This window comes from Cryobacterium lactosi, assembly GCF_004403945.1.
GTDB lineage: Bacteria > Actinomycetota > Actinomycetes > Actinomycetales > Microbacteriaceae > Cryobacterium > Cryobacterium lactosi.
The window spans coordinates 57672-113344 of the sequence record NZ_SOHM01000025.1 but is presented as its reverse complement, the minus strand read 5'-3'; the positions used below and the strand labels follow the sequence as shown (position 1 = coordinate 113344).

At 68.0% G+C, this 55673-nt stretch carries 57 protein-coding genes and 2 tRNA genes (2 of these 59 cut by a window edge); 18 read left to right on the top strand and 41 right to left on the bottom strand.

The features are described 5' to 3' along the window. Together E3T61_RS11155 and E3T61_RS11150 are read right to left on the bottom strand one after the other, a co-directional pair. Positions 1-1800 carry the 5' portion of an ABC transporter permease gene (locus E3T61_RS11155; RefSeq protein WP_134640923.1) on the bottom strand. Its footprint begins 702 nt before the window's first position, so 1800 of the gene's 2502 nt are visible here — the first part of the coding sequence; its start codon is at positions 1798-1800; its stop codon lies beyond the left edge, outside the window. Further along, positions 1797-2603, bottom strand: coding sequence for an ABC transporter ATP-binding protein (locus E3T61_RS11150; RefSeq protein WP_241992516.1), 807 nt, complete (start codon positions 2601-2603; stop codon positions 1797-1799). Before E3T61_RS11150 ends, E3T61_RS11155 begins: the two co-directional genes overlap by 4 nt. Before the next feature lie 255 nt (positions 2604-2858). On the opposite strand from E3T61_RS11150, the gene E3T61_RS11145 reads away from it, so the two are divergent. Next, a complete protein-coding gene (locus E3T61_RS11145) occupies positions 2859-3209 on the top strand; it encodes a toxin-antitoxin system YwqK family antitoxin (RefSeq protein ID WP_134640922.1) in 351 nt (116 codons plus the stop codon). A 4-nt stretch (positions 3210-3213) separates the two neighbouring features. Next, complete coding sequence (locus E3T61_RS22335) at positions 3214-4986, top strand: FAD-dependent monooxygenase (protein WP_134640921.1); 1773 nt, start codon at positions 3214-3216, stop codon at positions 4984-4986. Positions 4987-5102: 116 nt separating this feature from the next. Here the strand turns inward: E3T61_RS22335 and E3T61_RS11135 are convergent, their stop codons facing one another. From E3T61_RS11135 to E3T61_RS11115, 5 genes are all read right to left on the bottom strand, one after another. After that, complete coding sequence (locus E3T61_RS11135; protein ID WP_338145526.1) at positions 5103-6578, bottom strand: AMP-binding protein; 1476 nt, start codon at positions 6576-6578, stop codon at positions 5103-5105. Positions 6579-6629: 51 nt separating this feature from the next. Next, positions 6630-7058, bottom strand: a complete 429-nt coding sequence (locus tag E3T61_RS11130; protein ID WP_134640920.1) for a DUF1761 domain-containing protein — start codon at positions 7056-7058, stop codon at positions 6630-6632. Between the two features lie 48 nt (positions 7059-7106). Further along, on the bottom strand, positions 7107-7415 hold the full coding sequence (locus E3T61_RS11125; protein ID WP_134640919.1) for a hypothetical protein: 309 nt from the start codon (positions 7413-7415) through the stop codon (positions 7107-7109). 93 nt (positions 7416-7508) lie between these two features. Beyond that, the gene (locus E3T61_RS11120; protein WP_198418677.1) at positions 7509-8225 is read right to left on the bottom strand and encodes a DUF2461 domain-containing protein; all 717 of its coding nucleotides are present in this window, start codon (positions 8223-8225) and stop codon (positions 7509-7511) included. A gap of 86 nt (positions 8226-8311) precedes the next feature. Next, on the bottom strand, positions 8312-8899 hold the full coding sequence (locus tag E3T61_RS11115; RefSeq protein WP_134640917.1) for an HhH-GPD-type base excision DNA repair protein: 588 nt from the start codon (positions 8897-8899) through the stop codon (positions 8312-8314). Positions 8900-9042: 143 nt separating this feature from the next. Here E3T61_RS11115 and E3T61_RS11110 point away from each other — a divergent pair, with 143 nt between their 5' ends. The 4 genes from E3T61_RS11110 (at position 9043) to E3T61_RS11095 (ending at position 12307) form a co-directional block, all read left to right on the top strand. Next, positions 9043-9363, top strand: coding sequence for a hypothetical protein (locus E3T61_RS11110; RefSeq protein WP_241992515.1), 321 nt, complete (start codon positions 9043-9045; stop codon positions 9361-9363). Positions 9364-9453: 90 nt separating this feature from the next. Next, positions 9454-10476, top strand: a complete 1023-nt coding sequence (locus E3T61_RS11105; RefSeq protein WP_134640916.1) for a PHP domain-containing protein — start codon at positions 9454-9456, stop codon at positions 10474-10476. Positions 10477-10583: 107 nt separating this feature from the next. Next, entirely contained in the window at positions 10584-11678 is a 1095-nt protein-coding gene (locus E3T61_RS11100; RefSeq protein ID WP_134640915.1) for an S-(hydroxymethyl)mycothiol dehydrogenase, read from the top strand. After that, on the top strand, positions 11678-12307 hold the full coding sequence (locus tag E3T61_RS11095) for an MBL fold metallo-hydrolase (RefSeq protein WP_174777009.1): 630 nt from the start codon (positions 11678-11680) through the stop codon (positions 12305-12307). The genes E3T61_RS11100 and E3T61_RS11095 overlap by 1 nt, the downstream gene beginning before the upstream one ends. Positions 12308-12411: 104 nt before the next feature. Here the strand turns inward: E3T61_RS11095 and E3T61_RS11090 are convergent, their stop codons facing one another. Genes E3T61_RS11090 through E3T61_RS11060 form a run of 7 tightly spaced genes read right to left on the bottom strand, consistent with a single transcriptional unit; the run spans position 12412 to position 20102 of the window. Continuing rightward, complete coding sequence (locus E3T61_RS11090) at positions 12412-12903, bottom strand: DUF1801 domain-containing protein (protein WP_134640913.1); 492 nt, start codon at positions 12901-12903, stop codon at positions 12412-12414. Positions 12904-12921: 18 nt separating this feature from the next. Continuing rightward, entirely contained in the window at positions 12922-13425 is a 504-nt protein-coding gene (locus E3T61_RS11085) for a winged helix-turn-helix domain-containing protein (protein WP_166793207.1), read from the bottom strand. Between the two features lies 1 nt (position 13426). After that, positions 13427-14851 carry an NtaA/DmoA family FMN-dependent monooxygenase gene (locus E3T61_RS11080; protein ID WP_134640911.1) on the bottom strand — a complete coding sequence of 475 codons (1425 nt, stop codon included), beginning with the start codon at positions 14849-14851 and terminating at the stop codon, positions 13427-13429. Then, positions 14848-16593, bottom strand: a complete 1746-nt coding sequence (locus tag E3T61_RS11075) for a dipeptide ABC transporter ATP-binding protein (RefSeq protein WP_134640910.1) — start codon at positions 16591-16593, stop codon at positions 14848-14850. The genes E3T61_RS11080 and E3T61_RS11075 overlap by 4 nt, the downstream gene beginning before the upstream one ends. Next, positions 16590-17462, bottom strand: a complete 873-nt coding sequence (locus tag E3T61_RS11070; RefSeq protein ID WP_134640909.1) for an ABC transporter permease — start codon at positions 17460-17462, stop codon at positions 16590-16592. Before E3T61_RS11070 ends, E3T61_RS11075 begins: the two co-directional genes overlap by 4 nt. Then, positions 17459-18490 carry an ABC transporter permease gene (locus tag E3T61_RS11065; protein ID WP_134640908.1) on the bottom strand — a complete coding sequence of 344 codons (1032 nt, stop codon included), beginning with the start codon at positions 18488-18490 and terminating at the stop codon, positions 17459-17461. The genes E3T61_RS11070 and E3T61_RS11065 overlap by 4 nt, the downstream gene beginning before the upstream one ends. Then, a complete protein-coding gene (locus E3T61_RS11060; protein ID WP_134640907.1) occupies positions 18468-20102 on the bottom strand; it encodes an ABC transporter substrate-binding protein in 1635 nt (544 codons plus the stop codon). The genes E3T61_RS11065 and E3T61_RS11060 overlap by 23 nt, the downstream gene beginning before the upstream one ends. 270 nt (positions 20103-20372) lie before the next feature. Between E3T61_RS11060 and E3T61_RS11055 the strand changes: the two genes are divergently transcribed. Continuing rightward, a tRNA-Cys gene (locus E3T61_RS11055) sits at positions 20373-20443 on the top strand. A gap of 94 nt (positions 20444-20537) precedes the next feature. Here the strand turns inward: E3T61_RS11055 and budA are convergent. Both budA and alsS read right to left on the bottom strand, forming a co-directional pair. Continuing rightward, the gene (gene budA, locus E3T61_RS11050) at positions 20538-21269 is read right to left on the bottom strand and encodes an acetolactate decarboxylase (protein ID WP_241992514.1); all 732 of its coding nucleotides are present in this window, start codon (positions 21267-21269) and stop codon (positions 20538-20540) included. After that, positions 21266-22990: an acetolactate synthase AlsS gene (gene alsS, locus E3T61_RS11045; RefSeq protein WP_134640906.1), complete on the bottom strand. Its 1725-nt coding sequence runs from the start codon at positions 22988-22990 to the stop codon at positions 21266-21268. The genes budA and alsS overlap by 4 nt, the downstream gene beginning before the upstream one ends. Before the next feature lie 142 nt (positions 22991-23132). Between alsS and E3T61_RS11040 the strand changes: the two genes are divergently transcribed. From E3T61_RS11040 to E3T61_RS11030, 3 genes are all read left to right on the top strand, one after another. Beyond that, positions 23133-24011: a LysR family transcriptional regulator gene (locus tag E3T61_RS11040; protein ID WP_134640905.1), complete on the top strand. Its 879-nt coding sequence runs from the start codon at positions 23133-23135 to the stop codon at positions 24009-24011. A 124-nt stretch (positions 24012-24135) separates the two neighbouring features. Next, positions 24136-25146, top strand: coding sequence for a hypothetical protein (locus tag E3T61_RS11035; protein ID WP_134640904.1), 1011 nt, complete (start codon positions 24136-24138; stop codon positions 25144-25146). 110 nt (positions 25147-25256) lie between these two features. After that, entirely contained in the window at positions 25257-25832 is a 576-nt protein-coding gene (locus E3T61_RS11030; RefSeq protein WP_134640903.1) for a GNAT family N-acetyltransferase, read from the top strand. Positions 25833-25853: 21 nt separating this feature from the next. On the opposite strand, the gene E3T61_RS11025 is transcribed toward E3T61_RS11030, so the two are convergent. The 10 genes from E3T61_RS11025 to ychF all read right to left on the bottom strand — a co-directional run bounded on the left by E3T61_RS11025 (position 25854) and on the right by ychF (position 35330). Further along, on the bottom strand, positions 25854-26507 hold the full coding sequence (locus tag E3T61_RS11025; RefSeq protein ID WP_134640902.1) for a hypothetical protein: 654 nt from the start codon (positions 26505-26507) through the stop codon (positions 25854-25856). 71 nt (positions 26508-26578) lie between these two features. After that, a complete protein-coding gene (locus E3T61_RS11020; RefSeq protein ID WP_134640901.1) occupies positions 26579-28171 on the bottom strand; it encodes a cryptochrome/photolyase family protein in 1593 nt (530 codons plus the stop codon). 82 nt (positions 28172-28253) lie between these two features. Continuing rightward, the gene (locus tag E3T61_RS11015; RefSeq protein WP_241992513.1) at positions 28254-28739 is read right to left on the bottom strand and encodes a nitroreductase/quinone reductase family protein; all 486 of its coding nucleotides are present in this window, start codon (positions 28737-28739) and stop codon (positions 28254-28256) included. Between the two features lie 530 nt (positions 28740-29269). Then, positions 29270-29740: a hypothetical protein gene (locus E3T61_RS11010; RefSeq protein ID WP_134640900.1), complete on the bottom strand. Its 471-nt coding sequence runs from the start codon at positions 29738-29740 to the stop codon at positions 29270-29272. Then, a complete protein-coding gene (locus E3T61_RS11005; RefSeq protein ID WP_134640899.1) occupies positions 29721-30752 on the bottom strand; it encodes a DUF6545 domain-containing protein in 1032 nt (343 codons plus the stop codon). Before E3T61_RS11005 ends, E3T61_RS11010 begins: the two co-directional genes overlap by 20 nt. Continuing rightward, positions 30752-31246, bottom strand: a complete 495-nt coding sequence (locus E3T61_RS11000; protein ID WP_134640898.1) for an ImmA/IrrE family metallo-endopeptidase — start codon at positions 31244-31246, stop codon at positions 30752-30754. The genes E3T61_RS11005 and E3T61_RS11000 overlap by 1 nt, the downstream gene beginning before the upstream one ends. Positions 31247-31426: 180 nt before the next feature. Next, positions 31427-31843, bottom strand: a complete 417-nt coding sequence (locus tag E3T61_RS10995) for a hypothetical protein (protein ID WP_130176476.1) — start codon at positions 31841-31843, stop codon at positions 31427-31429. Between the two features lie 221 nt (positions 31844-32064). Then, positions 32065-32493 carry a DUF2695 domain-containing protein gene (locus tag E3T61_RS10990; protein WP_134640897.1) on the bottom strand — a complete coding sequence of 143 codons (429 nt, stop codon included), beginning with the start codon at positions 32491-32493 and terminating at the stop codon, positions 32065-32067. Positions 32494-32827: 334 nt separating this feature from the next. Beyond that, positions 32828-34012: a hypothetical protein gene (locus E3T61_RS10985; RefSeq protein WP_134640896.1), complete on the bottom strand. Its 1185-nt coding sequence runs from the start codon at positions 34010-34012 to the stop codon at positions 32828-32830. Positions 34013-34256: 244 nt separating this feature from the next. Further along, the gene (ychF, locus tag E3T61_RS10980; protein ID WP_134640895.1) at positions 34257-35330 is read right to left on the bottom strand and encodes a redox-regulated ATPase YchF; all 1074 of its coding nucleotides are present in this window, start codon (positions 35328-35330) and stop codon (positions 34257-34259) included. 130 nt (positions 35331-35460) lie between these two features. Between ychF and E3T61_RS10975 the strand changes: the two genes are divergently transcribed. Then, entirely contained in the window at positions 35461-36078 is a 618-nt protein-coding gene (locus tag E3T61_RS10975) for an exonuclease domain-containing protein (protein ID WP_134640894.1), read from the top strand. Positions 36079-36164: 86 nt separating this feature from the next. Then, on the top strand, positions 36165-37490 hold the full coding sequence (locus tag E3T61_RS10970; RefSeq protein WP_134640893.1) for a DNA recombination protein RmuC: 1326 nt from the start codon (positions 36165-36167) through the stop codon (positions 37488-37490). A 40-nt stretch (positions 37491-37530) separates the two neighbouring features. On the opposite strand, the gene E3T61_RS10965 is transcribed toward E3T61_RS10970, so the two are convergent. From E3T61_RS10965 to E3T61_RS10925, 9 genes are all read right to left on the bottom strand, one after another. Then, positions 37531-38415: an EamA family transporter gene (locus E3T61_RS10965; protein ID WP_134640892.1), complete on the bottom strand. Its 885-nt coding sequence runs from the start codon at positions 38413-38415 to the stop codon at positions 37531-37533. A gap of 166 nt (positions 38416-38581) precedes the next feature. Then, positions 38582-40456, bottom strand: a complete 1875-nt coding sequence (gene phoA / locus E3T61_RS10960; protein ID WP_134640891.1) for an alkaline phosphatase — start codon at positions 40454-40456, stop codon at positions 38582-38584. A gap of 210 nt (positions 40457-40666) precedes the next feature. Next, entirely contained in the window at positions 40667-41128 is a 462-nt protein-coding gene (locus tag E3T61_RS10955; RefSeq protein ID WP_134640890.1) for a pilus assembly protein TadG-related protein, read from the bottom strand. Positions 41129-41133: 5 nt separating this feature from the next. Beyond that, positions 41134-41610, bottom strand: a complete 477-nt coding sequence (locus E3T61_RS10950; RefSeq protein ID WP_134640889.1) for a hypothetical protein — start codon at positions 41608-41610, stop codon at positions 41134-41136. Beyond that, complete coding sequence (locus E3T61_RS10945; protein WP_338145525.1) at positions 41579-41938, bottom strand: TadE/TadG family type IV pilus assembly protein; 360 nt, start codon at positions 41936-41938, stop codon at positions 41579-41581. The genes E3T61_RS10950 and E3T61_RS10945 overlap by 32 nt, the downstream gene beginning before the upstream one ends. Positions 41939-42006: 68 nt before the next feature. After that, positions 42007-42192, bottom strand: a complete 186-nt coding sequence (locus E3T61_RS10940; RefSeq protein WP_134640888.1) for a hypothetical protein — start codon at positions 42190-42192, stop codon at positions 42007-42009. A gap of 118 nt (positions 42193-42310) precedes the next feature. Beyond that, positions 42311-43246 carry a type II secretion system F family protein gene (locus E3T61_RS10935; RefSeq protein WP_134640887.1) on the bottom strand — a complete coding sequence of 312 codons (936 nt, stop codon included), beginning with the start codon at positions 43244-43246 and terminating at the stop codon, positions 42311-42313. Beyond that, a complete protein-coding gene (locus E3T61_RS10930) occupies positions 43243-44103 on the bottom strand; it encodes a type II secretion system F family protein (RefSeq protein ID WP_134640886.1) in 861 nt (286 codons plus the stop codon). The genes E3T61_RS10935 and E3T61_RS10930 overlap by 4 nt, the downstream gene beginning before the upstream one ends. Continuing rightward, complete coding sequence (locus tag E3T61_RS10925; protein WP_134640885.1) at positions 44100-45332, bottom strand: TadA family conjugal transfer-associated ATPase; 1233 nt, start codon at positions 45330-45332, stop codon at positions 44100-44102. Before E3T61_RS10925 ends, E3T61_RS10930 begins: the two co-directional genes overlap by 4 nt. A 118-nt stretch (positions 45333-45450) precedes the next feature. On the opposite strand from E3T61_RS10925, the gene E3T61_RS10920 reads away from it, so the two are divergent. The 4 genes from E3T61_RS10920 (at position 45451) to E3T61_RS10905 (ending at position 47844) form a co-directional block, all read left to right on the top strand. After that, positions 45451-45532: transfer RNA gene (locus E3T61_RS10920), tRNA-Leu, on the top strand. Positions 45533-45664: 132 nt separating this feature from the next. Beyond that, positions 45665-46327 (top strand): biliverdin-producing heme oxygenase, encoded by a 663-nt coding sequence (locus E3T61_RS10915; protein ID WP_134640884.1) that lies wholly within the window; start codon positions 45665-45667, stop codon positions 46325-46327. A gap of 3 nt (positions 46328-46330) precedes the next feature. Then, positions 46331-47008 carry a DedA family protein gene (locus E3T61_RS10910; RefSeq protein WP_174777007.1) on the top strand — a complete coding sequence of 226 codons (678 nt, stop codon included), beginning with the start codon at positions 46331-46333 and terminating at the stop codon, positions 47006-47008. Between the two features lie 110 nt (positions 47009-47118). Beyond that, the gene (locus E3T61_RS10905) at positions 47119-47844 is read left to right on the top strand and encodes a DedA family protein (protein WP_420898483.1); all 726 of its coding nucleotides are present in this window, start codon (positions 47119-47121) and stop codon (positions 47842-47844) included. 24 nt (positions 47845-47868) lie between these two features. Here the strand turns inward: E3T61_RS10905 and E3T61_RS10900 are convergent, their stop codons facing one another. From E3T61_RS10900 to murI, 4 genes are all read right to left on the bottom strand, one after another. After that, complete coding sequence (locus E3T61_RS10900; RefSeq protein WP_134640882.1) at positions 47869-48789, bottom strand: cation diffusion facilitator family transporter; 921 nt, start codon at positions 48787-48789, stop codon at positions 47869-47871. A 111-nt stretch (positions 48790-48900) separates the two neighbouring features. Next, on the bottom strand, positions 48901-49491 hold the full coding sequence (gene rdgB, locus E3T61_RS10895; RefSeq protein ID WP_134640881.1) for an RdgB/HAM1 family non-canonical purine NTP pyrophosphatase: 591 nt from the start codon (positions 49489-49491) through the stop codon (positions 48901-48903). 1 nt (position 49492) lies between these two features. Further along, positions 49493-50227 (bottom strand): ribonuclease PH, encoded by a 735-nt coding sequence (gene rph, locus E3T61_RS10890; RefSeq protein ID WP_130178077.1) that lies wholly within the window; start codon positions 50225-50227, stop codon positions 49493-49495. Further along, positions 50224-51111: a glutamate racemase gene (murI, locus tag E3T61_RS10885; RefSeq protein ID WP_134640880.1), complete on the bottom strand. Its 888-nt coding sequence runs from the start codon at positions 51109-51111 to the stop codon at positions 50224-50226. The genes rph and murI overlap by 4 nt, the downstream gene beginning before the upstream one ends. Before the next feature lie 109 nt (positions 51112-51220). Here murI and E3T61_RS10880 point away from each other — a divergent pair, with 109 nt between their 5' ends. Further along, positions 51221-52522 carry a beta-ketoacyl-[acyl-carrier-protein] synthase family protein gene (locus tag E3T61_RS10880; protein WP_198418676.1) on the top strand — a complete coding sequence of 434 codons (1302 nt, stop codon included), beginning with the start codon at positions 51221-51223 and terminating at the stop codon, positions 52520-52522. A gap of 51 nt (positions 52523-52573) precedes the next feature. Continuing rightward, positions 52574-53911 (top strand): nicotinate phosphoribosyltransferase, encoded by a 1338-nt coding sequence (locus E3T61_RS10875; RefSeq protein ID WP_134640879.1) that lies wholly within the window; start codon positions 52574-52576, stop codon positions 53909-53911. A 14-nt stretch (positions 53912-53925) separates the two neighbouring features. Here E3T61_RS10875 and E3T61_RS10870 read toward each other — a convergent pair whose 3' ends face one another. Together E3T61_RS10870 and E3T61_RS10865 are read right to left on the bottom strand one after the other, a co-directional pair. Then, entirely contained in the window at positions 53926-54222 is a 297-nt protein-coding gene (locus tag E3T61_RS10870) for a DUF3039 domain-containing protein (RefSeq protein ID WP_134640878.1), read from the bottom strand. A gap of 18 nt (positions 54223-54240) precedes the next feature. After that, a protein-coding gene (locus tag E3T61_RS10865; RefSeq protein WP_241992512.1) for a hypothetical protein crosses the window boundary here: on the bottom strand, positions 54241-55673 show its 3' portion. It continues 142 nt past the right edge of the window; only the last 1433 of its 1575 coding nucleotides appear in the window; its start codon lies off the right edge, out of view; its stop codon occupies positions 54241-54243.

Below are 55673 nucleotides of genomic sequence, written 5' to 3'. Positions count from 1 at the left end.
CGCGGGATTGAGCAGGAGTTGTCCGTCGTCAGGCAGCAGAACCGTCGACCGGGCCACGTGCTGCGCTTGGGCCGAGTCGACGCCGCGAGCCGGCAACACCACGGACGCTCCGTCGGCCAGGGTGATGGTGAGCCGGGCCGAGGCCACCGAGGTGGAGTACTGCACATCGGGCATCGCACTGATGCCGTCGATCTGCTCCACCGTCATCCCCGCCGGGTCCACCGACTGCACGGTGAGGTCGACTGGACGTTTCTCGTCGATCTTGTCGCCGATCGAGGTGCGCACCGACGTGACGCCCACCACCATCATCGTCACCAGCGTCACTCCCACCAGCAGGGCGGCGGCCGTCGATGCCGTGCGCGCGGGATTGCGGGTGGCGTTGCGGGCGGCCAGCCTGGCCGGCACCGAGGTCCAGCCGATCGTTGACCCGACCAGTCGCACAATCCACGGGATGAACAGGGCGGAGGCGAGAAGGATGCCGAGGAAGCTGACCACGCCGGACACAACCGCCAGCGTCAGGCCGGACCGGGTCGCCCCGAGGTACAGGCCGGTTCCACCGAGCCCGACGAGGGCCAGGGCCACGACCGCACCGACAACCCCCTGGCGCACACTGGCCGGCGCCGCGACGGCCCGCAGGGCCGCGACCGGGCGTACCCGGGTCGCCCGGTGCGCCGGGGAGAGCGCAGACCCGACGGTGAGCAGCACCCCGATCCCGAACCCGACGGCCAGCAGCGCCGGATCGATCAGGAGCCGGCCGAGGTGCACACCGGATGCGCCGTCCCGGCTGAGTTCAGCCAGCACGCCGGCCCCGGCCACGCCGATGCCCACTCCGAGCGCCGAGGCCACCAAGCCCAGCAACAGCGCCTCGCCCAGGATCAGCCGGCGCACCTGGCCGGCACCGGCGCCGACACAGCGCAGCAGCGCCAGCTCCCTGGTTCGCTGGCTGACCAACACCTGGAAGGTGTTGGCGATCACGATGGACGCCACGAACAAGGCGATCGCGGCGAAGGCCATCAGGATGCTCGTGAGCACGGTGGCACTGCCTGAGAGCTGGGCGGTCTGGTGATCGACGGCCTCTGTCCGGGTCTGCACCACGATGCCTGACGCTCCGGCGACGGCGTCGGACACCGACGCCGCGACGGCATCCGCATCACCGCCGGCGACCAGGATCGACGTCGACAGGCTGAACAGGGCCGGGTCGTTCAGGGCCTTCGGCTGCATCAGGAGGGCGGGACCGCCGGTGCCTACGCCGGCGGCCTGCTGGGCGGTGATGCCCACGACGGTCACGGCGCTGGGGCTCACCCCGGACCCGACGGCGGCGACCGTCAGGCTGTCCCCCTCGGCAACCCGAAGCGACTCGGCGGACGCCTGGTCGAGCGTGGCCTCGGTGTTTGTCTGGGGCCATCGGCCGGAGGTGAGGGTCTGCCAGCGCACCGACTCGTCCAGCACCGCGCCGATCTGCGCCACACTGCGGGTCTCGCCGAACCGGAGGTCCACGTAGGCGAGCCGTTCCACGTCGGCGCCGGTCACCCCTGGGGCAGCCCGCACCTCCGGCAGCAGGGTCAGCAGCACGTCCGTGGAGGTGCGCGGGTCGGAGCTGGCCATCTCGGCCACCGTCTGGGTGACCAGCACGTCAGCCTTGGCCATGCTCGCCGCGAGGGAGTCCTCGGTAGTGCGTGTGAAGGTGGCCGAGAGTGTCAGTGTGGCGACGACGAAACCCACCGAGAGTGCCACCGCCAGTCCCGTCGCCAGCAGCCGGGCCAGCGTGGCGCGCAGGCCGGCGAAGAGGACCCTGATCACAGGGTCGAACCGGGCAGCACCGAACCAGGCAGCGCCGAACCGGGCAGCACCGAACCGGGCAGCGCCACACCGTGCAGCGCCGAGAGCACGGAGTCGACTGTCGGGGCGTGCAACTCGCCCGCGAGACGCCCGTCGCCGAGGAGTACGACGCGGTCGGAGTACGCGGCCGCGACGGCGTCGTGGGTGACCATGATCACCGTTTGGCCCCACTGGGCCACGCTTGTGCGCAACAGCGCGAGCACCTCGGCCCCAGCCACGGAGTCGAGATTTCCGGTGGGCTCGTCGGCGAAGATCACGGCCGGCCGGCCGAGCAGCGCCCGCGCCACCGCCACCCGCTGCTGCTGCCCGCCGGACAACTCGTGCGGGCGGTGCTTCAGCCGGCCGGTGAGCCCGAGGGTCTGCACGACCTCGTCGAACCAGGCCCGGTCTACCCGGCGCCGTGCCAACGCCAGGGGAAGAACGATGTTCTGCCTGGCCGTGAGGGTGGGCACGAGGTTGTAGGCCTGGAAGACGAACCCGATCTTCTCCCGGCGGAGCCTGGTGAGCCCACGATCACGCAACCCGGTGATCGGGGTGCCGTCGATCCAGACGGTGCCGCTGCTGACGGTGTCGAGCCCGGCCAGGCAGTGCATCAGAGTGGATTTGCCCGACCCCGACGGTCCCATCACGGCGGCGAACTGACCGCGGGGAAAGTCCACCGAGACGTCGGCGAGCGCGGCGACCGCCGATTCACCTCGGCCGTAGGTCTTGCGAAGCGCCCGAGCCGCCACCGCGGTGTCACCTGTGCTGTGAGTTTCGGTCATTGTCACTCCCCCGCGTGAATGTTGACGCTCAGGCGAGTGCATCCGTCGGTGTGCCCGGATGCGCGGCCGCGCGTTCACCGGCGCGTCATCAGGCCGGGAACGGATTGTCAGCCGGTACTGCGCCCACAGGGCCCGGCGGGCGACCTCACGCTGTCCCCACCGGCAATACCCCCGTCTGGGTTACAACCCTACGCCCGTCGGAGACGGCGGGTGACCGCCGTTGAGCGATGGGACATTCGGGGGCAGCATGGGGGCATGACCTCGCCACCCTCCTCCCCCGCGGCGTCCCCCGTGCCCTCGCCGCGCGTCGGCGTGCCGGTTCCGCGTCTCGACCACTTCTTGGACGGGTCGGTGAAGGCCAACGGTTTCGAGCTCGACGGCAAACTCCACGGGCACTGGGAGTGGTTCCGCCCGGACGGTTCGCTGATGCGCTCCGGGGAATTCGACCTGGGGCATCAGGTAGGAATGTGGCGCACCTGGGACCGCGCCGGACGGCTGGTGAAGGAAACCTCGTTCGGCCCGTGGGCCCCGACTCCGGACGGGCAGCAACCGCAGGACCAGGCAGGACCGGTCGGATCCGGCACCACGGGTTTCGCTTCACGGTGACAGGATGGCGGGTGCCGGGAACGCTGCGAACGGGAGGGTCGGTACCGGTACCGCCTTCGATGCCGACGTCCTGATCGTGGGCGCCGGACCCACCGGGCTCGCCCTCGCCCGTGAACTGCACAGCCTCGGTGTCGCCGCGATGATCGTCGACAGCGCACCGGATGCCGTGCACGAGTCCCGTGCGCTGGCCATTCAGGCGCGCACCCTGGAGGTCCTCGATCGCAACTCCCTCGCGGACGACCTGGTGACGGCGGGCAATCCGACCGGGACCCTGCTGCTGCACGGTCGCGGCCGGCGCCGCGGCAGCGCCCACGCGCGCAGCCGCGCTGCGCCCGACCATCCAGCACCCAGCCGTCGAGCACCCAGCCATGCCGTGCCACTGTTCGACGAGGCCATCGGCGACACCCGCTTCCCGTTCCTGCTGTTCCTCTCGCAGGCCGGCACGGAACGGGTGCTCGTCGACCGCCTGGCCAGCGCGGGTGTCGGCATCCGTCGAGGACTCACGCTGACCGGACTCAGCCAGGACGACGACGGCGTCACCTGCACCCTCGAATCCCCTGGTGTGCCGGCCCGGACCGTGCGCACCCGCTACGTTGTGGGCTGCGACGGCGCCCACAGCGCCACCCGGCACCTGGCCGGCATCGGTTTCAGCGGCCACGCGTTCCCGCAGCGTTTCCTCCTCGCCGACCTCGAGGCCGACGGCCTGGAGACCGGAGGGGTGCACGTGTACCTGTCCGGAGCCGGAGGGCTGTTCCTGTTCCCGCTGGGCTCACCGGCCGGCTGGCGGCTCCTGGTGATGCTGCCGCCGGGCAGCCGCACCGGCCCCGTCACCCTCTCGCTGGCGCAAGCCGCCGTCACTCGGTACACCGGGCAGGACATCCTGGTGCACCACCCGGTCTGGCTGACCGAATTCAGCATCAGCAGCCGACTCGCCGACCGCTTCGCGCGCGGCCGGGTGTTCCTGGCCGGTGATGCCGCCCATATCCACAGCCCGGCCGGCGCCCAGGGCATGAACACCGGCATTCAAGATGCCGTGAACCTCGGCTGGAAACTCGCGCTGGTCTGCCGTGGTGACGCCGGCGCGGACCTGCTGGCCAGCTACGAGCGGGAGCGGATGCCGGTGGCACGCTCGGTGCTGGCCTTCACCGACCGTGCCTTCAGGGTGGCGACCAGCCAGCACCCGCTGTTGCGGGGCCTGCGCGCCGGGCCCGTCATTCCAGCTGCCGCGCTGCTGCTGCGCAGCGCTCGGGTGCGCCGGGCCAGCTTCCGGCTGATCTCCGAACTAAGCATCCGTTACCCGCGCAGCCCACGCTCGGCCGACAAAGGTGCGCGCGCGGGACTGTCCGTCGAGGGACTCCCCCGCTTGACCCGGGGGCCGCGGCCGGGCGAACGATTCCCTCAACCCGGGATGGGGGCGGCGCCGGTCGTACCCTTCGACGCGACAGACGTCGGCAGGGCTTCGCACCCGCCGGTCTTCAGGCTGCTGCTCTGCGGACCGGCCACCGACTGGTCGGACGGCCCGTCAGAGCGCAGGATGCGGGATTTCCAGGCGCGCTGGGCGCACGTGCTCACCGTGGAACTGACCCCGTCCGCCCCACGGTCGCGCTGGTCCGCCGCTCCACGTGCGGCCGCCACCTCCCGAAGGCGGCCCGGCACCGCCCATTACCTGCTGCGTTGGGACGGTTATGTGGGGTACCGGTCGGGCGGCACCGACCTCGACGGGGTCGCCGCCTATCTCCTGGCGCTCGGCGCCCGGCCGTTCCCGCCGGCCCCCTAGCCGACCCAGCCGGCCACGGGTCCGGGATGCCGATCACACCGGCTTCGGCCACGGCCTCGTGTTCATTACAGTGCTCTCCACCTCGAACGGACCGATCAGATGGCCGGAGGAGGTGATCACATCGTCTCCCGGCCCACGAACCAGTAGTACCCGTCGGCATCTCGCCTGGCCAGGTCGCCGGTGAGGTACCAGCCGCCCACGAAGCAGCGCCGGTAACTCTCTTCGTCGTGCAGGTAGCCCCGGAACATCGAGGGCCAGCCCGGGCGGAGCGCCAGTTCGCCCAGGGCATCCGGTTCGGTCACCAGCTGAACCTGCCCGTTATCGGCCAGTACCGGGCTTCCCGCAGCGTTCCGTGCCACCAGAGCCGCCTCGACACCCGGCAGCGGCCGGCCCATCGATCCTGGCCGGATCGGGGTGGCGGCGAAGTTCGCGATCATGATCCCGCCGGTTTCGGTCTGCCACCAGGTGTCGTGCACCGGATGCCCGAACGCCTCCTGGCCCCACAACACCACCTCGGGATTCAGCGGCTCACCCACACTCGCCACGAAACGCAGCGCAGACAGGTCGTGGCCTGCGGCGCGTGCGGCGCCGGCCTTCATAAGCATCCGTAACGCCGTCGGCGCGGTGCACCAGACGCTCACCCGCTGCTCGGCGAGGATTCGGTACAACCGGTCGACGTCGAGCTCGTCCTCGTCGACGACAGTGGTCACCCCGTGCACGAGCGGCGCGATCACGCCGTATGAGGTGCCGGTCACCCAGCCGGGATCGGCCGTGCACCAGTAGATGTCGTCCGGGTGCAGATCGAGCGCGTAGAGGCCGGTGGCGTAATGCGAGGTGACGGCGTCGTGGACGTGCACCGCTCCCTGGGGCGTGCCGGTGGTGTCGCTGGTGAAGTGCAGCAGAGCCATGTCCTCAGGCTGCATGGCCACCAGGTCGCCGTACGGAGGCGCCTCGGCCATCAGCGCCGCCAGATCGAGGGTGCCGGGCTCCGGATCACCGTCGGCATCAACGAGCAGAACCTGCACGAGCTCGGGCAGCTCGGCTCGGATCGGTGCGACCTTCTTTCGGTACAACGCCCGGGTGGTGACCAGCGCCCGGCCGGAGCCGAGCTTCAAGCGTTGCCGCACGGGCTCGGGCCCGAACGCGGAGAAAAGCGGGCAGAAGATACTGCCGTTCTTGAGGGTGCCGAGGATGGCGAGATAGAGCTCCGGGATGCGCCCGCACAGGGAGAAGACCCTGTCACCTCGCTCGATACCCAGTCTGTCCAGCACACTGGCGAACCGGCCGCTCTGTTCGGCCAGCTCGGCGTAGCTGAGCGACCTGGTCGGGCCGTCGGAGCGTACGAACCTCAACGCTTCATGCGTGGCCAGAGGCCCGGCGGCGTGCCGGTCCACGGCCTCGTAGGCGATGTTGACCCCGCGGCCGCCCGGCAGCCCGGACAGCGCCTGGCGAGCCGTGTCCCAGCTGAACTCTGCCCTGGTCCGTTCATAGTCGAGAAGGTTGGGCCGCACTGCGAAGGTCGTCGGGTCCTTCTGGATCGGCGGCCAGCGCGATGCCGAGGCGGAGGGTGAGGCGTTGATTCCTGCCGTCATGCCCCCATGAAACCCCTACTACCCGGCCGGGCATAGGGCCGGATCAGGAGCCTACCGCCAGCTGCCCAGGATCAAGCCCATGATGGTGAGGTTCAGGACATCGCTTCCCACTTCGATCAGCCAGACCCTGAAGCCGTGGCCGGCGAAGAGCCGGTGCGAGAGTGAGGCCGCCGCCGCCAGACCGACGCCGAGCAGCAACCCCGTGAGTCCACCCTGCACAGTGCCGAAGCCGGGATCCGTGGCGGCGACGAAGTGGATGACGGAGGCCACCGCGATCGCCTCCACGAGCGCGGCAACGAATGTCGCTCCGAAGACCACCGCCATGTTGCCGGTCGCACCCGGCTGCTCGGTCGGCCCCTTACCCATGAGCTTCCACCAGAGCGGAAAGAAGGTCTTCGGCCCGAACCAGATCGCCCCGGCGACGAAGGCGGCCAGTGTGGCCACAAGAACGGCCCACCAGTTGAGCTCGGCAAGAAACATGGCATCGTCACCTTAGGTTGGTCGGGCTGGGGGTCTATCGGGCTGCCATCACATCAGCAGGGCGAGCACGAACTGCAGCACCACCACACCGGCCGTTGCCCCGGCCAGCGCCAACGCTGCCACGACGAGGCCACGGCCCCGCGCTCCCGCGGGGATGACTCTGTATGCCTGCAGGGTGAACATGAGCCCGACGGCGCCGACGATCAGCGCGGGAACCGGATACACCACGGCGACGATGAGCCCGAGAGCCGCCACCCAGAAACCGGGCAGCCGGCCAGGCGTTTTCGTCCAGTCCGACTGCGGGGCACCCAACGAGAGCAGGCGATTACCGTCCATCTTCGCACGAGGGTCATTCACTTGTGAGCTCCTTCGATGGCCCGTTGGACCGGTTCGGCCGCGACCACTCTTCCCTGCCATTGTCCCGCATCCGCCGGGCCAGCGGTCAACCGATCAGGCGCGGCGGCGACCGGCAGCTGCCTCCCGCTCCAGCGGGGTGACGGTCGCCAGCGGAATGTTGAGGAAGTCGACCAGCGGGGCCAGTGCCTCGAATCGTGCGACGACGGCGTCGACGAAACCGTCGGTGAGCGCGGCGTCGCCAGGCAAGCGGGCGAACAGTGCCCAGCTGCGCACCCGCAGCAGGTCTGCGGCGGGATGTTCGGCGGGAAACCCCTTGGGCGCGCGGAGGAGCGGCCGTCCCTCCAGCGGCTCCGCCAACCGCACCACGGGCGGCGCGGCGAGAAGGCTGCGCATCTCGTCGTGGTGGTCGAGCAGGTACTCGCGGATCGCGTGCAATTGCGGCGAACCCGGCGAATAGGCGCCGGCGGCGACCATCACCCCGTGCACCCCCGCCTGCAGGAAGAACCCGGCCCCGCCGGTCTTCTCCAGGCCCTGCCGGGGCCAGTTCGCCGCAAGGTGGGTCTTGTACGGGGTCTTGTCGTTCGAGAACCGCACGTCGCGGTAGATCCGTAACATCGCCTTCGGCGCCGGCCGCAGATAGTCGGGCGCGAAAGCGTCCAGACGGAGGTTGATCGCGTCGATCACCTCCAGCATCCGGGCCTTCAGCTCGGTCTCGTAGACGCTCCGGTGCTCCTCGAACCACTCGCGGTTGTTGCGGTGCTCGAGCTCCTCGAGAAAGTCGAACGTCTGCTCGCTGAAATGGGGGCCCACCTGCACGCTCCTTCGGTCACGTCCGTCCATTCTCTCGCGGCCGGCACCGAGCGCGTCGCTGGCCCGTGCCTAATACGGCCCGACGGTTACTTGGCTTCCTTAGCCGCGGCCTTGGCCGCTCGTTTGCTCTCCCGAACCTTGCCCAGCGACTCCGGGTCGACGATGTCGGCCACCGACCGCAACGAGCCCTCCTCGCCATAGGGGGCGGATGCCTCGCGCCAGCCTGGTGCGGTGACGCCGAGCCTTTTGCCGAGCAGGGCGAGGAAGATCTTGGCCTTCTGCTCACCGAACCCCGGAAGTCCCTTCAGCCGGCGCAACACCTCGGCGCCGTCTGGAGCGGCACCGTCCGGACCGGCCTCGGTCCAGATGGCTGCCGCGTCACCGTTCCAGTCCTGGGCGACCACGCCGGCCAGGGTCTGCACCCGCGCGGCCATCGAGCCGGGGAAACGGTGTACTGCCGGGGTCTGCTTGAAGATCGCGGCGAACTTTTCGGGGTCGTACGCGGCGATCACCGACGGGTCGAGGCCGCCGATCCGGTCCCGGATCTTCGCCGGACCAGCGAACGCGGTCTCCATGGCGATCTGCTGGTCCAGGAGCATGCCGAGCAGGAGCGCGAATGGGTCGTCGCTGAGGAGGGTGTCTGCGGCGGTATCGCCGGTGAGGTGCAGCGTCATCAGCCCAGTCTCGCACCGCCTGGACAGATCCGCAGGGTGCGCTGCGGGTTGGCAGCACGGCATCGGGGGTCCACCATGGCGACAACCGGAGCGCCCCATCCGAAAGCACCGTGCAGCGAGGGCCCCGGCCAGAGGAGGCTGACATGTTCGACATCCCTGCGGGCAGCGTGATGCGCAGCTGGACCGGTTGGATCAGGCCGGAGGATCGTGCGGCCTACGCAGGCTATATGGAGCGCACCGGGCTGGCTGACTACAGGTCGACCCGGGGCAATCTGGGCGCCGCCACGGTGTTCCGCGACCTGCCGGACGGCCGGTGCGAGGTGCGCACGGTCTCGTTCTGGCGCGACTACGCCGATATCGTCGCCTTCGCCGGCGATGACATCGAGATGGCGGTCTTCTATCCGCAAGACGACGGGTTCCTCATCGATCGTGAATTCACGGTGGCTCACTTCGACGTGGCCTGATACCCCGGTTCTTCGGCGCCCGTTTCTTCGGCGCCCGTTTTTTCGACGCCCGGGCTCCCGTTTCTACAGGTTCGGGCCGATCATGGCTGCATGGATTCCGTCGATGACCTCTCCGAGATCGCCTTCTGGCTGGAGCGCGACCTCGCCCCGACCTTCAAGGTGCAGGCGTTCCGCCGGGCTGCCAGCCTGATAGGCGACCTCGACCCCGCGGAGCTGGCCGATCGGGTGCATGACGGCCGGCTCCGGGCGATGAAGGGAATCGGGGACCGCACGGCCGAGGTGATCGGGCAGTCGCTGTACGGCCTGCCCGACTACCTCGACAACCTGCGCCGGCGCGGCGCCGAACCCCTCGCCGCCCGCGGCGCCGAGCTGCGCGACGCGCTCCGCGGGGACCTGCACAGCCACAGCGACTGGTCGGACGGCACCACGTCGATCGAGTTGATGCGCTCCGCGGCCCGGCTGCTCGGCCGGGAGTACCTGGCGCTGACCGACCATTCCCCCGCTCTCACCGTCGCGCACGGTCTAACCGCCGACCGGTTGGAGGAGCAGCTCGGCGTCGTCGCCGACCTCAACACGGACGCTCGCCCCGATGGGGTGCGGCTGCTCTCCGGTATCGAGGTCGACATCCTCGAGAACGGCCGGCTCGACCAGTCCCCCGAGCTACTGGACCGGCTCGACGTGGTCGTCGCCAGCGTGCACTCCAAGCTCCGCGAGGACTCGATCACCATGACCAGGCGGATGCTGGCGGGCATCCGTGACCCGCACACCAACGTGCTCGGCCACTGCACCGGGCGGCTCGTGTCCGGGTCGCGCGGCACCCGCCCGCCGTCGGACTTCGACGCCGAGCGGGTGTTCGCCGCCTGCGCCGAGAACGACGTTGCTGTCGAGATCAACTCCAGGCCGGAGCGGCAGGACCCGCCGGCCGACCTGATCACGCTCGCGCTCGAGGCCGGCTGCCTGTTCAGTATCGACACCGACGCGCACGCGCCAGGCCACCTCGACTTCCTGGCCTACGGCGCCGAACGTGCCGCCGACGCCGGGGTACCGCACGAACGCATCGTGACAACCTGGCCGGTCGAGAAGCTGCTGGCCTGGTCACGAGCCGGCCGCTGAGCATCCCGCGGCACGCCCGGACCGAGCCGCGCCAACACCCGGTCAGGATGCTTCGATAAGTTGGATGCCTGCCACACCGGCTGCCCCGGCAACTCACGAGGAGCTCCATGCCCATCACCGTTCAAGGCGCGATCGCCCGCTCGAAGGGGGCTCCCGTTGAGCTCACCGACATCGTCATCCCCGATCCCGGACCCGGCGAGGTCGTCGTCGACATCGAGACCTGCGGCGTCTGCCACACCGACTTCCACTACAAGGAAGGCGGCATCAACGACGACTTCCCGTTCCTGCTCGGCCACGAGGCTGCCGGCCGGGTGAGCATCATCGGCGCCGGCGTCACGCACGTGGCCGTCGGTGACTTCGTGGTGCTCAACTGGCGCGCCGTCTGCGGCGACTGCCGGGCCTGCAAACGCGCCGAACCCTGGTACTGCTTCAATACCTTCAACGCCAGCCAGAAGATGACCCTGGTCGACGGCACCGAGCTCAGCCCGGCGCTGGGTATCGGCGCGTTCGCCGAGAAGACCCTGGTGCACGAGCGCCAGTGCACCAAGGTGAACCCTGATGCCGACCCCGCCGCGGTCGGACTGCTCGGCTGCGGCATCATGGCCGGCATCGGCGCCGCCATGAACACCGGCAACGTCAGCGCGGGCGACTCCGTGGCCGTCATTGGCTGCGGCGGCGTGGGCGACGCCGCCGTGGTCGGCGCGAAGCTGGCCGGCGCCGGCACCATCATCGCGATCGACCGGGACGCCAAAAAGCTGGCCAAGGCCGCCGAATTCGGCGCCACGCACACGGTCGACTCGTCGAGCCTCGACGAAGACGGGGTCGTCGCGGCCGTGCAAGCGCTCACCGGCGGCTTCGGCGCCGACGTCGTGATCGATGCGGTCGGCCGCCCGGAGACCTGGCGGCAGGCGTTCTACGCCCGCGACCTGGCCGGCACGGTGGTGCTCGTCGGCGTACCGACGCCCGAGATGACGCTCGAGATCCCGCTGCTGGATGTCTTCGGCCGCGGCGGCTCGCTCAAGAGCTCCTGGTACGGCGACTGCCTCCCCGAGCGGGACTTCCCGATGCTCACCGAGCTCTACCTGCAGGGCCGGCTGCCGCTGGGCGACTTCGTGAGTGAACGCATCCGCATCGACGAGATCGAGGCGGCCTTCGCCAAGATGGCGTCCGGCGATGTGCTGCGTTCGGTGGTGGTGCTCTGATGACCGCACGCATCGAACACCTCGTCACCGAGGGCACCTTCGACCTCGACGGCGGCAGCTGGGCGTTGGAGAACAACGTCTGGATCGTCGGTGACGACACCGAGTGCGTCGTCATCGATGCCGCCCACAACGCCGAGGCGATCCTTCAGGCGGTCGGCGACCGCCGGCTGCTGGGCATCCTGAGCACGCATGCGCACAACGACCACATCGGTGCCGCCGGGGCGGTCTCGGCCGCCACGGATGCGCCGGTCTACCTGCACCCGGACGACCGGTTGCTCTGGGACGTCGTCTACCCGGATGCCGCGCCGCACCGCGAGCTCGCCGACGGCGACACCATCGCTGTGGCCGGGATCGAGCTGCAGGTGATCCACACCCCGGGGCACTCTCCCGGCTCGGTCTGCCTGTACGCGCCCGCCTTCGGCACGCTGTTCAGCGGCGACACGCTGTTCCACGGCGGGCCGGGCGCCACCGGGCGCTCGTACAGCGACTTCCCCACCATCATCGAGTCGATCACGGGCAAGCTGCTCACCCTGCCGGCCGACACCGTGGTGAACACCGGGCACGGCGAGTCCACCACGATCGGCGCCGAGGCTCCCGACCTGCCGGCTTGGCTCGCTCGCGGGCACTAACCCACGCACAGATAGAACACGCACCGACTTGCCCACGTGCGGACGATTTGCCCCACTACGGTGGGGCAACTCGTCCGCACAGGGGCAACTCGCGAAGGAACGGGCTACTCCGGCTCGCGCGGTTCCGGGCGGCCTCCGTCGGATTCCCGGGCGCGGTGCCCGAAGTACTCGCCCGTGGTCACCGCGCGATATGACGTCTCGACCATCCGCTCGAGCACATCCAGGTTGACCTTGTCGAGGTTGGTGATGTACAGGCAGCTCAGTGCGGCCTTGTGCGGTCCGAGCCGAGCGAGCTCATCGGTGTAGGCGCCGAGTCCGTCGGGAAAGTAGATCGACATCGACGCCTTGCGCGGTGAGAAGCCCGCCGCGCCCGCGTCGCCCTCCCGCCCGCTCTCGTACTTGTAGTGGTACTGACCGAAGCCGATGATCGACGAGTACCAGAGCCGCGCCGGCTCGCCGGTGATCCGCCCGAACAAGGCCAGGAGCGTCTCCGCATCCCGACGCCGGGTGGCGCCGGGGACGGCGTCGACGAAGGCGCGCACCTCGTCGTCGGCGGCCTCGTGGTCGGTCCGGTCGGCGGGGGTCCCTGTTGCCATGCCCCCACGGTATCCCGCTCAGCGCCGAATGCACACGTCAGCGTGGGCGTCGTATCGGTAGCCCGTGCCTCGCTCGGTGCGCAGGATGTCACCGTAGGCGCCGAGCTTCACGCGCAGGCGCTGGATGTGCACATCGATGGTGCGCGGGCTGGTCACCGGCGACCAGGTGCGCTGCGCTTCGATCAGCTCGGCCCGGCCCACGGTGAGGCCCGGATGCAGGACCAGATAGCAGAGGAACCGGAACTCGCGGTAGCTGAGTTGCACGGGCAGCCCGTCGACGAGCAGCAGTTGGCGGCCCACGTCGATGAGGACGCCTTCACCTGCAGCCGCGCCGCCGCCGGGGCCGGGCTCCGGCTCGACGTGCACCTGGGCATCCGGGGCCAGACGTGCCACGACGTCGGTCAGCGCCGCGGCGAGCGCCTCCCGGGGCGCGGCATCGCCGTCGAGGCGCACGAAGAAACCGAACCCGCGCACCTCGTCACCGTCGTGACCTACACCCGCCGCGCCCCCTGCCCAGTCCATGTCACACCCTGGAAGCGGTCTCGAGCAGGGCGGACTCTTCGAGGTTCTGCCCATTGCGGTAGCGGGTCGCCACGTGCGGGGGCTGCAGCCGGGCCGGCCCGCCGAAGATGCGCTCTCGCAGGGTCTCCCCGTCGACATACGCCTCTCGCAGCCGGCCGCGGCGGCGGAGCTCCGGCACGACCAGTTCGATGAAGTCCTGCGCCGTGCCGAAGGAGTGGTACTGGCGCAGGTTGATCCCGTCGATGCCGATGTCGTCCAGCCAGCTCTCGATGGCGTCGGCCACGACTGTGGGCGTGCCCACCACGAAGAACTGCTCGTCCCACGAGGTCGCGATGGCGTCGAGGAACTCCCCCACGCTCTGGTCCTGGGGCAGGTAGGCCGCTCCGGGGGCATCCGATTTGCCCTCGCGGGCCAGGGCCTCACGCACCGTGATGTCGCGCGGGTGGGCCGTGGGGTCGAAGGGCAGCGATGCGTGCGCGAGCCGGCCCTCCACGCTGGCCAGCTCCCGGTAGGCCCGCAGCTTCTCGGCCGCCTCCTCCTCGGTGCGGCCCACCACCACACCGGCCTGCACGATGAACTTGATGTCGGCGGCCGCGCGGCCCTGCTCGACGGCCGAGTCCCGCATCGCCTGGATACCCGCCAGGACTCCGGCCGGTGTGGGCCCGCCCGTGAACACCACCTCGGCGTGCTTGCCGGCGAAGGCGGTTCCGGCCTTCGACGCCGTGGCCTGGAAGAGCACCGGGGTGCGCTGCAGCGACGGTTCGGAGAGGTGCGGCCCGGCCACCGAGAAGTGCTCGCCGACATGGTTGATGTAGCGCACCTTCGCCGGGTCCGTGTAGACGAGGTTCTCGGCATCCGCCACCACGGCGTCGTCGTCCCAGGACCCCTCCCACAGCTTGTAGAGCACGTCGAGGTACTCGTCGGCGATCTCGTAGCGGTGGTCGTGCGCGATCTGGTCGGCGTGGCCGAAGTTGCGCGCGGCGTTGGGCAGATACGACGTGACGATGTTCCAGCCCACCCGCCCCTTGGTGAGATGGTCGAGGGTGCTCATCCGGCGGGCGAACGCGAAGGGCGGTTCGTAACTGGTCGAGAAGGTGACCCCGAAGCCGAGGTGCTTGGTGACCGCCGCCATCGCGGGGATCACCAGCAGCGGGTCGTTGCTCGGGATCTGCAGTCCCTCCCGCAGCGCCGTCTCCGGGCCGTCCCGGAACACGTCGTAGGCGCCGATGACGTCCGCGAGGAACACAGCGTCGAAGCCGCCGGCCTCGAGCAGCTGCGCCAGCTCGATCCAGTAGTCGATGTCGTTGAACCGTTGCCGGTTGTTGCCGGGCAGCCGCCACAGTCCGTGGGTGATGTGGCTGACGCAGTTCATCTCGAAGAGGTTGAGGATGAGCCGTTTGGGCGGCTGAGCGGGGTTCTGGCTCATGGGTTTCTCCTGGGGTGATCGGGCAGCGAGCTGATGAGTTCACGAGTGTACGGATGCGCCGGCCGGTTGAAGATGTCGTCCGGGGTGCCGCGTTCGACGACGACGCCGTCCTTCATGACGAGCACCTGGTCGCTGAGGTGGTTGATGACGCCGAGGTCGTGCGAGATGAAGAGGTAGCTCAGCCCGCGTTGCCTCTGCAGGTCCACCAGCAGGTCGAGGATCTGCGCCTGGATCGACACGTCGAGCGCCGACACGGCCTCGTCGAGCACGATCACCGACGGGTTCGGGGCGAGCGCCCTGGCGATGGCGATGCGCTGGCGTTGCCCGCCGGAGAGGTTCAGCGGAAAACGCTGCAGGATCTCCTGCGGCAGGCCCACCTGGCGCGCGAGCTCGACCACCCGGGCCTTCTTCGCGGCCGTGGACAGGCCGGCGGCGTCGGTGAGGCTGTCGAGCAGGATCCGCTCCGCGTTCCAGCGCGGGTCGAACGAGCTCAGCGGATCCTGGTAGACCACCGCGATCTCCCGGCGCAGCGCCCGGCGGCGGGGCTCGGACAGGCTCGACCAGTCCTGGCCGAGCAGGGTGACGGTGCCGGAGTCCAGCGACGACAGCGCCAGCGCGAGCCGGGCGGTGGTGCTCTTGCCCGAGCCGGACTCCCCCACGATGCCGAGGGTGGTGCCCCGCTCCAGGGCGAACGAGACGTGGTCGACGGCCGTGGTCACGGTGCCGTCCGGAGTGGTGAACCGCTTGACCAGGTCCACCGCCTGCAGCACCGGGCCGGAGCAGTCATGGTCCGTGGGTCGCGGGGCGATGGACACCGCGACCGCGTCCGCGGCCGGCGTCGTGGCCGTGTCCGAGGGAGCCGCACCGAGGCGCTTGCCGCGGGTCAACTCGCTGGGCACCGCGTTGATGAGGCTGCGGGTGTACTCGTGCCGCGGGTCGTTGAGCACCTGGTCGGCGCTGCCGCTCTCCACCACCCGGCCGCCCTTCATCACCAGGATGTGGTCGGCCAGGTGCGCCACCACCGAGAGGTCGTGGCTGATCAGGATCACCGATACCCCACGTTCCTTGGTCTCGGCCAGCAACGCGAGCACCTGGGCCTGCACCGTCACATCGAGGGCCGTGGTGGGCTCGTCGGCGATGATGATCTCGGGGTCAAGGGCCAGGGCAGAGGCGATCAGCGCCCGCTGCCGCAGGCCCCCGGAGAGTTCGTCCGGGCGTTGCCGGGCCCGGTTCTCCGGGGCGGGAACCCCCACGGCGCGCAGCAGGTCGATGACTTTCGCGGCCCGCTGGCGCCTGTTGCCCCAGTGGTGGAGCGCGAGGGCTTCGGCGATCTCCTTGCCCACCGGGCGCAGCGGGTCAAGCGAGACGAGGGCGTCCTGCAGGATGAAGCCGATGCGCCGCCCGCGGATCCGCCGCCACTGCCGCTTGGTCGCGGCGCGCAGGTCGTCGCCGTCGAGCAGGATCGACTGCGCATCGACGACCGAGTTCTTGCCGGTCAGCCCCACGATGCTGCGCGCGGTAACGCTTTTGCCGGAGCCGGACTCGCCCACAATGGCCACGCACTGCCCCGGTTCGAGGCAGAAGCTCACGTCGTGCACCACCTGGTGCAGGATGCCGTTCCGACGGAAAGCAACGGAGAGGTTGGCGACGCTCAGCCGTCCGCGTTTCGGCGCCGGGGTATCCGCCCGAGGCGTCGGGGTGCGCGCGGCCGGGGCGTGGACACTGTCGATCGTGGAGGTCATTTCTCGCCCTTCTCCAAGGTGTTCTGGATGTGCTTGCCGAGGGTGGTGGCCGCGAGGGCCAGGGCCACGATCACGAGGCCGGGGATGACGGTAAGCCACCAGGCCTGGGTGATGTAGACCCGGCCGGCGTCGAGCAGCGCGCCCCACTCCGGCGAGGGCGGGGCCACGCCGAGGCCGAGGAACGACAGGCTGGAGGCCCAGACGATCGACTGGCCGACCGACAGGGCGATGATCGCCACGAGCGGCCGCACCGCGTTGGGCACGATGTGCTGCCGCAGGATCCGGCCGTCGCTGTGGCCGAGGGCCACGGCCGCCTCGACGTAGCCGCTGTTCTTGGCCGAGAGGATCTGGCCCCGGATGATGCGGGCGTAGCCGGGCGCGCTGCCCACTCCCACCGCGAACACCTGCGACAGCGCCGACGGGCCCGTGATGGCCACCAGCAGCAGCGCGAACAGCAGGGTCGGGAAGGCCAGGAGCACCTCGATCACCCGGTTCACGGTTCCGGCAACGAACCGGCCGCCGAGCGCGGCCAGCGCTCCGAGGACCAGCGCGAGGGTCAGGCTCACTGCCGTGGCCCCGAGCCCGATCACCAGGGATTCCCGGGTGCCGTAGACCACGCGGCTGTAGAGGTCGCGGCCGGCCTCGTCGGTGCCGAACCAGTACTCCGGAGACGGCGCGTGCAACGCATCCGCCAGATTCAGCGCATACGGGTCGTGGGTGGCGAGCAGACCCGGCGCGACCAGGGCGGTGGCGAAGAGCAGGAGGGCGCCGCTGGCGACGACTAGGCCCGCCGGCGGGGCGGCGCGTCTCCGGGCCCGCGGGGTCTGAACGGCTGCGGTGGGCGGAGTCTGGCGTTCGATGGTGCTCATGCGCTCTTCAATCTCGGGTCGACGAGGGTGTACGCCAGGTCGACCAGCAGGTTGGCCACGACGTACAGTGCCGCGATGAGGATGACGATGCCGGTGACGACGGGCAGGTCCTGGGAGTTGACGGCGCCGACGAGCACCTTGCCGATGCCGGGCCGGGAGAACACGGTCTCCACGACCACGGCGCCGGAGATGGTGGCTCCCAGCGCCCAGCCCGACAGGGTGATCGCCGGGAGCACGGAGTGCCGCAGCACGTGCCGCAGCCGTACCCCGGTGTCGCCCATGCCTCGCATCCGTGCCGAGATCACGAACGGCTGCTCCAGCGACCGCTCGAACTCGGTGCGGGTGGCCTGGCCCATGAACCCGGCCAGCGGGATCGCCAGGGTGAGGGCCGGCAGCACGATCCCGATAGCCGAGGGTCCGCTGATCACGGGGAACCAACCCAGACCGAGCGAGAAGACGAGCAGCAGGATGATGCCCAGCCAGTAGTGCGGCAGCCCGGCCGCGGTGGTGTCGACCACGGCCCCCGCCCCGGCCAACCGCCCGGTGCGGCCGGCCGTGAGGGTGACCCAGGCGATCATGATCAGCCAGGACAACGCGACCGCGGTGAGCGTGAGGGCCACGGTCGGGCCGATCTGCTGCAGGATCACCTCGCTGACCGGCTTGAACTGCTGATACGAAGTACCGAGGTCACCGACGAGGAGCCCCCCGATGTAGTCGAGGTACTGCACGACCAGGGGGTTCTGCAGGCCGTACTGCTCATTGATCTGCGCCAGTTCCGCCGGGGTGCGCTCGATGGCCTGACCGGCGCGGATGTTGAGGATCACCGTGGCCCGATCCCCCGGCAGGGCGGCCTGGGCGGCGAACGCGGCCGTGGCCGCCCCGAACAGCACCACCACTGCGCCGCCGATCTTCTCGACGATCCGGCGCAGCCGGGGCCAGGTGAGCGTGGGCGACCGCCGCAGGGTGGGAACGACCGGTCGAGTGCCCGGAGCCGGGCGGGGCGGGCTATTCGACGAAGTACGCGTCATAGAAGATCGGTCCTCCCTGTGCGTTTTCCTGCCAGACGTCCTTGAGCGTCGGAGATACGGCCAGCGTGCTCAGCCGGTCGTAGACCCCGATCGCCAGGGCGTGCTCGGCGATGTACTCCTGCGCCTTCTCGTACAGGGCGTTCTGCGCATCCGGGTCGACGGTGGAGTTGGCCTCGAGGATGATGCTCTCGAGCTCGGGGTAGTTGGTGAACGAGGCGTTGTTGTAGTTCGGCGCCTCCGGGGTGCCCTGCTTCCAGTTGATGGCGAGGATGCCGCTGGTCACCGCGGTCCAGTAGCCCACCGTGATGTCCTTCTCGTCGGGCTGGGAGTACTCGCCCGCGAACAGGGCGCTTTGCGGCACCGGAATCAGCTCGACCTTGAAGCCGGTGGCCTTGGCCTGCTCCTGCAGGCCCTGCAGGATGGAGGCGCCGTCGGCGTTCACGATCGAGCCGGCGCCGTAGGGCAGCACCACGTCGAGCGTCTCCCCGCCCTTCGTGCGGTAGCCGTCGGCGTCTCGGCCGGTCCAGCCGGCGGCATCCAGCAGGCTGTCGGCCGTGTCGGTATCGGGGCTGTAGAGGTCCGCGGCCGTCTCGCTGTAGCCGGGGGTGGCCTGGCTGACGCCGCCGTTGCCCTCGTAGGGGATGACGCCCTGCCCGATCGTCTCGACGAGGGACTTGCGATCCAGGCTGTAGGCGAACGCCTGCCGCACCTTCTCGTCGACGAACGGTCCGGTCGAGGTGTTGAAGGTGAGCTGCTGTGGCCGGCCGGGGGTGATGTATTTCTCCAGCTGGAAGCCCGCGCTCTCCAGGGTCTTCCAGGCCACGGCGGGAACGTCGTAGATGACGTCGGTCTCGCCCGCGCTGAGCGAGGCGGCGCGGGTGGTGGGGTCGGCCACGAACTTCCAGTCGATCTGATCGACGTAGGCGACGCCCGTGTGCTTGGCGTTGGCGGGCGGCGAGGTGTAGTCCTCGTTTCGCACCAGCACGATTTCCTCGCCCCGGTTCCAGTGGTCCACGACGAACGCGCCCGAGCCGATCGGCGCCTCGCAGTTCTCCTCGTCGGTGCGGGTCTCCAGGGCCTGCTGCGACTGGATGCCGAAGTAGCCCTGGGTGAGGTTGTCGGCCAGGCGCGGGTAGGGCGCGGAGAGGTTCACGGTGAGAGTGCGGTCGTCAACGGCTTGGGCGGAGGCGTAGTAGCCGGCCAGCCAGACGCTGGCGGTGCTGTTGCCGCCGGCGAGCCAGTAGTCGAAGTTGTACGCCACTACCGCGGCCGTGAGCGGCGTGCCGTCGGTGAAGGTGACGCCGTCCTTGAGCGTGAAGGTCCAGGTGAGCTGGTCGTCCGAGACGCTCCAGGAGTCGGCCAGCCACGGCACGACCTGGTGGTTCTCGTCGAGCGAGACCAAGCCGTCGAGCACCTGGGACGAGAGGTAAGCCTGCTCGATCCAGCCGCCGAAGACGCAGGCCGGTTCCTGCTGGTGGCCGTAGACGATGGTGCCGCCGTCGACGCGGGTGGCCGTGCTGGCGGGCGCGGCGGATGCGCAGGCCGACAGGCTGAGGGCGGACACCACGCCCAGCGTGATCAGGGCTGTTGTTGTGCTGCGAGTACGAGACATGAAAGACGGGACTCCTCGGTGACGGCTGTGCCTGTTCGACACGGGGTGGGTCCGAATATAGGCACCCTCGGCCGGTGCCGAACATCACTCAGGTCACGCGGCGTCGCGAAGTGTTAGGAAGCGCAACAAAGCCGCCGGGCCGGCTTTTCGCCCTCGGCGCGGGCCGCCGGGCGCGATCTCGTCTTCCTTCGTCACATACCCGTCGACCGGTCGACGGGTTGTCAGACTGGCTCTCAACACGAGCCGGTCGCCTCGTGTGAACCACCCCATCGCGGTGTGCCCGAGAGGCCAGGGAGCAGCCTGCAAAGCTGTGTACGCGGGTTCGATTCCCGCCATCGCGTCGCTCGCCCGCCGGGGCCTCTGGAGCGGCCCCGGAGCGCGCCGAACTTTCGGTCAGTCGTGCAAGATCAGACGCACAGGATCAGTCGCTCAGAATCAGGCGTGCTGCTCGGTCTTGGCCAGCTGCCGAGCGAGGTCTTCCGGCGACAGGTTGGCGTCGCGGAACGCATCCGTCAGCGGCAGCTGCAGGCGAAGGTCGGTGCCCAGGCAGAGCGCCGCGCTGCCGCTTTTAAGTTTGAAGTCGAGCACGTGACCGCCGCCGGTGCGGTCGTCGGTGATGAAGTGGGTGTGGCAGCCGGGCACGCCGATGCCCTGCTCGTAGAGCGGGGTGCGGAAGCCCACGAGGGAGCCGGACACGTCGTGCAACTCTACGATGGCGTCCTCGTCGGTGGCCTCCACCATTGGTCGGTACGGCTTCTCCTGCTTCACAACGGTGCGCATCCGGATCCACTCGAAGTCGCCATCGATGCGCAGCGCATACATGTAGTTCTCGGATGCCGTCATGTGGTCGATGAAGGCGGATGCCTCGGAGCGCACCACGTTGTCGGGCAGCTGGCTTTCGATGTGCGGCACGAAGTTCGTCACGACGGCGTACGGCGTGTAGGCGCTGAGGTCGGCCTTGGTCACGCCGCCGTCTGCGCGGAGCTGGTAGCACTTGCCGTCGACGATGAGCATTTCGCCGTCGAGCCCATTGAAGGTGCCGATGCCGAAACTGCCGTGTCCGAGCAGGTCGCGCACAGTCATCTCGCCCTCGTAGACGCCGTCGAGCAGGGCGCTCATCAGGCTGGTCTGGAAGATCTCGTGCCTGGAAACGGTGATGTCGTTCACAGCAGCACATCGCTTTCCAGGTCGGCCATAAGTTCGTCCCGGTTGTTGCGGTAGTCCACCCGCACGTCGATGATGCTCGGGCCGTCATCGCTCATGGCCTGCTCGAGCACCGCGGCGAAGTCATCCAGGTGCGTGACGCGGTAGCCGTGGGCGCCGAACGATTCGGCGTACTGCACGGCGTCGTAGTCGCCCAGCTGCACGCCGGAGGTACGGCCGTACTTGCCCTGCTGCTGGAACGCGACCATGTCGTAGGTGCCGTCGTTGAAGATGATGTGGGTGAACTTGGAGCCGAGCCGCACGGCGGTCTCCAGCTCCATGGCGGAGTAGAGGAAGCCGCCGTCACCGGACACCGAGACCACCGGGGTGCCTGGGCGCACCAGGGTCGCCGCGATCGCCCAGGGCAGAGCAACGCCGAGGGTCTGCTGGCCGTTGGAGAACAGCAGGGTGCGCGGGTGATAGGTACGGAAGTGCCTGGCCATGTAGATGTAGTGCGAGCCCACATCGCAGAGCACCGTGGTGTCGTCGGGCAGCAGGGCGCGCATCGCCAGGGTCAACTCGGCGGGATGCACCCCCTCGGACTCGTCGTCACGGTGGACGGGCAAGTCCGCTTCGGCCAGGCGGACCCGCTCGGTGGCGACGACCGCCGAGGCGGATGCCGACAGGGTGAGGCCGTCGATCTCGCGGGCGAGGGCATCCATGGTCTCGGCCACGTCGCCACGCAGCTCGACCGTGGGACGGTAGTAGTCGTCCAGGTCGGCCGAGAGCTCGTCGAGGTGGATGATGCGGCGCAGGTGGTCCTTGTTCCACTTGGACGGTTCGTATTCGACGAAGTCGTAGCCGATCGCCAGGATCAGGTCGGCCTTGTGCAGCAGCACGTCGCCGGGCTGATTGCGGAACAGGCCGACCCGGCCCAGGTAGTGCTCTTCGAGGTCGTGGGAGATGACACCCGCGGCCTGGAAGGTCTCGACGACGGGGAGCTTGGCGGCGCCGAGCAGCCGGTGCAGGGCCGCGACGGCCCGGTCGGAGCCGGACCGGGCGCCGGCGAGGATCACCGGGAACTGCGCCGTGCGGAGCAGGTCGGCGGCCTCGCGGATGCTCGCGGCCGGGGCGGCGCCGAGCTGCGGCACCCAGTGCGGGGTGGTCATCGACACCGTGGTCGAGTCGGTGAGCACGTCGTAGGGCAGCACCACGGCGGCGGCGCCCTTGGGCTCCTGCACCGCCTGGCGGAAGGCGTTGGCGATGGCCTCCGGCACATTGTTGGCGACGCTGACCTCGCCGGCGGACTTGGCTACGGCGGAGAGCATGCCGACGGCGTCCATCGACTGGTGGGTGCGCTTGAGCCGGTCACCGCGCGAGACGGCGCCGCAGATGGCGACCATAGGGTCGCCCTCGGTGGTAGCTGTGAGCAGCCCGGTGGCGAGGTTGGCGGTGCCGGGGCCGCTGGTGACGAGCACCACGCCGGGTTCCCCGGTGAGGCGGCCGACGGCGGCGGCCATGAACGCGGCGTTCTGTTCGTGGCGCACCACGATCATCTGCGGGCCACCATCGAGGAGGGCGTCGTAGACGGGGTCGATCTTGGCGCCGGGAACGCCGAAGACCCACTTGACACCGTAGGCCTCAAGGCATTCGACCACCCGGTCGGCCGAGCGACGGGGCGAGCCCAGCGCACCGGAGCCGAAGGCTCCGACCTTCTCATCCAAAACCGATGAATCCTGAGCCATGCCGTGCCTCCTGTAGTGCGGGTGAGCGCCGTGTGATGAACCGGCGTCTTCCACCAGCCTGCCCGCTCGATCGATAACGAACAACACAGATACCGGATGCCAATCATCTGCAGATCAGATCAGTCGGTGGAATGATGGAGGCATGGACCTCAGGCAGCTCGAATTCTTCAGCACCGTCGCCGGCGAGCTCAACTTCACCAGGGCGGCCGAGCGGCTCACGATCGCGCAGTCGGCAGTGTCGGCCGGAGTGCGGTCGCTCGAGAGTGAGCTCGGCGTCGAGCTGTTCGACCGCAGCCGCCGGCAGATCCGGCTCACGTCCACCGGAGAGCTGCTTCTACCGAAGGTGCGTGAGGCCCTCGATGCCGTGAACGAGGTGCGGGATGTGGCGCAGCAGTCCAGGCACGCCATCACCGGTTCCATCGTGATCGGGCTGATGACCTCGGTCACGCTCGTGAATGTGCCGCGGCTGCTCGGCCTCTACCGCAGTGCCCATCCGGGCGTGGGCGTGCGGCTGCGGGCGGCCCGACGCGGTTCGGCCGATCTCGTCGACGAGCTGGCCAGCGGCGAGCTCGACCTGGCGTTCCTGGCGCTCAGCGGGCCGGTGCCCGCGACGCTCTCGGCCGTTCCGATCGCCTCCTCCCCGATGGTGCTCGTGGTGCCTGCCGGGCATCCGCTCGCCGCGGCCCGTGGCGTTCAGCTGGGCGACCTGGGCGGGCAGGAGTTCATCGACCTGCCGCCCGGCTATGCGAGCCGGCAGATCGTGGATGATGCGTTCGCCGCCGCCGGAGTGGAGCGCCGGGTGATGATCGAGGTCTCCGACATCGGCACCGCCGCCGAGTACGTCACCAACGGCCTCGGCGTCGCCCTGCTGCCCGAGTTCGCCGCGCACGACGCCCTCAATGTGCGCCGCATCCCGGTGGCCCATGTGCCTGACTTCACCGTGTACCTGGCCGCAGCCCGCAAACGCCGGGCCTCCGCCGCCGTGCGCGCCTTCGTCAACCTGGCCCTCTCCGGCGAGTAGCCTGCCCGCTCGCCCGCCCGATGTGACCTGCGTGATGCGTTGTGCCCCCGGATGGGGACGACCGGCTGGCCGACCGACCGCCCCTGCCGCGCACCCCGCGTTAAGCTTGGGGTAAGGGGGAACAATGATGAAGACTTTTCGCCACCTGACCGGGGACAACGCGCACCAGCAGAAAGCCGCTGTGGGCGTGCTCGCCCCTCGCTCGCACCTTCGACGGCCCGCGGGTGCGCTCGTCGTCTCGGCGGTCCTGCTCCTCAGCGGCTGCGCCGGTGCGGCGCCCGCCGCGGAGGCCCCGTCCAGCGCCGCGCCGTCCCCGGCCACACCGGTGCCCACCGCCGTCGGCGCCTGCCCGGAGTCCGACGGACAGGGGCCCTGGGGCGATGTCATCGCCAAGGAACAGGTCACGGATGGCGCGGGCAGCTATTGCCGTACAACACTCGACACGGCGTCAGCCGGCGCCCGGTTCGACCCCGCGGTCGTTGATCTCGATTCCTTGGCCACGTACGGCTTCACCATCGAGGAGGCCGAGGCCGCACAGCGTGCGGCGCTCGTCTACGTGACGGAAGCGGGACTGGATTCAGCGCTCCTGGACGACTCCGCGACCGCCGACGCCACCTGGTTCGAGAGCGCGTCGCCGTGGTTCACGCCTGCGGCCCACACCGCCCTGGCGCCCCAGGTGGCAAGCTTCGGGCTCAGGGATGCCGGTGTCATCGTGTCCCAGAGCCTGCCGTCGCCGCTCACCCGGGACGGCGGTCCGCGGGCCATCAACACGGTCGTCGGCGTCGACAAGATCTTCGGCACCCTGAGCGTGGACCAACAGACCCCTCTGCTTCTGGTGCGTACGACCGTCACCGTCGACTACGCCGCCACCGATGCGGCCATCGTGGAAGCGGCCATCCGTGACGAGCGCGGGACCACGAGCCTGAGCGAGGACAGCCTGCGGGCGAGCACACCCACCCTGTTCGACGGTTCAGACGACGAAGGACTCGTGCTGGCCGGCGGCTTCAACGTGGGCTTCGCCTCCGGCGACCTGACGGCCATAGAGTACATCAGCGCCGCATGGACCCTGGCCACCGGCGACGGAGCACTGCAGATCGACGCCATCGAGCCCGAGCTGGACCCAAGCCTGCGCTAGCGCTGAGTTCGCCAAGACGCCGTCACGGCAACAGTCGCGGCGCACTCGCCGCTCTTCCTGGTCGCATTGCCGCGTGACACGATGGGTCCACACTGAGTAGTGAGGGGACCATGACGATCGACGTGCGCCCGGCCCATGATTTCGACGATATGGCGACGATGTTCGCGCCCAAGAAACCCGAATCGTCGGTGTGCTGGTGCCTCTCCTGGCGCCTGGACTCGAAGCAGAACCGGGCACTCACCGGCGTGGCCAGAGCCGACAAGGTGCGTGAGCTCTGCACCCGAGAGCTCGCCCCCGGCGTGCTCGCCCACCTCGACGGCGAGGTGGCCGGTTGGGCCGGCATCGCCCCACGATCCGAGCTGCACCCGTTCGCCACCTCCCGCAAGATCCCACACCTGGACGACCTGCCGGTGTGGTCGCTGTGGTGCCTCCGGGTGCGCCCTGGCTACCGCAAACAGGGCGTCACGCCGGCGCTGATCGCCGGCGCCGTCGACTACGCGCGGGCATCCGGCGCACCCTGCGTCGAGAGCTATCCCGTCGACAACGACGGCCAGCGGGTGGACCTCACCATGGCCTACGTCGGCACCCGGACCATGTTCGAGCGCGCCGGATTCACGAAGGCCGCCGACACCGACTCCGTGGCCGGCGGGTTCCCCCGCATCCTCATGCGGCTGATGCTCGACTGACGCCCCGGCGACCTGCTCCGGCTAGCCGCAGTACTCACTGTCCATGAGCGCGCTGTCGCGAACGACGATGGTGTCCACAACGCCGTCGGTGCTCAGCGCGAAGTTGATCCAGTGTCCGCTGCCGTCGGGGAGGGAATAGAACGGGGCATACCGGCCGTCGTTCTGCTCGATGTCGGGGTAGGCGGCCGTGATCTGGTCCAGGGTCGCACCGATTCCGATACCGGCACTGGTTGCGGGCGAGTTGGCGGCGACCGTGGGAGCGGAGCCCCAGGCCTGCAGCACGATCTGGTCGATGACCCCGGTGGCCGCCGGGTCGGGGAGCCAGATGCTGGGGAAGTCGGTCTTGTCGAGGGAAGTTACCCAGGGGCAGCCGTCCTGGAGGGTGGTGGTGAACGCGGTCGCCGAGGCGGCCTCGTCCGCCACATTCCCCTGCAGCGTCAGCGGTCCGATCCCGGTGTAGTCGATCACCCACGAGTGCGGATCGTCCAGGTTCAGCTCGGCCGGTGCGGGTGTGGCCGGTGTCGGCACCGCGGTCTCGGCGGGAGCGGTGGTTGGCGATGCAGCTGCCGGTTCGTCGCCGGCCGGCTCGCCCGCACATCCCGCAATGAGCATCACACCAACCGCGAGTGCAGCAATGGTGCCGTGTCTGTGGAACGCCGATGTTCTGTTGGTCATGTCTATCCCCCGGATGTCGATGCCTCAGACCTTACTCTTGGGGACCGGTTAATCACCAGATAAATGAACGATTATTGGCTGGCCCCCGGATGCCGCGGCAGCGCAGTGCCGTGCTCGGCCTCGAGCAACGCCGCGGCGCGGCGCCGATGGGCATCGAGGGTGCTCGGGTCCATTTTGTCCAGCAGCGAGACGACCATCCGGGTGCGGGGGTTGGCCGCGAAAACCGCGCGGTGGTCGTCGATGAACGTCCAGTACAGCCCGTCCCAGTCGGCCGTCCACTCTCCGGTGGGCAGGTCGGACATTTTTCGCAAGTAGTTGCTGCCCGACACATAGGGCTTGGTGGTAATCACATCGCCCGCGGCGAACTGGCTCATCGCGTACACGTTGGGCACCATCACCCAGTCGTACGCGTCGATGAACATCTCCATGAACCACTCGTAGACCGCATCCGGGTGGATCCGCAGCAGCGCCATGGCGTTGCCGAGCACCATCAGCCGTTCGATGTGATGCGCATACCCGGTGTCCAGCACGCGGGAGATGACCAGGTCCACCGGCGCCAGCCCGGTGCTCGCGTCCCACCAGCCGTCGCCGAGTGTGCGCTGGTGATCGAGACGGTTGGCGGTACGCATCGAGCGGCCGCTGGTTCGGTACGTGGCGCGCATGTACTCCCGCCAGCCGATCACCTGCCGCACGAACCCCTCCAGCGAGGCGAGCGGTGTGGTGTGGTCGGCACCGTCGAGCACGGCGCCGACGACCTCGCGCGGGTCCAGCAGCCCGATGTTCAGCGCGGCGGTCAGCAGACCGTGATTGATGAACGGATGCGTGCCGGAGATCGCGTCCTCATAGGGTCCGAAGTCGTGCAGGCGCTCGCGCACGAACTCCTGCAGGTGCGCGCGCGCTTCCTCAGCGCTGGTCGGCCAGGCGAACAGGTGCGGGTTGCCTGGGGCATCCGGGAACTCGGCGCTGACCCAGGCGATGGCCCTGTCGACCTCGGGCGGCACCTGGGTGTGGTCGGTATCCCCCATCAGTGCGTCGAGGTCGAAGGCCCCCTCCTGCTGCACGACGGGATGGCCCGCGAACCGGCCCACAACAGGGGCCGTGTACCCGCGCGGCAGCTTCTTGCGGTTCTCGGCATCGAACGACCATTTGCCGCCGACGGGCTTGCCGTGATCGACAAGGATCCCCAGCCGGCGGCGTTGCCACACATAAAAGTCCTGCATGCGAGAGCCGTTGTGGGCGAACCAGTCATCGATCTGGGCCCGGTCGGTGAGAAAGTTCGGGGTCTCCAGCACGTCGTCCGGGCGCATCCGGTATCCGCCGTCAGCGAGCCCGGCGAGCAGGTCCCGCTCGAGCCAGTCGTCGACCACGTCGAACCAGGTCACTCGTGCCGGCTTTCGGGTGCGCGTGAATTCGGCGAGCTGGTCGTGGGAGCTTCGGGTGGCGTTGCTCTGCAGCTCGACGACCTCGTGACCCTGCTCGCGCAGCCGGCCGGCGAACCGGGCCATCGACGCGCGATGCAGAACCAGCTTGTGCGAATGGAACCGGTACTGGCGAAAGAGTAGGTCGTGCTCTAAGAGCACGAACACGGTGTCTCCGGAGGCCTCGAGGTGTTGTTCGAACAACTGATGCGGCAGAACGAGACGCACATTCAGGCCGGGACTCATGGTGCCAACCATAGACGGGTCGCAGAGAGCCCTGGCACTCATCTTCGTCGCGCCGCTCCACAAGCTCGGCCGCCGAAATCGCTCAGCTCGCCGGCTCGAGGACCACCACGGCCGTCTGCATGGGCCGCCGACTGGCGTACCCATCCAGGTCCGTATCCAGCAGTCGCCATCGGTCCCAGAGCCGCTCCCTTTCCGCCCCCTCTGCCGCGTGGGCGACGACGGTGTGCCCTGTCCTGCCGGCAAGCTGCACCCTCGCCTCCGGATGCGCCTGGAGGTTCAGCCACCACGCGGGCTCGGCTGTGCCCCATCCGTTCATCGCCATTGTCACCAGATTCGGGCCGTCCTCGTAGTACCCCACAATCACCGATCGATCCTCGCCGCTGCGGCGACCGATAGTGGTCAGCCTCAGCGTGCCCCAGTTCTGATCACGAGGGCGCCACAGGCCACTCCGCCCTCCGGTGATCCGAACGAGCGCCCGGTGCACCTTCCAGAACAGCACAATGAACCATCGAGGCTGCAGGCGCGGCATGCGTCCGCTCGCTTCCGCCGAACCGCTGCTCTTCTCCACCTTGTATGCCGCCTTTCGCTGGAGTTGCCCCACGCTGCTCGCCAGACGAATCTGCTCACTAGAGTGGGGCGGCGGCGCGGCAGGAACTGACCCCAGGCTGGGGTGGTCGCCAGCGTATTACCGGCATGGGAGCTTGTCGATGGCCCTAGGGATTCGGAGCCAGGGTCGGACGCCGGCGCTACTGAGGCCAGGCACACGGTCGCCAGGCAACTCCGACGGAAGTTTGGCCAGAGGAGTCTGCGGTCGCCCATAGAATTAGTGCGTGACCTGAGGCGTCCCCCCACGCCAATGGCCACGTTGCGTCCCGCCGCGTCCCCCCACGCGGCGGGACGTTTTGGATGGAAGTGATCCATCTCAAACCCGTAGACGCTGAAGCGCGCCGGCCCCCCAAAGTCCTATCCCCTGATCCCAGCGCACCTCTGCCCTTATCCCCCCTTGGACATGTCTAAGCCTACCTCGTTCGGCACGGTGATCGTCACCCTGCGTACCGCCGATTCAGCTCCCTCTTAGGAGAGGTGCTGCGGCTGGTGCTACTCGTCCGTCCGGTCTGAGCCGCCGGGCAACCTGTCCTCAAGCAGCTTCGTGATTTCTCTGAGTGCATCCGGGGACGTATCCCCGAGGGTTCGGGCCGCAAAGTTGATTACTCGCTTGACTCGGATCATGCGGACCAACTCCAACTGAGAGTCGATCCGCTCCGGCAGGTCATCGTCGGACCCGAGCAGGTACTCCGGTGCGATCCCGAAAAAGTTTGCGATCTCAGTGAGCAGCCTCACATCACTGACCAGTGGACCTTCACCCCTGACCATGTACTGCCATCTGGCCCTCGAGAGCGAAACCTTGTTGGCTTTGAGACCGGCGGCGATCTCGCGGTAGGTATACGGAGTGTTTCCTTCCGCCACGACGACGTCGAGCAGCAGGTTCAGCTTGCGTGCGAGTTCCAGTTGTGGAGTGGGCAGCGGCGCCCCTGTCCCACCCGCTTCATTAGGCGTTTTGGTGCTCATCGGTCCTCGAGTCGTTTGTGGTCCGGTGAGATGCATCTGATGCCTGACGAATATGCTCCTCGATCCGCTGGATGAGCTTGGCTTCGCGAGCCGAGAGTGACTCGTCGGGATGGAGAAGGAGACAGTCACGAACCTCGACATAGCGGCGGTGGAGGTGTAAGGCGTGGCTCCCCCGAACGCAGAGCGCTACTCGTGATGTCGGTGCTTCAATGCTGAGCTCGGGACGGTCGGCCAGCAGACGCTCCCACAGCGGGGTGACCTTCCACAGCAGCCGCCGGCTTCTACCCGCATCGCTCAGGTTCCTGGAAACTCCGACCAACAGACGGAGACCGAGACCAACCGACAGGAGAACGGGCGCGAGAAGCGGGCAAGCCACCGACAAGAAATCAACTGTCACGCTGACCTGGGTGCCACCTGTCGCCCTGTTGATCGCTACACCCATCTGAACGACGACGTACAGCGATACGACTGCGCACCCGGCAGCGATGATCACGAGTGCTGCCTTGAGCGTGGTGTCCGACTGACGTTTGTAGTCCGTCGAGCACGCGACCATGGTCGAGATCGCAAGAACGATCAGCGCAATCCAGGTCGTGAAGCTGTAGACCAGCTGGCTCCAGTTGCCGGGGCCGCTGAACTGGATGTTGTCAATCTCCCAGCCGCTGCCGAAGAAGAGGGCAGCCTGAACGAGAATGAGTCCGGTCGCTCCCCAAAGTGCAATTCGCTTACGCTTCGAGGTTAGTCCGGCCTTTGAGACAGCGGCCTGGATGAGGCAGTCGAACAGCGACACACAGATGATCGCTGTCGCGTGGAAGATGAAATACGTCACGTCGACTCCGCCCAGGAGGCCGTCGACGAATGCATACGGACCGTCGGCGATCAGCGACATTGTGACGGCGAAGGCCACCATGAACCAGAAGAGCAGACGCCGTTTTGCGCGGAGCGCGCTGGGTACAAGCAGAAGGGTCGTGCCCCACAGGGCTGCGAGCACCGCGTATTCGATAAGCGCGAACATCAGAGAATCTGCCCGAATCCGGTCTCGGCTCCGCGCCTGCTCGTGGATGCGTCCTTCCGAAGGATCATCGCAAGCTCGTCCCCGATAGCCTCCGCCATTGCTTCCTCCTCATCGGTGAAGCTGCTTCTGGAGAGCGCAGAGACGATGGCGTTCATCGGCACGAGGGGTGCGAGAAGTGCAACCCCGTCGGCCGGCATGATCATCTTCTTGTGGTTGAGGATCATGTGTCCGAATTCATGATTCACGAACTGCTGCCGGTGGACGGCCGAGTCTGTCGGCGCGTAGTAGATCCGCTCGAATTCTTCACCGGCCACCTCAAGCCAGAGCGCGCAGATTCCACTATCGATCATTCCCTGTGGCGCCTGCACGATGACGATCTTCTTCTTGCGGAGCTGCTCCATATGGTGGTGCAGGATTTCCGAGTTCACGGGGCGTGGCAGGTCTATCTCCTGCACCAGCTGTTGAGCGCGTTGTTGCCGTGCTGCGTAGTCCACTTTGGATCCGATTCTCGTATCTATACGCCTTGTGCCCTAGCCGGATCCAGCGCACCTGAGACATGTATGACTGCCGTCAGCATGTGATTGTTGAAGCTCTCCATGATAGCCGCGAGCCGGCGCCGACGGCGTGTACGAGGTACTCAGAGCTGACTTACACGAGGGCCATCTGCCCCGCAATCAGAACAATGGCGGCCGGCCTCGCTCAAGGACGCCAGGCTCGCCCACGGGTTCGTTGCGCTTCTTCAGCATCCCCCGGGATTCGTACGGTTGCACGATGAGGATCCCTCCCGTCGCACCACTTTCGTACGCCTCCACGAAGATGGCGTCCATCCGTCGCCCGGTGTGGTTACTGAAACCGTCCCATGCCACGACGGCTCGAGCCGATTCCGGACTTTCTTGGACAAGCCAGCGCGTGGCCGCCAGCATCTCTTCGATCCGATCAGCTACGGCTCGAACCAGCCGTCTGCCGGATGAGCCCTCCGTGAGGGCGAAGGGCATCAGTGGACCACGCGGTTGGATGGACCGGAAGGCGTGATCCATGGCGGCCGCCGCGAGGGCGTGGAGTTCGTTCGGATCATCCGCGTGGCTGGACATGCCCAGAGCCTAGTGACCTCCGGGCCCCCACAGACCCCCGAGTCATCCCCACTTCAGGGCTGAAACGCGGCCAGATGATAGTAGTTCAGGCACGCGCTACACATTGATATCCCTTCCGTATGGCGCGGAGTGGATAGCCAACGATGCGCGACGTCACTCCGCATGGCCTCTTGCGACATCGACACTTCGGACGCTGGCCTCCACGGCATTCCGAAGTCGAATCACCGGTCCCGCGAGCGGGAAACGCGTACCCAGTTCGCACACGGTTTAGTTGAGCCTCGTCGCGTTGTGTCGCACGGGGGCATCGTGTCGGGCGGCTTGGCGTCAGCCCACTCGCCATAACCGTCCGAGTCGACGGCTTCACACGCCTGCGTCCACAGCCGCGGGGCGGGCTCGTAGGTGTTCATGAACATTTCGCAATCGCAACAACACGCGCCCATCGCCGAGAGCCGCGCGAGCAGCGCGGTGGCGCGTGGGGCAACGCAATCTCGATAGTGCGATGCGAATCGGTGGGTGCCGTTGCACCCGAACTCGTCGAGTTGGCGAGCCACGAAGCAGACGAGACATTCGCCGGCTGTGGGAGTCATGAGCGTCGAGGCGACATCGTGAAGGATCCGCTCGGCCTGTTCGGTGATCGATGTGCGTTCCATGCGGACACCGTGCCACGAACCACAGACATCGGTCCAGAAGTGCACGAGCCGGGCCGCGGCGACTCGGACGCAGCCTGCCAGTGGTGCGGTCACAGAGAGACGCAGCGCAGCCGAACTGACCGGCTGCGCTGCGTTTCTGGCCAGCAAGAACTACACGTTGAAGCGGAACTCCACCACGTTACGCGACCGAACAGCATGATGGGCTAGCCCGTTCGACGAACGCAGTCTGGATTGAAGAACGACTGGTCTGGCCTTGCTCGGGCCGCCCCTTGGCTTGTCGATTTCGAATCGATAGGCCATTCATCGGTATGGGCGACAGCACCGGGATTGCATCTCATCGCGCTTCAGACAATTCCGACCGTTCCGACAACTTTTGGACCCCTCGGCGGAAGTCGATTGCCATCAAGACGAGAGCGAGCAACATGACGGCCGCACTGGTGCCGGCGATGAACATCCCGCCTTCGACTAGGAACGGCGGACTACACGTCTCCAGTAGCTGTAGCACCCACGGAGTGTCGGCGAGGCGGGCCTCAAACTGATTAATGGTTGCATTGCACCCAGGTGGCTTGCCGGACGTCGAAGTCGCGACGCTGCGCGAAACGGAAGCGTATAGCCCCCTGGGATCGATCCCATTCGTTCCGAGTGCGACCAGCACCATAACGAAAATCGCCGGTGCGAGTAACCAACGGATTATGAGATTTTCCGCTCTGCGGCACAGAACGACGACCGAAACCGTCAAGCCGATTCCGTAGCCCACTATGGCACCTGCTGCGGGAATATCGATGAGCAACTGCGGTGAGATCGTGGCCGTTAAGTCAGAATCGGTCCCTGGGGAGGTAGAAAGTGGTAGGAGCTGATTCAGCACAGGCAGCATAGCGGCGGTCACGACGCCTGCCGCCGTTCCATAGCCAGTCCACGTCGCAACAACACGAAAAGCGCCAGCGATATCAAGACCAACGAGGAGCACGCGCGCAAATCGCATCATTGTCAGAATGAGCAGGCTCAACGCCACTGCCGTCGTGATGCAGGAAACGACAAGCAACGCGTTGTAGCCGACGATCAGCGAGAGAACTCGCTGATCCACGACTGACCCTCCACGAATAGCAGATATGAAAATCCACGCCATCAGCACGGGGAGAATCGCGAGACCCGATCCATAGGCGAGCAAGATGGTACGGGGAGCGAGGACCCTATCCATCACATCAATTCCGATTCGAAACTCAGACCATCCAGTTGGAGCAATGACTCGCGCACCTTGTCTTAAACCCAATGAGGCTCGTCGGGATGTTGCCTGGGCGTGGCACAGAATAAGGCTTCGTAGGCCGTTGACCCGGGATTTGCGCACGGCAGCCGTGGTTCGGTTGGCAACCCATACGGTGCTCACGCTGACCAGAACTAGCATGCCAAGAATCGGCAGAAAGGATGGGTCAGCTCCAAACACATAGGCAAACACGATTGCAGCGCCGGTGAGCCAGGCACACATTCTCGCGACCTCGCGCACCCAAAGTATCCAGATCACGTCTTTCCCCGGGCCCCCGTGCCGATACCACTTAGCAAACCCCCCTCCGCCGACAAGGACCAGCCCGACACCCATTGCAATTAGGAACCCCATGCGTGTCATCCTTGCGCAACCTACCGACACCACGTCGTAACTCGTGGCGTCGGCGACGGCAACACCAGCTTTCTGAAACCTGCCAGCCGCTGTCCGGCAATGCAAAAACGGCCCAACTCTGTCGAGTTGCGCCGTTTCTCTATGCGTAGAACTAAACGTTGAAGCGGAACTCCACGACGTCGCCGTCCTGCATGACGTATTCCTTGCCCTCGATGCGGGCCTTGCCCTTGGCGCGGGCTTCGACAACGGAACCGGCGTCGATGAGGTCCTGGAACGCGAAGACCTCGGCCTTGATGAAGCCCTTCTGGAAGTCGGTGTGGATGACTCCGGCGGCCTGCGGGGCGGTCCAACCCTTGTGAATGGTCCAGGCCCGCGTTTCCTTGGGGCCGGCGGTGAGGTAGGTCTGCAGCCCGAGAGTGTCGAAGCCGATGCGGGCAAGCTGGTTCAGCCCGCTCTCCTCTTGGCCGGTGGAGGCCAGCATCTCGGCGGCGTCTTCTTCGTCGAGTTCGGCGAGCTCGGATTCGAGCTTCGCGTCGAGGAACACGGCGTTGGCCGGGGCGACGAGGGCGGCCAGCACGGCGAGCTTCTCGGCATCCTGCAGCACGGCCTCGTCGACGTTGAAGACGTAGATGAACGGCTTGGTGGTGAGCAGGCCGAGTTCGCGGATGGGCTCGACGTCGATCTTCGATGCCGACAGCGGCTTGCCGGTGTCGAGGAAGGTCTGCGCCTCGAGCGCGGTCTTGAGAACGCTCGGGTCGAGCTTGCGACCCTTGGTCTCCTTCTCGTACCGCACGATCGCCTTTTCGAGCGTCTGCAGGTCGGCGAGCACGAGCTCGGTGTTGATGGTCTCCATGTCGCCGGCCGGGTTGACCGCACCGTCGACGTGCACCACGTCGGGGTCGGCGAAGCCGCGGATGACCTGCGCGATGGCGTCGGCCTCACGGATGTTGGCGAGGAACTTGTTGCCCAGGCCCTCACCCTCGCTGGCGCCGCGCACGATGCCGGCGATGTCGACGAACGACACCGGGGCCGGCAGCAGACGCTCGCTGCCGAACACCTTCGCCAGCTTCGCCAGGCGGTGGTCGGGCAGGTTGACGATGCCAACGTTGGGCTCGATGGTGGCGAACGGGTAGTTCGCCGCGAGCACGTTGTTCTTGGTCAACGCGTTGAAGAGGGTGGACTTGCCAACATTGGGCAGTCCGACGATTGCAATAGTAAGAGCCACGAGAGTCCATGGTACCGGCTCAGCCCGTTCGGCGTTCTGCCGCGTCGTTTCGCGCCACGCCCGGGCCGGTCGGCGGAGGTGCGGATGCCAGCCGGCGCGGCGATGTCGGCGGCGCGTGAGACCATGAGGCGTGCCCGTCAACTTCACCGCCATCGATTTCGAAACCGCCAACTCCTCAGCTGCCTCGGCCTGCTCGGTGGGATTGGTGAAGGTGCGCGACGGCGTCGTCGTCGACAAGATCGGCTGGTTCATCAAGCCGCCGCTCGGCCACGACCTGTTCCAGGAGTGGAACATCAAGATCCACGGCATCTATCCGGAGCAGGTGGCAAGCGCCCTCAGCTGGTCGCAGCAGCTACCCAACCTGGTCGCCTTCGCCGACGGTGACGTACTCGTGGCGCACAACGCGGGCTTCGACCTGGGCGTGATCAAGACCGCATCCACGATCACGGGCATGACGGTGCCCGACTTCCGCTACGTCTGCAGCCTGCAGGTGGCCCGCAAGACCTACCACCTCGACTCCTACCGGCTGCCGGTCGCGGCGATGGCCGCCGGGTTCGAGGACTTCTCACACCACAATGCCCTCGCCGACTCCGAGGCCTGCGCGGCGATCATGATCCACGCCGCCGACCGGCACGGCGCCGACACCATCGAAGACCTGGCCCGCATCTGCGGCGTCAACATGGGCGTCATCGGCCCGGTCGCCACCCAGGAACACCGCGCCGCGCACGGCCCGATGGCGCTGAACTAGCCGGCACCGCCAGCTCCCGGGGTCCGGCCCGCACGACGCGCGTGCGGCCTGCCGGCCGTGTCGGTGGTCGCTGTCAGACTGGCCGCATGGACCTCCTCGCGCTTTTCTTCGGCCTCCTTCTCGGTGCTGTGCTCGGCGCTCTCGTGAGCGTTGTGCTCCTGCAACGCCGTCAGTCGGCCGGCCCGGCCGGCGCCGACCCGGCCGTGCTCGAGGCCCGGCACCAGGTGGCGCTCGCCGAGAGCCGCGCCAGGGAGGCAGGCGTGCAGTCGCTGTTGCGGGAGGAACTCGCCTCGATGCAGGCCACCGCAGACGGACTGCGCGACCAGATCGCCGACCAGAAACGGCAGTACCGGGACATCGTCGACCGGCAGCGCGACGACCAGGCCGCCCGCACCGAGCGCGAACGGCAGGAGAGCGAGGTGCTGCAGGCCCTCGCCCCGGTGAAAGACAGCCTGGTCAGCATGCAGCAGAAGGTCGCCGAGCTCGAGAAGCAGCGCAGCCTTCAGCACGGTGAGCTCACCGAGCAGCTGCGCTCGGCCACCGAGTCAGAGGAGCGTCTGCGCAGCACGGCAGAGTCCCTCGCCTCGGCGCTCCGCGCCAACAACACCCGCGGTGTCTGGGGCGAGACCCAGCTGCGCAGCGTCGTCGAGGCGGCCGGTCTCATCGAGCGGGTCGACTTCGACGTGCAGTCCAGCATCCACTCGGATGCCGGAGCCGGCCGGCCCGACATGGTGGTGCACCTGCCCGGCGGCAAGAACATCGCCGTCGACGCCAAGGTGCCGTTCACCGCGTTCCTCGAGGCCAGCCAGATTCCCGCGACGGCGACCGGTGCGGATGGCGCCCAGCGCGCCGTGTTCATGAAGGCGCACGTCAAGGCCGTGCGCGACCACGTCACGGCGCTGGGCAGCAAGGCGTACTGGCAGGGCCTCGACGCCTCCCCCGAACTCGTGATCGCGTTCATCCCCAGCGAATCGCTGGTGTCCTCCGCGCTGGAGGCCGACCCGTCGCTGATGGAGTTCGCGTTCAGCAAGCGCGTGGCGCTGGCCTCCCCCGTCACACTGTGGTCGGTGCTGAAGACCGTGGCGTTCAGCTGGCAGCAAGACGTGCTCACCCACGACGCCCAGGTGCTCTTCGACCTCAGCCGCGAGTTGTACTCCCGGCTGGCCACCACCGCCACCCACATTGAAAAACTCGGCCGCGCGATCGAACGCACGGTCAAGGACTACAACGGGTTCGTCGGCTCGATGGAACGTCAGGTACTGCCGACTGCCCGCAAGCTCAACGCCCTCGACGAGTCGAAGGTGCTGGCCCCGTTGGTGGGCATCGAGGAATCCCCTCGCGAGCTGGTGGCCTACGAGTTCGTGGCCGCGCTGGAGACCGACGCCCTGGAAGCGATCCCCACCCGGGACTGAGCCGCTCGCGCCGGAACGCGAGTCGTACGTCGGGCCGCCGCTATGGGATGGCGCGAGCCGTGCGTTCGAGGTCGGATACCGGCTGCTCGCGCTGGGTGGCGATCGCCGCGCCGGCGGCGGCGCAGACCACCAGGATGGCGATCTGCTGCTGCAGCAACAGGTTCTCCCCGAGCACGAGCACCCCGAAGACCGCCGCGACAACCGGGCCGAAGCTGGTGATGATGGCGTAGAGCCTCGGGGTGATCCGGCGCAGGATGAAGGTGTCCAGGGTGTACGGGAACGCCGACGACAGCACGCCCACCGCCACGAGCAGCCCGATCACACCCCAGTTCAGCTTCGAGTAGTCCACCGTGACCACGGCCAGGGGAACGAGCAGCACCAGGCTGACCAGGCTGGCGATGGTGATGCCTTCCAGGCCCGGCAGCTGCGTGGCCACCCGGCGGGTGAGCAGGATGTATCCAGCCCAAGCCGCCGCGGCGGTGAGCGCGAGGGCGATGCCGATCGGGTCTAGCGTGCCATCCGACCAGGTGAGCAGGAACACCCCGGCGGCGGCCGCGGCCGCGCAGACGAAGTCGAGGAACCGGCGGGACGCGGCCAGCGCCACGGCGAACGGGCCGAGGAACTCGATGGTCGCGGCCACGCCCAGGCCGAGCCGGTCGACCGACTCGTAGAAGGTGAGGTTCATCACCGCGAGCACCACGCCGAGCATCAGCGCGGGCCACAGCCGGGCCCAGGTGAACGTGACGAACTTGGGCCGGTAGAACGGCAGCACGGTGATCGCCATCACCAGTTGGCGCACGGCCACGACCACGGGTGAGCCGACCATAGGGATGAGTAGACCAGCCAGCGACGAGCCGTAGTTGATGGTCACCTCGGTGACCAGTTGGGCTCCAGCTCCGGTGAGGCGGTCACGCTTGGCTGTCACTGTTCTCCCTCGCCGACCGGATGCGGTACTCCGACGACATTACCGGCCGACTGTCCGCCGCTCGCCCCGTGCCGCGCCGGGTCGGCTGCGCCGGTAGCCACCGGCGAAGGCCGCTCCTGTCGGAGCGGCCTTCGCTGGTCGTCAGGCGCCGGCCTGAACGCCTCGGTTAGAGGACACCGTGACGGCGACGACGGACCACCACGAGCACTCCGCCCGCAGCCAGCAGCAGCGCGGCGATACCCACCAGCGGAGCCACCTGCGCCCCGGTGGAGGCGAGGAGGCCGCCTACGGCCGCGGCAACTCCCGCTGCCACACCGTTGGTGGGGCCGGTTCCCGGTACCGCTCCGGCCGGCGCAGGCGTCGGAGCAACCGTGGGCGCCGGTGTCGTGCCTGCCGCGGCGACGGTCAGCACTGACGACACCGAGACACCGGTCTGGGCGCCGGTGAGGGTGACCGTGTACTGCCCGGGAGCGGTCGGGGCGGTTCCGACGATCACAGCCCGGCCATCGATGACGTCGACGACGCCGAGCGGGTCAGTCGAGGCGGAGCTGCTGACCTCGCTGGTGGCGCGCCAGTCGGCGGCCAGCCCCGCACCAGTGGCAGTGAATGCCGCCCCCGGTGCGACGGCCGCCTGGTCCAGGGTGAGGGTCGCCGCGGCGCTGAGGGACCTGAGGTTCGTGTTCAGGGCCAACGCGTTGGACGAGGTGAAGAACAGATCAGTCTGGTCGGTCAGGCCAAGCACGTTCGCGGCGCCGGGGCCGTACCCGGCGATCCGTACCTGGGAGCCGGTGTGCTGCTGCGATTCGCCGGCTTCTGCCGTGCCGTAACTCACGAGCATGGGCGAGCCTTCCTCGGTGGTCAGCGCGACGCTGAGGCCGGGCGGGGTCGAACCCACGATCTGGCTGGTGTGGGCGTGGTCGGCAGTGACCACGACGAGGGTGTTACCGTCGGCCTTGGCGAATGCGAGGGCAGACTGCACGGCCTCATCGAGGTCGATGGTCTCGCCGATCTGGCCGCAGGCATCCGCGGCGTGGTCGCGCTTGTCGATGCTGGCACCCTCAACCTGCAGGAAGAAGCCCTGCTCGCTGTCGGCTGACAGCAGGTCGATGGCCTTATCGGTCAGGGAGGCCAGCGAGAGACCGGTGTCCAGCCGTTCGGGGTTCGCCGTGCAGGAGACCGGAGCGAGGTCACCGCCGCCGACGCTGGCTTCGGGGCCGATCCAGCGGGTGGGGAAGTTGCCCGGAGTGAAGAGTCCGAGCACCGGGGCGCTCTGGTCGGCCGCGGTGACGGCGTCGAGACCTGCCGCGTCGCTCACCAGCTGGTAGTCGCGGTCGGCGGCCTGCTCGAACAGGGTCTGGCCGGCCCAGTCGCCGGCGACGGCCTTCTCAGTGAAGGTGGCCGACCCACCGCCCAGCACCACGTCTGGACGGAGGGTGAGCAGTTGCTCGGAGATCGAGCCCAGCCCACCGTTCTCGAGAGCCTCGGCGGCGCAGTTCGCCGTGGTCTTCACCGGTCCGTAGCAGCCCCGGGCCGAGATGTGGGCAACCTGGGCGCCCGGGGTAGCGTCCTGGATTTCCGCGGTCGAGACGTTACCGGTGCGCAACCCGTTCGCCTTGGCCAGTTCGAGCAGGGTCGACTGAGGAGTGCCTGCGATGTCCACCGAGAGTGCCCCGTTGTTCGTCTTGGTGCCGGTCGACCAGCCGCTGGCAGTCGATGCAGATTCCGACGCGTAGTTCGGGGTGCCGTCCTTGTTGAGCGCGTAGGTCGTGTATTGGCCGGTCAGCGGCAGCGCGTCGATCCCGGCGAACGCGCCCGCGGCGCCCTCGGCGTAGTTGCGGGCGACCGTGATCTCGCTGTCGCCCATGCCGTCACCGATCAACAGGATGACGTTCTTGGCCGGCCCGTCCACGATGGACTCGCGAACCGCGGCGGTCTTGTCGCCGTCGTTGCGGGCGGCCCCACCGTGGTCATCGGTGGCGGCATAAGCGCCGAGCGGCGCCAGGATGCTGACACCGGCGATGAGGCCGGTCGCTGCGGCCATGAGCGCGCTGCGCCGGGGCCGTCGGATGGATGACTTGGACGAACGGAACACGGCGTTTCCCCCTGGACTTGGTGTCTCGGTGTTGATTCCGGTTCGAAAGCAACGATTACAAGGCAACCCGGCTGGCAGAGACACCGCCTGAACCGGCGGTGAACAACATACGAACCTCGCCCCGGTGCGCGGGAGGACTCGGTGAGAGGGAGGAGCAGCTCAGTGGAACACCGAACGGGCCACCACCGTCACCTCAATGGGCAGGCCGTCCGGCACGAACAGGGTGAGTACTGGCGGGCGCCACCAGGCCCGCAGGGTCACCGTGGCGCTCTGCCCGTCGGCAGTCTCGGCGCCGGCGAGCACCAGGTTTTCAATTCCGGGGTGCGGTGCGGCAGCAAGATAGGCCGTTGCCGCCGCACGGATCTCGGGGCTCGTCAGGGCGGCGTGGAGTTCGCCGGCCTCGATCGCGACGGAGTCGAGGGTGAACGATTCGGCAGCGGCGAGCGCCGCGCCATCCGCCAACGTGAAGAGTTTCTTCCGCTCCAGATAGAGGCTCGTGGCCGCGACCACGATCAGCACCACCAGGAGCGCCAGGAAACCGTAGAAGATGGTCAGCAGCAGGACCGATCCCTCCTCCCCCTCCGCGCCGCGGGCGGCACGGCCGGCCCTCCTGCACCTCATCGCCCTCACCCCTCGTGCCAGAATCTGGACACGGTCTGGGTGGCCGAGGCTTCCAGCGGGACACTGCCGCCGTTCGACTGGGTGATGACGGCGGGCACGAACGGCAGGTCGACCACCACCCGCACGGTCACGGTCACCACACTGCGGCGGGACAGGCACACGGAATCGCCCGCGCAGGTGATGTTCACTTGGGCGTCGGTCGCGTCAATGCCGTAGTCGGCCAGGCCCACCAGCACGGCACGCTCGGCTCGAGCCTCGGCGTCACCGACGGAGGGCGCCTGTACATACACCCGGGCGGCCTGTCGCGCTGCGCCCTCCACGGCGAACGCGCCGCCCTGCAGCACCGACATGGCAAGGACCAGGTAGACCAGCGGCACCAGCAGGATCAGGCCCGCCGTGATGAATTCGAGCGAGGCCGAACCGCGCTCCCCGGTGGGCAGCCAGCTCGGGTTACCCGGTTTCCAGCCCCTCCACGACCGCATGCCCAGTCACCTCCAGGCCACGGTCCACACCCAGCAGACCGAACATCGGCAACGCCACCACCACCCGCACCCGCACGCCGGGCTGCCCGGCGACGTCGGCGTAGCTGGCGGTGACATCGGCGGAGTACGCCGGCCCGAGCGCTGTCGTGATCAAATCACGGCTGCGAGCCGCACCCTGGTCGAGACCGCTATCGGCCAGCGCGGCAAACCGGGCGCCCTCGGCCGCCGCATCGAGCACGGTGTTGCGGATGTGCAGGGCCAGGGCGAGCTGCAGCACCGCCAGCGTCAACGCGGTGAGCAGCGCCGACACCATCACGAACTCGGCCACAGCCGTTCCACGCTCGGCATCGCCCAGCGCCCACCGCCGGCTCCGGATCATCTCGGCACAGGCATTCGCTAGATGCCGCTGACCCGGTCGATGGCCTGCTCGAAGATTCCGCTGAGAGCGGGACCGGCCAGGCCCCAGATGATCATGACCAAGCCCGCGGTCATCAGGGTAATCAGAACCCAGCCCGGCACATCGCCCCTCTCGTCGTGCAGCCCTCTGCGGATACGGTCCAGTAGCTGGGTGGTGAGGCTCATGGTGTCCTGCTTTCTCTCGGGTGGTGCACGGATGGATCGTGCGGTTCGGGTGAAACGGTTCGGGTCGAACGGTGTCGGGTCGAACGAGATCGGGTCGAACGAGGTCGCTCAAATACGTCTAGAAGCCGGCCTGCAGCACGAACAGCCCCGGGAAGATCGCGAAAAGGATGGTCATCGGCAGGATCAGGAACACCAAAGGCACCATCATCGCCACCTCTTTCTTGCCCGCTGCTTCGAGAAGGTGCCGTTTGGCTTCCTCCCGACCGTCCTGGGCCTGGGCCCGCAGCACGTCGGCGAGCGGGGAGCCGCGGTCGATCGCCCCGACGACCTGGTCCACGAACCGGGTCAGCGAAATCAGGCGCATCCTGGTGGACAGTTCGGTCAACGCCGAGCTGAGCGAGACTCCGGCGTGCACGTCGCCGATCAACCCGGCGAACTCGCGGGACAGCTCCCCCGAGGTGCTGCGGGAGACCCGGCGCAAGGCATCGAGGATGCCCTCGCCCGCGGCGAGCGAGAGGGTGAGGAATTCCAGGATCGTGGGAAGTTCACTGTCGATCCGCGCCAGACGAGCGGTCGCCTGGCGCTTCAGCTGCGTATCCCGCAGCAGCACACCTGCCCCGGCCGCGAGAACGGGTGCCGCGATCTGCACGACGAGCGGCCAGCCTCGGCCGAGCGGGGTGCCCAGCGCAACCAACAGCGCGCTGGCGACGCCGATCAGGGCCCAGGCCAGTTGCTCGGAGCGGAAGGCGTCGACGGTGCGGGAGGAACCGGACTGCCGGAGCCGTCGCTCGATGACGTCGGCGCCGCCGAGCGCGCTTGCGAGGGCCTGCGCGAGGGACTCGAACACCGGGGAGAACAGGGTGCCCAGGACCGGAATCGGGTCGACGGAGCGGCGGCCGACGAAGATCCGGGCCTCGGCCGACACGTCGAGCAGGTACGGCGCCAACCGGTTCGCGAGCCGGGGCCGGCTCAACCGCGGGGTGAGGCTCACCAACGACCAGAGGCCGATGCCGAGCACCGACCCGAAGAAGGCACCCCAGGCGAGTGCGGTCATTGGAACCACCGCCGTTCCTCGGGCAGCCGCCCAACGATGAGCATCACCCGATAGGCCAGCACAGAAACAGTGAGTCCGCCGAGGATGACGATGGTGCCGGCCGGGGTGTTGAACGCTTGGGCCGCCTCGGGCCGGCTGCTGATCAGCACCAGCACGATCCAGGGCGCGGCCACGCCGAGCCGGGCGGCGTTCACCACCCAGGACTGTTTGGCCTCGACCTCGGCCCGCACCGCGGCATCCTGGCGCAACCAGCTCGACAGGCTGCGCAACACCAGGGTGAGGTCGCTTCCGCCCACTTCCCGCGCCATCCGCAGCGTCTCGATCAGGCGATCCGCGAAGGGATCGGCGAGGGAGCCCTTGAGCCTGTCGACGCTGTAGTCGAAGTTGCCGGTGGCCCGGTACTCCCGCTCGAATTCGGCGAACGCCGTTCGGGTGACCACGGGTCCTGCCTGCGCCAGGCTGCTCACCGCGTCGGGCAGCGCCAAGCCCGACCGCACCGCCGAGACCAGGTGGTCGACCACGTCGGGCCAGACCGTGCGGTTCAGCCGCCGCCGCGCCCTGGCCCGCCAGAGCACAATCAGGGTCGGCAGGATCAGCCAGACCATACCGACGACAAGGGTGAGGGCACGCACGCCCAGCACGGCCTCGGCGAGCGCGGCAGCCGCAACGGCGAGCACCCCAGACAGGGTGGCGAACACCGAGACCGGGACCGAACCGAACCCGGCCTGCGCGAGCCGGGCCCGCCAACCGGCCAGCAGCCGGCTGCCGCGGGATGCGGTGGCGGTGGCCGGCCACAACACCGGTGCGCTCAGCAGAACCAGACCGGCACCGAGGAGGCTGCCCAGCACCAGGGTCATGCCGCTCCCCTCCTCAGCACCTCGGCCGGGTCCAGGCCGGCGGCGCGGAACTTGGCCAGCTTGGTGGGGAACCCTCCGGTGTGCTCCAAGACCCCGTCCTTCATCAGGAACAGCGGACTCGCCTCGATGGTGGACCCGGTGAGCTGGCCGCTCGGCGCAATGATCTCGGTCACCCGGCGACGCCCGTGCCGGTCCATCTCGCAGTGCAGCACGATGTCGATGCAGCCGGCCACAGTGGGCAGCACGAACGCGGAGTCGATGTTACGCCCGGCCAGCAGCGGCAGCGTCGACAGTTTGGCGAGGGCGTCCCTGGCGCTGTTGGCGTGGATCGAGCACATGCCGGGCAACCCGCTGTTGAGCGCGATGAGCAGGTCGAGGCTCTCCGCTTCGCGCACCTCGCCCACAACGAGCCGGTCGGGTCGCATGCGCAGTGATTCCTTGATCAGTCGCCGCAGGGTGATCTCCCCGGCCCCCTCCAGGCTGGGCTGTCGGCACTGCATCGCCACGACATCACGCGCACCCACGCTCAACTCGAAGGTTTCCTCCACCGTGATGATGCGTTCCGTGCGGCGGGTGGCCGACAACAGGGCGTTGAGCATGGTGGTCTTGCCGGTTTGGGTTGCCCCTGAGACGAGGATGTTCTGCCCGCCGCGCACGCAGACGCGTAGAAAGTCCGCAGCGGGCTGGGTGAGGGCGCCCAGCGCCACCAGCTGGGTGAGGTCCCGGATGCGCCGGGTGAACTTGCGGATGTTGACCGACCAATGCCGCTGGGTGATGTCCGGGATCACCACGTGCAGCCTTGACCCGTCGGGCAGGGACGCATCCACGAACGGTGACGACAGGTCGACCCGTCGGCCGGAGGCCTGCAGCATCCGCTCGACGAGGTCACGCACGTCGCGCTCGGTGAGCACCATCGGGGTCAGCTCGGGGACCCCGTCCCTGGCGACGAACACCCGGCTGGGCGCGTTGATCCAGATCTCCTCGATGTCGGGGTCATCCAGGAAGGGTTGCAGGGCACCGAACCCGGTGAGCGCGGCGACCACCTCCCTGGTCGCCTGGAACTCGTCGGTGAGCAACGGCAGCGACCCGCCGAGCGCCCGCTCGCTGTACCGTCGCACCTCGTCGCGCACATACTGATCGGCCAGGGCGTCGTCGGCGGCCAGGTCGACGCCGTCGCGGCGCACACGCAGCCGAACCTGCTCGGTGATGATGCGCACGGCCTCGGTCATGAAGGAATCCTGCTGCACAGGAAGTCCTGCGCGTGCAAGTTATCCACAGCCTGCCCGCCCTCCCGGCTCCCGGCCACTCCGCAGCCGATCGAGCGCGCTCTAGACTGGAGCCTCACTCGCGGGAGTGGTGAAATTGGTATACACGCAGGTTTTAGGTACCTGTGCCGTAAGGCGTGAGGGTTCAAGTCCCTTCTCCCGCACCGACGGGCGCCGGCTGTCAGCACACAGATGCTGTCCGGCTCCGCTGCAACCGAGAACTTTTTTCAATTCTGGCCACCGGAATTTTGCTTAGGTTAGGATTGCCTTACCCATTCCTCAGCAGATCGGTTCTCATGACCGCGACCGCACGCTCCGCCCAGCACCCCCTGGATCAGCAGCCGAGCCTGGCCGAATACCTGCGCGCCAGCTCCGGCACCCAGCACCATGACATCGCGACCCGCTCCTTCATCACCGAGCTGATGAGCGGCGACCTCTCCCTCGCGGACTACACCCGCTACCTCGGTCAGTACGCCTGGGTCTACGAAGCCCTCGAACAACTCGTCGACCGGGTCTCGCAGGTCGACCGCATCGAGATTTTCGATCCGGCACTGGATCGTCTGCCCGCCATCGAAAGCGACCTGGCCGCCCTCGGGGTGCAGGATTGGCGCCGGGAACATCCGCCGCTGCCCGCCACCACCGAGTACATCGCGCACCTCCAGTCGCTCACCAGCGCCGACCGCGTCCGCTGCCTCGCCCACCACTACACCCGCTACCTCGGCGACCTGTCCGGTGGCCAGGCCTTCGCGGCACTCGTCGCCCGGCACTACGGCGCCGCGCCCGAGCAACTGGGCTTCTACCGCTTCGACGCCATCAACAACATCGTCCAGTACAAGCGCGCCTACCGTGATCGACTCAACGCCCTCTCGCTCGCGCAGGTCGAGATCGACGCCCTCGTGGCCGAGGTCGACGCCGCGTTCACCTATAACGGCGCGGTCTTCGACGGGCTGGCGCGTTAGCCGATGATACGAACTGCGGCACTGGACGGCCAGCTCGGCGACTTTCTCGCGAGCGCGGGCGTCGTCGTTTTCTACCTGTTGGTGTGGACGCTCGTGTTCGCCGGCACCGCTCTGTTCCTAGGGGTATTCATCCCGTTCATCACGGGCGACTCGCTCCTGTTCGGGGCCGGCCTGGTGGCCGCGTCCACCTCGAGCCTGAACATCGTGGTGCTCGCCGTCGGCGTGGGAATCGCCGCGTTCCTCGGCGACCAGGTCGGCTTTCTGCTCGGCCGGCGGTACGGTCGCGGCTACCTCGACAGACGCGGCGGCCGGCGCACGCGCCTGGCCATCGTCAAGACCGAGTCGTTCTACCTCAAATACGGCTGGTGGGCCGTGGTCGTGGCCCGGTTCATGCCCTGGGCACGGGTATTCGTGCCCGTCGTGGCCGGGGTCGGCCGGATGAACTACTACAAGTTTCTCTCCAGCAACCTCGTCGGCGCTCTGGCCTGGGGCGTGGGCATCACCCTCACCGGCTACTACGCGGCGGCGATCCCCGGGGTGAAGAGCGCCGCGTACATCATCGCCGGCTTCTTCATCACCGCCTCGATCGTGTTCGGCCTGCGCACCTGGTTGGCCGACCGCGCCCAGACCCGCCACGACGCCGGCGCGACCACCGGATCTCACAACACATTGGGGGGTTAGCCCACCCCTTCATCAGGCCTTCCGGTTCAATAACGCGGTAACCTGTAGCGACGCAAGCGATCACCGCCGACTGGCCGATCTAGCCGCCGACGACTGGAGTTTTCTTCGTGATTAACACCGCACTCATCCCGTGGCTCGACCCGGAGATCCTCATCAACGGGTTCGGCCCCTGGGCGCTCCTGGGCGTGTGCGCAATCGTCTTCGCCGAGACCGGTCTGCTGATCGGCTTCCTGCTTCCCGGCGACACTCTGCTGGTGATCACCGGGCTGTTCGTGTTCTTCGACATCATCACGATCGACATCTGGTGGGTTGCCCTGGCCATCGGCGGTGCCGCCTTCGTCGGCGGCGAGGTGGGCTACCTGATCGGCCACCGGCTCGGGCCACGGGTGTTCGAACGCAAAGAATCCGGGCTGTTCAGTGTGAAGAACGTGCAACGCACGAACGCCTTCTTCGTTCGCTTCGGTGGTTTCGCCGTGATCGCCGCCCGCTTCGTGCCCATCGTGCGCACCTTCGCCCCTGTCGCCGCCGGCGTCGGGCACATGGACTACCGCAAGTACAGCCTGTACAACTTCATCGGCGCCATGATCTGGGGCGCCGGCCTGACCTTCTTCGGCTACTTCCTCGGCTACATCCCGCCGCTGGCCGACTTCGTGCGCGACTACATCGACCTGATCCTGCTCGGCGCCGTTGTGCTCACCTTGCTCCCCACGATCTACCACTACATCCAGTCCACCGTGAAGGCCCGCCGTCAGGCCCGCGCCGGCGTGACCGTCGACCCGGACAAGCTCGTGCTCGACCCCGAGACCTTCAACACCGACCACGACGGCAAGCACTAGGCCCGACCGGCCCACCTGCAACGCTCAGCGGTGCGAGTGGTGCTCGTGTTCGGCATCCGCCGCGTGATCGGCCGGCTCGAGCTGGAACGTGGAGTGCTCGACATCGAAGTGGTGCGACAGGCACTCGGATAGCTCGCGCAGCAGTTCGCCTGATTTCCCCGCCGCCAGCAACTCAGGCTCGACCACGATGTGAGCGCTGAACACGTGCGACCCCGATGTGATCGCCCAGACGTGCACATCGTGCACGGCCACCACCCCTGCGGTGCCCTCGAGGTGCTCCCGGATCGCTCGCACATCGGTATCCGCGGGGGCGGATTCGCTGAACACCCGAATGACGTCGCGGAGCAGGCCCAGCGCACGCGGCACAATCATCGCGGCGATCACCAACGAAGCGATGGAGTCGGCCTGCGCGAAGCCCGTCGTGAGGATGACGACCGCGGCCACGATCACGGCCACCGAACCCAGCGCGTCACCGAGCACCTCGAGGTACGCGCCGCGCATGTTGATCGACCCTGCGGCCGCCGGACGCAGCAGCAGGATCCCGACGATGTTGGCCAGGAGTCCGACCACGGCCACCACGAGCATCGGGGCGGCCAGAACCTCGGCGGGCGCACCGGCGGTCAGACGGCCGATGGCACCGACAACCACGAAGCCAGCCACCACCAGCAGGATCAGGCCGTTCAGCAGCGCACCGAAGACCTCGGCCCGCTGGTACCCGAACGTCTGACGGTCGGTGGCCGGGCGGGCGGCGACGACCGTGGCCGTGAGCGCGATGATGAGGCCGGCCAAGTCGGAGAACATGTGGCCGGCGTCGGCGAGCAGCGCCAGCGAACCGGTGAGCCAGGCCCCGATGACTTCGACGACCAGAATGGTCGCGACCAGGCCGATGACGATCGACAGGCGCAAGCGATTGCTCGTCGAAGCGGATGCGTGATCGTGACCCATGCTTCAAAGTTACGAGTCCGCCGGGGCGAAAGCCAGCCCAGCCGCTAGTTGGGAATGAGTGCCGTTCTCAGCATCATCGGCCACGCCGACCGACAGGACAATAGGTCCTGGTCAACGGCCCAAAAGCTCGGACAGGACTGGCCCAAGTGCCGCGAACGCGATGGCCCGGTGGCTCACGGCGTTCTTCACGTCGGCAGGCAGCTCCGCGGCCGACACGGCGTGGCCGTCCGGCTGGAAGATGGGATCGTAGCCGAACCCGCCGGCACCGGCGGGCTCCCGCAGGATCCGGCCGGGCCACTCCCCCGTGACCGCCCGCTCCACACCGTCCGGCAGCGCCAGCGCGGCCACGCAAGTGAAGTGACCGGCCCGGTGCTCGTCGGTCATGTCACTGATCTGCCAGAGCAGCAGGCGCAGGTTCTCCTCGGAGTCCCGCGCCGGTCCGCCCCACCGGGCGGAGAAGATGCCGGGGGCTCCGCCGAGCACGTCGACGCAGATTCCGGAGTCGTCCGCGATGGCCGGCAGGCCGGTGTGCGCGGCGGCGGCGCGCGCCTTGATCAGCGCGTTCTCGGTGAAGGTCGCACCGTTCTCGACCGGCTCCGGGCCGTCGTAGGCCAGCACCTCAAGGTCGGGCAGCATGGGCGCAAGGATGCGGCGCAGCTCCTCGACCTTGTGGGCGTTGTGGGTGGCGAGAACGACGCGCATCTCAGCGGCCCAGCGTGGTCTTCTGCAGGTCGGTTAGCGTGATCGCCCCGCCGAGGGCCAGGTCGAGCAGGGAATCGAGCTCGCTGCGGTCGAACGGGGCGCCTTCGGCGGTGCCTTGCACCTCGATGAACTTGCCGCGGCCGGTCACGACGACGTTCATGTCGGTCTCCGCGCGCACGTCTTCGGTATAGGCCAGGTCGAGCATCGGCACACCACCGATGATTCCCACCGAGACGGCGGCGACACTGTCGGTGAGTGGCTGGGCCTTCTGGGCGATGAACTTCTTCTCCCGACCCCACTCGAGGGCGTCGGCCAGCGCCACGTAGGCGCCGGTGATGGCGGCGGTGCGGGTGCCGCCATCCGCTTGCAGAACGTCACAGTCGATGACGATGGTGTTCTCGCCGAGGGCCTTCATATCCACGACGGCGCGGAGGCTCCGACCGATCAGCCGGCTGATCTCGTGGGTGCGACCGCCGATACGGCCCTTGACGGATTCGCGGTCCATCCGGGAGTTCGTCGAACGCGGCAGCATGGAGTACTCGGCGGTGACCCAGCCCTTGCCCTTGCCGGCCATCCAGCGCGGCACGCCGTTGGTGAATGACGCTGTGGCGAGCACCTTGGTGCGGCCGAACGAGATCAGCGCGGACCCCTCGGCCTGGTCGCTCCAGCCGCGTTCGATGGTGACAGGGCGCAGCTGGTCGTTGGTGCGGCCATCGGCGCGCAGGATGTCGGTCACGAGTTCTCCTTGATAGGACGGGGATTGGAAAAGCGGGGCGCGGCGGTCGATGCGGCGAGTCTGGCGACCTCGCTGAGGCTGATGGTGCCGGTGGCGACCAGGTCGACATGGGAGATCTCCGGGCCGAGCAGCCGGTGGGCGAGGCGGAGGAAGTCGTCGGCGCTGTCGCCGGTGGCCTCGTAACGGTAGCTGGGCGGTGCGGTCTCGACCCGTTCGAGGCCCTGCCCCACGAGCACCCGGTAGACGTCATTGGCGGTCTCGGTATGGCTGGAGACCAGCGTCACCGCATCGCCCATGACGTAGGAGATCACGCCGCGCAGAAAGGGATAGTGGGTGCAGCCCAGCACCAGGGTGTCCACGTCTGCCGCCTTGAGCGGGGCGAGGTACTCCTCGGCGACCCGCAACACCTCGGCGCCCGTGGTGACGCCGGACTCGACGAACTCCACGAACCGGGGGCAGGCCTGGGAGAACAGTTGGATGTCGGTCGCCGCGGCGAACGCATCGTTGTAGGCGCGCGAGTTCACCGTGCCGGCGGTGCCGACCACGCCGACGCGTTTGTTGCGCGTGGTGCCCACCGCACGGCGTACTGCCGGTTGGATCACCTCGATCACCGGCACGCTGTAGCGCTCCCTGGCATCCCGCAACACGGCGGCCGATGCGGTATTGCAGGCGATTACCAGCAACTTCACATCCTGGGACACCAAATCGTCCAGAACCTCCAGCGCGTACTCGCGCACGTCGGCGATTTTCTTCGGTCCGTACGGCGAATGGGCCGTATCGCCGATATAGAGGATCGATTCGTTGGGCAGTTGGTCCTTGATGGCCCGGGCGACGGTCAGTCCGCCGACTCCGGAGTCGAAAATCCCAATCGGTGCATCCGTCACGTCGATCAAGCCTAGCCGGGTTCGGCATTCGGCCACGCGTGACACCGTCATATGCTCAGAACCGCCCAACGTACGTGGGCCGGAATATACCCATAACTACACTCGGCATATGGGCCAGGCCAACCAGGCAGAGCCCGCACCGGAGACGTCCCTCGCGCCGTCTGAGGAGATGATCGTCATGAATGATCGAGTCGTAATCACCGGACTGGGAGCCCTCACGCCGCTCGGCAATTCCTGGACCGAAACCTGGGACGGCCTGACCAACGGCCGCAGCGGCGTCGCCCGCATCACCCAGTTCGACGCCACCGACCTGCCCACCCAGATCGCCGGAGAGGTCAAGGGCTTCGACCCGGCCACGCGGATGTCGATCAAGCAGGTCAAGCGCGCCTCGCGAGCCTCGCAGATGTCCATCGCCGCCGCACGGGAGGCCGTCGCCGATGCCGGTTTCGGCACGTCCATGGAGGGCATCCACACCGCGGTCATCGTGAACAGCGCCGTGTCCGGCTACGCCGAGATCCAGGATGCCACCGAACACGTCAATGCCGGCAGCGCCCGCCGGATCTCCCCGCGCTTCGTTCCTCAGTCGCTGATGAACATGGCCGCCTGCGAGATCGCCATCGACCTGGGCGTGCACGGCCCGGTGAACGCCAGCGCCCTCGCCTGCGCAAGCGGCGCCTATGCCCTGCTCGAAGCCCGCACCATGCTCGTGATGGGCGACGCCGACGTGGTCATCGCCGGCGGCGTCGAGGCGGCCATCACCCCGGTGATGTTCGCCGGGCTCAACGCCATGCACGCCGCGTCGACGCACAACGAGGAGCCCACGGAGGCCAGCCGCCCGTTCGACGCGAACCGCAACGGCCTGGTCTTCGGTGAGGGCGCCGTGGTCTTCGTGATGGAGCTGCTCTCGCACGCCCGTGCCCGCGGCGCCCGGATCTACGCCGAGGTTCTCGGCGGGGCTCTCACCAGCGACGGCTTCAGTATCGTGGCTCCCGACCCGACCGGGCAGTACGCGAGCCAGGCCATCAACCGTGCGCTCGACAAGAGCAAGCTCAATCCGGCCGATATCGACATGATCGTCGCCCACGGCACCTCCACCCAGGCCAACGACAAGGCCGAGACCCTCGCCATCCGCCAGTCGCTGCGCCACTTCGCCGACAAGATCTCGATCACCGCGCCCAAGTCGATGACCGGCCACATGATCGGCGCCGCCGGCGCGCTGTCGGCCCTGGTGGGGGCCCTGTCGATCAAGAACGGCATCGTGCCGCCCACGATCAACCTGCGCAACCCCGACCCGGACTGCACCCTGGACTACACGCCGCTCACCGCGCGCATCCAGCCCATCAAGCACGCCCTGGTGAACGCGTTCGGCTTCGGCGGCCAGAACTGCATCGTCGCCTTCGGCGCCCTGTAGGCCGCACCGGGCACCCAGCCCGGGTGTCGCCGGGGCGGCTAGGCTTCTCGCGTGACCGAGTCTTCAGCATTCCGAACCGACCGCTACGAGCTCACCATGGTGGATGCCGCCATTCAGAGCGGCACCGCGAACCGCGAGTGCATGTTCGAGGCGTTCGCCCGCCGTCTGCCCGCCGGCCGGCGGTACGGCATCGTCGCCGGCACCGGCCGGCTGCTCGACTTGATCCGCGATTTCAGGTTCGGCGATGCCGAACTGGACTGGCTGCGTGACAACAACGTGGTGCGTCCGCCCACCCTCGATTGGCTCGCGGACTACTCCTTCTCCGGGAACATCTGGGGCTACCGGGAGGGTGATGCCTACTTCCCCGGCTCCCCGCTGATCCAGGTCGACGGCACCTTCGCCGAGTGCGTCGTGCTTGAGACCCTCATCCTCAGCGTGCTCAACTACGACAGCGCCGTCGCGAGCGCCGCCGCCCGCATGGTCTCGGTGAGCCTGGGACGGCCGTTGGCCGAAATGGGTTCCCGCCGCACGGGCGAGTACTCCGCCGTGGCCGCGGCCCGCGCCGCGTACATCGCCGGGTTCGCCTCCACCAGCAACCTCGAGGCCGGGCGCAGCTGGGGCATCCCCACCATGGGCACGGCCGCGCATTCGTTCACGCTGCTGCATGACACCGAAGAGGATGCCTTCAGAGCCCAGGTGGATGCGTTCGGCGCCTCGACGACGCTGCTCGTGGACACCTACAACATCGAACACGGCATCGAACTGGCCGTCTCGGTCGCGGGAACGGGCCTGGGCTCGATCCGGATCGATTCCGGTGACCTGCCGACGGTGGCCGCCGCCGCACGCGCCCAGTTGGACTCGCTCGGCGCCGTGAACACCCGCATCACCGTCACCAGCGACCTCGACGAATACTCGATCGCGGCCTTGTCGGCGTCGCCGGTGGACGCGTTCGGGGTGGGCACCTCCCTCGTCACCGGCTCAGGCGCTCCGGCCGCCGGGATGGTCTACAAACTGGTAGCTCACAAGAACGCCGAGGATGAGTGGGTGTCGGTGGCGAAGACTTCAGCGTCGAAAGCCTCGGTCGGCGGGCGCAAGAGCGCTGTGCGCCGACTGGACGCGACCGGGACGGCCCGTGAGGAGGTCGTGACGGTTGACTCCGGCGGCCCGGCAGCCCCACCGGCCGCGACCCCCGCGCCGGACCCCACCGGTGCAGCGGAGCGGTCTCTGCTCGTGCCGCTGATGGAGGCCGGGGTTGTCGACGAACGCTACCTGGGCGCCGGCGGCACCAGGCTTGCCCGCGAGCAAAACGCCGCGGCGATGCGCGAACTACCCATCGACGCGTTCCGGCTCGGCCGCGGTGACGCCGTCATCCCGACGGTGTTCCGCTAGGACGGACTCGCTGACTAGTCCTGCTTCATCTTTTCGTAGATGGCCTTGCAGGTCGGACAGACCGGGAACTTCTCCGGGTCGCGTCCCGGCAGCCACTTCTTGCCGCACAGCGCCTTGACCGGCTTACCGGTCATGGCGGATTCGAGGATCTTGTCCTTGGGCACGTAGTGCGAGAAGCGTTCGTGGTCGCCGGGCTCGATCTGCTCCTGGTTGAGCAGCTCCTCGAGCTCACGGTCGAGGGTGGAGGTTCCGCCACCGATTTCCGGGCCACGGCCGGGCTCTGCGATGCTCGCGCGAATGTCGTGTGTCATGACTTCAAGTGTATGCAGCTACGCGCGCAATGCGGAGGAGAGCATCTCGGGTCCGCGACGTTCGAAGGTACGCGAACCCAACCACACCCCGCCGATCAGCATGACGAAGCCGATGCCGAGGCCCCAGTACAGAGCCGGGAGGTTCCAGATCGGATCCACGAAAATTCCCAGCACCGCGCACACGATGGCCGGCAGCGCCACGATGATCGACCCGACGAAGGTGAGCGACTGGATGACCGCGGCGGCCGTGTCCGACGACTGCGGCTGGGCGAACGGGCTGTCCCCCGGCTTGGTCGCCGGGTAGGGGAACCTGGCCGAGGTGAAGCTTGAGAAGCCGAGCCCGGCCAGCAGGATGCAGGTACTCACGCCGAGCAGCCCGGGAAGCACCGCCCAGTCACCGTGGATGCTCACGCTGACCGCCGAACCGAGGCCGATCAGCGGGATGCCCACGAACAACGCGGGAACCAGCCGGCCGACCCGGTCGGCGACGCCGCGTGGCCCGGAGACCACGTGCAGCCAGATGGCGGTGTGGTCGTAAGCCACATCGTTGTGCAGCGTCCATCCGAGGAAGACGCACATGAGAGGCACCGGAACCAGCACAAGGTATTCGAACGGCATCCCGGCGAACACGAGCGGCAGGACAACCAGGATCGGCACGATCGGGATCATGATCAACGAGACCCAGTAGCGCGGGTCACGACCCCAGTAGGTGATGCTGCGGGCGGCGATGGCGCCGACCGGGTTGTGCGGCATCCGGTCGAACCAGCCCAGGCCGACGTAAGCCCTGGCCTGCGCCTCACGACCAGGCGACACGAGCATCCGGGCCACCAGACCCTGCCAGGAGAGCCAGAGTAGGTACACAGTCGCCGCGGCGATGAGGAGCCTGAGCAGGGACATGCCCCATTCACCTGCAGCGGCGTCGCCAGGCACGGCCCACGCCGCACCCAGCGGCGTCCACCCGAGGATGGCCGCGAAACCGCCGAGGAGGTCGAGCCCGTACTTGCTCCAGTCCACGTTGACCAGCAACACCACCACGGGGGTGATCATGACGATCAGCAGGATGCCGATGATGCCGGTGAACTCGCGGGAACGTCGGGTGGAGAGCAGGAAGGCCGATATCGACGTGCTCACGCGGGAGGCGAGCATGCAGGTTGCCAGCAGCAGGGCCGCCGCCACGATGGCGAGCAGCGTCTCGAACACCCCCCGCGACCAGGTCACGATGGTGCCAAGCAGCACGATCGTGAGAGTCGTCGCCGGCACCCCGACCAGTGCGGAGACTGCCAGGCCCAAGGACAGCTGCTTATTCGGGATGCCCATGGTGGAGAACTTGCGCGGGTCCATGCTGTCGTCCACGCCGAAGACCAGCGGCACGAGGATGAACCCGAGCACCACAAGCGACCCCACCACGGTGACGCCGTCACGGATGGTGGCGACATCGTCGACGAACCGGA

Excerpts from the sequence above, each read along its gene's own strand:
- E3T61_RS11150 (WP_241992516.1), bottom strand. The coding sequence starts at position 2,603 with ATGACCGAAACTCACAGCACAGGTGACACCGCGGTGGCGGCTCGGGCG.
- E3T61_RS11145 (WP_134640922.1), top strand. The coding sequence starts at position 2,859 with ATGACCTCGCCACCCTCCTCCCCCGCGGCGTCCCCCGTGCCCTCGCCG.
- E3T61_RS22335 (WP_134640921.1), top strand. The coding sequence starts at position 3,214 with ATGGCGGGTGCCGGGAACGCTGCGAACGGGAGGGTCGGTACCGGTACC.
- E3T61_RS11135 (WP_338145526.1), bottom strand. The coding sequence starts at position 6,578 with ATGACGGCAGGAATCAACGCCTCACCCTCCGCCTCGGCATCGCGCTGG.
- E3T61_RS11130 (WP_134640920.1), bottom strand. The coding sequence starts at position 7,058 with ATGTTTCTTGCCGAGCTCAACTGGTGGGCCGTTCTTGTGGCCACACTG.
- E3T61_RS11115 (WP_134640917.1), bottom strand. The coding sequence starts at position 8,899 with ATGACGCTGCACCTCACCGGCGATACCGCCGCAGACACCCTCCTCAGC.
- E3T61_RS11110 (WP_241992515.1), top strand. The coding sequence starts at position 9,043 with ATGTTCGACATCCCTGCGGGCAGCGTGATGCGCAGCTGGACCGGTTGG.
- E3T61_RS11105 (WP_134640916.1), top strand. The coding sequence starts at position 9,454 with ATGGATTCCGTCGATGACCTCTCCGAGATCGCCTTCTGGCTGGAGCGC.
- E3T61_RS11100 (WP_134640915.1), top strand. The coding sequence starts at position 10,584 with ATGCCCATCACCGTTCAAGGCGCGATCGCCCGCTCGAAGGGGGCTCCC.
- E3T61_RS11095 (WP_174777009.1), top strand. The coding sequence starts at position 11,678 with ATGACCGCACGCATCGAACACCTCGTCACCGAGGGCACCTTCGACCTC.
- E3T61_RS11090 (WP_134640913.1), bottom strand. The coding sequence starts at position 12,903 with ATGGCAACAGGGACCCCCGCCGACCGGACCGACCACGAGGCCGCCGAC.
- E3T61_RS11085 (WP_166793207.1), bottom strand. The coding sequence starts at position 13,425 with ATGGACTGGGCAGGGGGCGCGGCGGGTGTAGGTCACGACGGTGACGAG.
- E3T61_RS11080 (WP_134640911.1), bottom strand. The coding sequence starts at position 14,851 with ATGAGCCAGAACCCCGCTCAGCCGCCCAAACGGCTCATCCTCAACCTC.
- E3T61_RS11075 (WP_134640910.1), bottom strand. The coding sequence starts at position 16,593 with ATGACCTCCACGATCGACAGTGTCCACGCCCCGGCCGCGCGCACCCCG.
- E3T61_RS11070 (WP_134640909.1), bottom strand. The coding sequence starts at position 17,462 with ATGAGCACCATCGAACGCCAGACTCCGCCCACCGCAGCCGTTCAGACC.
- E3T61_RS11065 (WP_134640908.1), bottom strand. The coding sequence starts at position 18,490 with ATGACGCGTACTTCGTCGAATAGCCCGCCCCGCCCGGCTCCGGGCACT.
- E3T61_RS11060 (WP_134640907.1), bottom strand. The coding sequence starts at position 20,102 with ATGTCTCGTACTCGCAGCACAACAACAGCCCTGATCACGCTGGGCGTG.
- alsS (WP_134640906.1), bottom strand. The coding sequence starts at position 22,990 with ATGGCTCAGGATTCATCGGTTTTGGATGAGAAGGTCGGAGCCTTCGGC.
- E3T61_RS11040 (WP_134640905.1), top strand. The coding sequence starts at position 23,133 with ATGGACCTCAGGCAGCTCGAATTCTTCAGCACCGTCGCCGGCGAGCTC.
- E3T61_RS11035 (WP_134640904.1), top strand. The coding sequence starts at position 24,136 with ATGATGAAGACTTTTCGCCACCTGACCGGGGACAACGCGCACCAGCAG.
- E3T61_RS11030 (WP_134640903.1), top strand. The coding sequence starts at position 25,257 with ATGACGATCGACGTGCGCCCGGCCCATGATTTCGACGATATGGCGACG.
- E3T61_RS11025 (WP_134640902.1), bottom strand. The coding sequence starts at position 26,507 with ATGACCAACAGAACATCGGCGTTCCACAGACACGGCACCATTGCTGCA.
- E3T61_RS11020 (WP_134640901.1), bottom strand. The coding sequence starts at position 28,171 with ATGAGTCCCGGCCTGAATGTGCGTCTCGTTCTGCCGCATCAGTTGTTC.
- E3T61_RS11010 (WP_134640900.1), bottom strand. The coding sequence starts at position 29,740 with ATGAGCACCAAAACGCCTAATGAAGCGGGTGGGACAGGGGCGCCGCTG.
- E3T61_RS11005 (WP_134640899.1), bottom strand. The coding sequence starts at position 30,752 with ATGTTCGCGCTTATCGAATACGCGGTGCTCGCAGCCCTGTGGGGCACG.
- E3T61_RS10995 (WP_130176476.1), bottom strand. The coding sequence starts at position 31,843 with ATGTCCAGCCACGCGGATGATCCGAACGAACTCCACGCCCTCGCGGCG.
- E3T61_RS10990 (WP_134640897.1), bottom strand. The coding sequence starts at position 32,493 with ATGGAACGCACATCGATCACCGAACAGGCCGAGCGGATCCTTCACGAT.
- E3T61_RS10970 (WP_134640893.1), top strand. The coding sequence starts at position 36,165 with ATGGACCTCCTCGCGCTTTTCTTCGGCCTCCTTCTCGGTGCTGTGCTC.
- phoA (WP_134640891.1), bottom strand. The coding sequence starts at position 40,456 with ATGGCCGCAGCGACCGGCCTCATCGCCGGTGTCAGCATCCTGGCGCCG.
- E3T61_RS10955 (WP_134640890.1), bottom strand. The coding sequence starts at position 41,128 with ATGAGGTGCAGGAGGGCCGGCCGTGCCGCCCGCGGCGCGGAGGGGGAG.
- E3T61_RS10950 (WP_134640889.1), bottom strand. The coding sequence starts at position 41,610 with ATGCGGTCGTGGAGGGGCTGGAAACCGGGTAACCCGAGCTGGCTGCCC.
- E3T61_RS10940 (WP_134640888.1), bottom strand. The coding sequence starts at position 42,192 with ATGAGCCTCACCACCCAGCTACTGGACCGTATCCGCAGAGGGCTGCAC.
- E3T61_RS10935 (WP_134640887.1), bottom strand. The coding sequence starts at position 43,246 with ATGACCGCACTCGCCTGGGGTGCCTTCTTCGGGTCGGTGCTCGGCATC.
- E3T61_RS10930 (WP_134640886.1), bottom strand. The coding sequence starts at position 44,103 with ATGACCCTGGTGCTGGGCAGCCTCCTCGGTGCCGGTCTGGTTCTGCTG.
- E3T61_RS10925 (WP_134640885.1), bottom strand. The coding sequence starts at position 45,332 with ATGACCGAGGCCGTGCGCATCATCACCGAGCAGGTTCGGCTGCGTGTG.
- E3T61_RS10915 (WP_134640884.1), top strand. The coding sequence starts at position 45,665 with ATGACCGCGACCGCACGCTCCGCCCAGCACCCCCTGGATCAGCAGCCG.
- E3T61_RS10910 (WP_174777007.1), top strand. The coding sequence starts at position 46,331 with ATGATACGAACTGCGGCACTGGACGGCCAGCTCGGCGACTTTCTCGCG.
- E3T61_RS10900 (WP_134640882.1), bottom strand. The coding sequence starts at position 48,789 with ATGGGTCACGATCACGCATCCGCTTCGACGAGCAATCGCTTGCGCCTG.
- rdgB (WP_134640881.1), bottom strand. The coding sequence starts at position 49,491 with ATGCGCGTCGTTCTCGCCACCCACAACGCCCACAAGGTCGAGGAGCTG.
- E3T61_RS10880 (WP_198418676.1), top strand. The coding sequence starts at position 51,221 with ATGGGCCAGGCCAACCAGGCAGAGCCCGCACCGGAGACGTCCCTCGCG.
- E3T61_RS10870 (WP_134640878.1), bottom strand. The coding sequence starts at position 54,222 with ATGACACACGACATTCGCGCGAGCATCGCAGAGCCCGGCCGTGGCCCG.